We start from the raw sequence: 57671 nt of genomic DNA, 5'->3' as shown, positions 1-57671 counted from the left end.
AAACGTTCGAACACAAGATCAAGCGAATCTTTTTTGATTCCGATACCGGTATCGATCACATCAAATTTCGCCCATAACATGTTCATCTTTTTTTCTTGTGTCAGATTAACGGTAATTGTCCCGTCTTTGGTGAATTTGGCGGCATTGTTAATCAAATTCATCAGGATTTGTTTGATGATTTTAGGATCAAGATTCATAACCTTTACATCTTCAGGGCAATTGATGATCAATTCGTTATTTCGTTCCTTAATCAGGTTGTCAGATACCTGACAGGCCGTTTTAATAAGCGGAGGAAGATCAACAGGCCAGATGTTAAGTTCCATTCTGCCTGCTTCTACCTTTGAAATATCAAGGACTTCGTTGATAAGGGCAAGAAGATGCTTACCAGATGCGTGAATGATATTGATGTCTTCTTCGATCTCTTCGGCTTTTGGGTATTTTAATCTGTGGTCCAGGATTAATTCACTAAAACCGATAATGGCATTTAATGGTGTTCTCAGCTCATGTGACATATTGGCCAGGAATTGCGTTTTAGCGAGGTTCGCTTCGTTCGCAGTCGCTACGGCTTCTTCGAGTGCTTCTTGATATATAATGCGTTCGCCAACATCGCGAAATACGGCAACATGGTTCCAGCCGCCAGCTTCTGCTTCCCAACCGGTTAGTGATAATTCGATTTGTGTTTCATTACCCTTTTTATCTTTCGCAGTTAGAATAAGTGCCGGGGAAGGGGTAATGTTTTTCTGGCTAAATGTTTCGTAAAGGGTTCTGTTTTTGGGAAAATTATTATTGTAAGGAATAATGTTTTCTAGTGCGAGCTCTAGTGCTTCTTCTTTTGAATAACCTAATATTTTTTCACAACCGGCATTCCAAAAGCGGATAAGGCCGCTATCGTTAAACATAAAGATGCCATCGGATGCAGTATTCACAATTGCACGTAGCCTTCTTTCTGATCTTGTAACTCTTTCTTCAGCGCGTTGTCTTTCTTCGAATTCTTGTTCAAGGGAATTTGTTTTTTCCTCGACGCGTTCTTCAAGTGTTGCAAGCAAATCTTTCATTTGTCTGTTTGTTTTATCAAGCTCAAGAAAAACTTTGATCTTAGAAATCAGGATATGTTGGTTGATCTCTTTTGTAATAAAGTCAACAGCACCAAGATCAATCCTTTTTAAAAGGGCAGGCTCATTGTCATAAGATTCGGTAATGACGATGACAGGTGTTTTTAAGGTTTGTTGATTTTCGCGTAAGGCTTTGATCATATCAATGCCATTCATATCTGGCATTTTAATATCAATAAGGATTAAAGAAAAATCATGCTCATTTGTTGCAGAAAGGCCTTCTTTTGCGGTTTCGGCTGTTAATACTTCGATATCAAGTTCTTGAGTAAGTAGTTCCACGGACTTAAATTTGGCCGGCAACTCACCAACGATCAGTAATTTTTGTGTTTTTACTCTCGTACTCATACCCGAATTAATTCCTTATAGGTCTGCTTTGATATCCGACAGGAAGTCTTTGTATTTAAACCATTTACCCTATTTGTGCATTTCAACTTTTACGCCGCACAACTACTTTTATTAAATTTTTACATATTAAGTAATAGAGGTATTTTTTTAATAAACTGTTAAGGGAAGATCATGAGTGCTCAATAATTTTTACTTGAAAATAAATAAATGACCGGTTATTTATTTATTGTGAGTTAATTAGATTCGTAGGAAGTGAAATTGTTGCAAACACAAGAAGTAGAGCCAAAGTGGCGTAGAAAGCCGGAAAATCGCCCTGATGATATACTTGATGGCGCGCTTATTGAGTTTCGCACGAAAGGGTTTAAGGGCGCACGGATAGAGGATATTGCAAAACATGCCGGGCTATCCAAAGGCACAGTGTATCTATATTTCAAAAGTAAAGAAGAAATGTTGAAAGCGCTGGTTCAGCGATCAATTCTGCCTATTGCATTAAAGTTATCAGAAATCGCAGAACATGTTTGTGATGAATGTACCGATGAGCCTGCTGCGGATGTGCTTAAAAAAATGTTGCTGATTGCGGGTGAGCAAATGATCGGTGAACAGGCGGGGGCAATCCCGCTTATCATCATTGGTGAATCCGGACGTTTCCCAGAACTTGCAGAATATTACCGCAGTGAAATTGTGGAAATTGTGATGAAAGCGGTTACAGCGGTTATTACCCGTGGCATTGAACGTAATGAATTTCGGGATGTTAATGTGCCAGTTTCCATTCGTACGTTAATGGGTGTGATCATAACGCAGGTCATTTGGAATGGTGTATTTAATCAAAATAAAACAAATGAAATTCCAGTGAAAGTGATCATTGAAGAACATCTGGATATATTTTTAAACGGCATATTAGTGTCAAAAGAGGTGACATTATGAAAAAGATGACAACTGTATTTTTATCATTATTGGTATTGGCTTGTTCAGAACAGACAAATGATAATGCCTTACAAGGATATGTCGAAGGAAGGCAGCTTAATCTCGCGCCAAGGTCAGGCGGGATACTTACCACCCTTAATGTAAGAGAAGGGGATCAAGTAGTAAAAGGCGATATGCTATTTGCCGTTGATAGTGAACGTGCCGAAGCTGCCCTTGCCGAAGTGATCGCAGCAAGCGATGCAGCGGCGGCTAATCTTGAAAACCTTAAAAAAGGTGGGCGCCCAGAAGAAATTCAAGCGGCCGAAGAAACTTTACGCGAAGCTGCCGCCGCCTTGAAACTTGCGCAGCAAACATTTGAACGAACAGAGGATCTTGTGGAACGTGGTGTTTTTTCAACGGCCAGACTAGATCAGGACCAAGCCGTTCTTGAAGCAAGCCGCGCCAGACACACAGAAGCAAAAAGCAGACTTGATATTGTAAGGCTTCCTGCACGTGAAGATGTGATCAGGGCCGCTGAACGTGAACTTGATGCAAGGAAAACTGCAATCGTTCGTGCGGAAACGGAATTGCGTGACCGTGGCGTTGTTGCACCATCAAACGGCAGAATAGAAACGATTTATAGACGTGTTGGCGAAGTAGCGGGGCCAAATCAACCTGTGCTCGCGTTATTACCACCAGAGCAAAAACGCATCAGATTTTTTGTTCCTGAACCAATGCTTGGTAATGTTAAAATTGGTAATCAAGTTTCACTCTCTTGTGATAATTGCGAAGGCGGACTTAGTGGTGAAATTATATTCATTGCGGATCAGGCAGAATTTACGCCACCAGTTATTTTTTCTGAAAAAGAACGGGTGAAGCTTGTTTATCTGGTGGAAGCGATGCCGGAAAACCCAGAAAGTTTTCACAATGGTCAACCGGTTAAGGTGAACCTTCAATGAATAATGTTGAAACTGTCATTGATGTAAAGGGTCTGACCAAAGTTTTTGGCGATAAAAAAGTCGTTGATGATTTTGATCTGACCGTGCCACGTGGTGCCGTTTACGGGTTTTTAGGGCCAAATGGTTCCGGTAAAACAACAACAATTCGTATGGTTTGCGGGCTTTTGGTCCCAAACGAGGGTGAGGGTAAATGCCTTGGTTTCGATGTGATTACAGAAAGCGCAGACATTAAAAAGCGTGTCGGGTATATGACGCAGAAATTCTCGTTATGGGAAGACCTGACCATCAGGGAAAATCTGGAATTTGTGGCGCGTATGTATGAAATGGATAACCGCAAAACACGCGTTGATGAAGCGTTGGATGAATTGGGTTTAAGCGGACGTTCCCATCAGCTTGCAGGAACACTTTCCGGTGGCTGGAAACAGCGTCTTGCCTTGGCCGCCTGTATGATGCATGAACCGGATTTATTATTATTGGATGAACCAACGGCCGGAGTGGACCCAAAAGCGCGCCGCGAATTTTGGGACACCATACATGATGTGGCGGATAAAGGTGTCACCATTCTTGTATCGACCCATTATATGGATGAAGCAGTTCAATGTGATTATATCGCCTATATCGCCTACGGGAAAAAATTAATCGATGCACCAAGTGATGAACTTGTTGATCGGGTTGGTCTTTATACCTGGCGTGTCGAGGGTAAAGGGTTAGCTGCACTCACCAAAAAACTTGATGGTGTAAAGGGTGTTGAACATATCGCCCGTTTTGGTACCGCACTTCACATTAGTGGCCTTGATAAACAGGCGTTGGAGGATGCAGTTAAACCGTATTTCGATGATGAAAAACTGAATTGGAAAGAACGTAAACCCGGCCTTGAAGAGGTGTTCATTCATCTGATGGGTGGATCGGAGGATAATTTCCAATGATGAAATTACTAAAGGCAAGATTGTTTTCATTTGCGCGTATCAAAGCGGTTCTTTTAAAAGAATTCGTGCAAATGAGGCGTGACCGTATGACTTTTGCCATGATGGTTGGTGTGCCGATCATGCAGCTTGTTTTATTTGGTTTTGCGATTAATTCTGATCCAAGGCATCTTCCTGCTGCATTAATTGATCATGATCAATCAACATTTTCACGGTCAATCATCACGGCCGCGGAAAATTCGACCTTCATGAATATCGCCTATAGACCGAATACCGAAGCAGAGGCCGAACAGTTAATGCGTGAAGGCAAGGTCAATTTTATCTTTATGATACCGGGTGATTTTTCAAGAGATTTGGTGCGTGGCGATAATCCGCAAGTTTTGCTGGTTGCTGATGCTACCGATCCATCGGCCTCATCAGGGGCGGTTAATTCCATGAAACAGATTGTGCAATCTGGGCTCATGCGTGATTTATCGGGTTCATTATCCCATTTGGCGGATAAGCCACCCACGGTGGATGTTATAATGCATAAACGATATAATCCGGCGGGGATCACACAATATAATATTATTCCAGGGTTGCTGGGTATTATAATTGCCATGACGATGACCATGATTACGGCGGTGGCCATTACCCGTGAAAAGGAACGCGGGACCATGGAAAACCTGCTTGCTATGCCATTAAGGCCCATTGAAATGATGATCGGCAAGGTGGCGCCATATGTGATTATTGGATATGTACAAACGGCCGTCGTGATGACGGCTGCGACATTTGTGTTTGATATTCCCATGGCCGGGTCATATGTCGTGTTATTAAGCGCCGTTAGCATGTATATCATCGTGAATTTGCTGATTGGTTTTTTCTTTTCCACCATTGCAAAAACACAGATGCAGGCATTGCAGATGACGTTCTTTTTATTGTTACCGCAAATCTTGCTATCCGGATTTCTATTCCCGTTTTTGGGCATGCCGCGCTGGGCACAGATTATCGGTGAATGTTTACCGGCAACCCATTTTATGCGTTTGATGCGGGGCGTTATGCTTAAGGGGGCGGATGGTGCAGATCTGCTAAATTCATTCTGGCCTTTGGGCGTCATTATGGTGGTTGTGTCCATATTTGCAATGATCAGGTACCAAAGAACACTTGATTAAATGATTGCCTTTTTGCCTATCTGATATAGAAATATATCAAGCAAGATTAAAAAGGGAATAATGTGCAAAAGCAAACATTCATGAAACAGGAAATAAGAGAAATTCCTGATATTCTTGAAAATCTGATCTCACATTCAGAAAATGGTATCAAAACAGCCGCAGAAAATATTGGCGCACATCATGTGCCATATGTTACGACCATTGCACGCGGCTCATCTGATCATGCGGCAACATATTTAAAATATATTATTGAACTATATGCAGGTGTTCCTGTTGCATCGATTGGCCCATCTATTTCATCCATTTATGGCGCAAAGCTTGATATGTCAGGCGCATTAAGCCTGTCGATATCGCAATCGGGACAAAGTCCTGATATCGTCCACATGACAGAAATGGCCCGCAAAGGAAACGCGCGCACAATTGCCATAACCAATGATGTGACATCGCCCCTTGCGAATGTGTGTGATCATGCTCTTGATATTAAAGCTAGCAATGAACGAAGCGTGGCCGCCACGAAAACATTCGTTAGTTCAGTTGTTACTGGATTATTGTTTGTCGCATATTGGAAAAATAATCGTGAATTATTAGAAGCAATCAAAAAATTGCCAGAACAGGTAAACGATGTATTTCAAACGAATTGGGATATATTGTTGGATGGGTTAAATGGTCACAGTTCAATATACTGCCTTGGGCGTGGACCAGCATGGGCCATCGCCAACGAAGCTGCATTGAAATTTAAGGAAACATGCCAGATACACGCTGAATCATATAGTTCGGCAGAGGTCATGCACGGCCCTAAATCCATTATTGGTCAAGAATTTCCAGTTATTGCGTTTGCCGCGCGAGATGCTTCGGAAAAATCCATGATCCAATCCGTTCAAATGTTGGGTGAACAGGGCGGGCAATGTTATATTACATCGGAAAAAGTATGTAGTGCTGAAAAGCTTGCCTTTGTTTCATCGGGGCACCCAGCAACGGATCCACTATTATTGATAATCAGTTTTTATCAATTTATTGAAAAGCTGGCCAGACACAGGGGCCTTAACCCGGATGAGCCACCACATTTAAAGAAAGTGACAGAAACCATTTAAAACCGTATGGTACTTAAAACAAATTCTAAAGGGGCGATTATGAATAAATTATTTTCAATTTTTATTGGTTTGATTTTTATTGTTTCTGCGGCGTTCGCGCAGGAAGAGCCAAAAAATATACCGACACCGGAAAATCCAGCGAAATTTGTGACAGAACATCAAATGCGCATCAATGGTGAAAATGTTTCTTATACGGCAACGGCACAAGAAACATTGATGTATGATGAAAAAACGGACGAGGTCACGGGTATGATCTGGAATGTGTCATATATTCGTACGGATAGTGGTGCTGGTGAAAATCGTCCTGTTACATTTATCTTTAACGGTGGGCCGGGTTCATCATCCGTGTGGCTTCATATGGGAGTGTTTGGGCCAAAGCGTGTTGTGTTGGATGATAATGCGACAGATGACGGGGCGGCGCCATTTAATATTGCGGATAATCCACTTTCAATCCTTGATGTGTCAGACATGGTAATCATTGACCCGATTGGTGTTGGATATTCCAGAACGCTTGGAAAATCTGATGGTAAAGATGCATGGGGCGTTGCGCAGGATGCGAAATCCGTTGGTACCTTTATATATCGTTGGCTGACGGAAAATAACCGCTGGCAGTCACCAAAATATCTGGCGGGCGAAAGTTACGGCACGACCCGTGCAGCAGCACTCATCAATGAACTTGAGGGCGGTTGGACTGATGTTGCCTTTAATGGTGTGATCCTTATTTCAGCGGTGCTTGATTTTAACAGCCGCGATATGGCCGACAGTCATATTGATGGGTATCTTGCTTATCTGCCGACCATGGCGGCGACGAGCTGGTATCATGACTTAGTTGCGGATAAGAAAGGATCGATCGAAGAATTCCTTGATGAGGTTCGTGATTTCACAATCAATGAATATGCACCGGCGCTTTTCCTTGGTTCATCACTTGCACCGGAAAAACGTGCAGCAATCATTCAAAAACTTCATGATTATACGGGGCTAAGTAAGCAATATCTTGAAAATGTGGATATGAAGTTTTCACCGGATTTATACCGCGCTGAAGTGATGCGTAATGACCGTAAATCGGTCGGTAGATTGGATGGCCGATATACCATCAATGAAAGAAGCGGCAACAACAGAACATATTCATATGATCCGTCGGCGGCGGGGATTGATGCGGCTTATACGGCAGGGTTAATGCATTATATGCATAATGAACTTGATGTTCAGGGTATCCGCAGAAAATATAATATTCTGGGTGGTATTGGCCGTTGGGATTGGCAAGGTGAACGTAGCGACGCCAATGTCGCCGATGACTTGGCGCAGGGGCAAGCGGAAAATAAAGACCTGCGTATTTATGTGGCCAATGGATATTATGACATGGCGACACCATTTCACGGTGCGGAAATGACATTCAATCAATTTGGCTTTGATAAGTCGCGTATTGAAATGAGCTACTTTGAAGTGGGCCATATGATTTATATCCATCAGCCGTCACTTGAAAAAATGAGCCGCGAAATGCGCGATTTCATATTAGCGGACATGGAATAGTATTAAACCATATGGTTAAATAAGAGGTGTGTCATGGGACGTGACATAGATATTTTCGAAATAAAGCAGGAAGATCAACGCAGGTTTACCGAGCGGCTTTATGAAAATCTTGATGCCTTAAAAATCGCCCTTGCGAAACCCGGTTTTGGGGAGGGCGAAATTACCCTTGGCGCGGAACTTGAAAGCTGTATTGTTGATAAACGTGGGGATGTGTCACCGATTAACATGGAATTGTTATCGGATCTTGATGACCCATTATTCTGTCACGAAATAAATAAATTTAATCTGGAATATAATCTTCCCTTTGTTAAGGCAGAGGGAAAACCATTCTGCGCGATGCAAAAAGACGCAGAAGGCGGTTTTCAGAAGCTTTGTGATGCAGCAAAGAAAAGGCACGCGAATATTGCCCTTGTCGGAATTCTGCCAACATTGGTTCAAGAAAATTTTGATGTTGAAAATATGACCGATGTGGGTCGCTATCACATGTTAAACCGTGAACTACAGAACCTTCGCGGTGGGCCATTTAAGGTCAATATGAATGGTGTTGATCCCTTAAAAATGGAATGCGACCATATCACACTTGAGGGGGCAAACACATCATTTCAAGTTCATATGCGAATGGACCCAAACAGATTTGCCGATACTTTTAATGCGGCGCAGCTGGTGACGCCAATTGCGGTGGCGTTATCGGCAAATTCCCCGATATGTATGGGGCATCGTTTATGGCAAGAATCGCGTATCGCTTTATTCCGCCATAGCATCGATAACCGCCACAAGGATGATGTAAGCTGGCGTCAGCCATCCCGAATTTCATTTGGTAATGGATGGGTGCGCGAAAGCGTTCATGAATTATTTGCAGAAACAGTGGCGCTGTTTCCGTCTATCATTCCGCTTATTGATGAAGAGGATCCATTTGAGGCGCTTGAACAAGGAAGGTTACCGAAATTAGAGGAACTGAGCCTTCATCTTGGGACAACATGGCCATGGAACAGGGCGGTATATTCCGCGAAGAACGAAGGGCACCTGCGTATTGAATTCAGGGCGTTACCATCCGGCCCATCGATAGAAGACATGATGGCAAGCGCGGCATTCATCATTGGCCTGACCATGGGGATAAGGGATGATGTCAGTGATATTTTACCGTCCATGCCATTCCGTTTCGCAGAACATAATTTTTACCGTGCTGCGCAATCGGGATATGATGCCCGTATCATCTGGCCAAGCCAGAAACAATCAGAATTACAAGAAAGAAATATTACCGATGTGATCGAAGAAACACTGCCCCTTATGGAAAAAGGGTTAGAGATGATAGGCGTTGATCATGATGAAATATTAAAATATGCGGCAAATATAAAAGAACGTCTTAAAGGGCGCGCGAACGGTGCAACCTGGCAGTTGGATGTTCTGGAACAATATATGGAACAAGGGTTAAGCCAACCGGAAGCGTGCCATGCCATGACATTAAAATATATTGAACAACAGCAATCCGGTAAATCAATTATAGACTGGCAGACAACAATTTAATGCGCGATACGATCAATATAATCAGCAATCCAGATGCGGACTTTCTGGGCCACAGTGTGATTGAATTTTTATATCACCTTGATGGCCCTACTTGGATTGATATTACCGGTAAAGACACATCAAGAACCCGTGTAATGACAACTTTGCTGCACGGTAATGAACCATCCGGTGTAAAGGCCATATTCAATTATTTAACGGATGCGAATAGAAAGCAGCCCTTAACCAACATCAGCTTTATGATTTGTTCGGTTAAAGCGGCGCTTCTTGAACCGGATTTTACCCATCGTTATCTGCCCGGTGAGCCGGATATGAACAGATGCTTTCGCCCGCCGTTCGAATGTATGAATGGAATGCTTGCCAAAAATATTCTTGAACGTATTTCTGAATTAAAGCCAGAAGCCATGATTGATGTTCATAACACGTCCGGTTCTGGTCCCGATTTTACAATCTGTTCTGGTCACGACAGCATTTATGAAATTTATGCCAAGAATTTTTCAAGCCGTTTAATTCAAACGGACTTAAGCCTTGGATCGATTATGGAGGCAGATGTTGGTTGCCCGATACTGACGCTTGAATGTGGTGGAAGTTTTGATTTAAGTGCAGATTTAAAAGCAATTGATGCGATCAATCAGCTGGTTACGCACGATGATTTATTTGTTGATAATAACCAGCCATTAAATATATATGCGCATCCATTAAGATTTGAAATTAAGGATGATGTATCCATTGGATATTCAGAAGCACCATTAGACGGGATTGATGTTACATTAGAAGCAGATATAGAAGTACATAATTTTGGTGTGACCGACAAAAAATGTTTTCTGGGGTGGGTCGGTAATAAGGGACTTGATTATTTTACCGCCATTGATGATACGGGCCATGATATCAAGGATGAATTATTTTATGTGGATAATGGAAAATTATTTACAAAGAAAACATTGCGTTTATTTATGGTAACACCACGCCCGGAGATCGCCAAAAAAGATTGCCTTTTCTATCTGGTGATGGATGATTAATTAAATGAAACAAAAATGAATAAGGGAAAACCCATGAGAATTTTAACAGCTATCTTTACGTTGCTTTTGATTGCCCAAACGGCCTTCGCGCAGAATGCGTATAAAAAACCGGGGCAGGCTAATCTTCGTGAAATGGACCGCGAGATTAGAAAATATATGCGTGATAATAATATTCCGGGCGGCCTTGTTGCAGTTGCAAAAGGCGGCAAGCTGGATTTTGTGCGCACATACGGTAAATCGAATGTGGAACTGGATGTTGATGTTGATGAAAATCATGTGTTTGAAATCGGTTCCATCAGCAAGCAATTTGTCGCCGCCGCCGCGATGCTGCAAGTGGAAGAAGGCAAATTGAACCTTGATGATAAAATTGAAAAATACTTACCAAACTTACCAAGCGAATGGGTCGGTGTAACCGTAAAGCAACTGTTTAACCACACGTCCGGCATTCCAGATTATGAAGAAATTTATACATATGATGTTTACCGTCTGCGTATGACTCCAGAAGATATCATCAAAATCGCCAGCGGCCGACCGGTGGATTTTGAACCGGGGCAGGGATGGTATTATTCCAATACGGGCCATTATCTTGCCAGCATGATTGTTGAACGTGTTGATGGAATGCCAATTGGTAAGGTTCTTGAGAGCCGTATTTTTGAGCCACTTGGCATGTCACAAACACGATTTGCCGATCCAGAAGCCATCATCATGGGACGTGCGGAAGGGTATTGGGTAAACCGTAATGGTGAACTGATTAACCGCAACGCAACCGAAACGTCATCAACCCTCGGTGCAGGTGGATTATTATCCTCTGCGGCGGATATGGCGAAATGGGATCATGCGCTTTATGGCAATGATCTGTTAAGCGAAGAAAGCAAAAAAATCATGTGGGAAACGACAATTTTGCCGGATGGCCGTGATATGGAATATGGCCTTGGGTGGGATCTGGAGCTGGACCGCGGATTAAAAACCACAAATCACAGCGGACAAGTTGCTGGTTTTGTCGCGTATTTCTCGCGCTATATTGATGAAGATGTGGCAGTGATCGTGTTTTTAAACCGTTACCGTGTCAGCAGCCGAACTGTTAAAGACATAATGTTAAATTACATTATGCCGGGATCATAAGAGATTTTATTTATACCCGGGTTCGAATTTATAATATTCACTTAATGGATCAAGGTGCGCGTATTTAACGATGACCATGTCGGTCATACGCTGGATTTCCGGTGGCGCGCCTTGTCTTGTGATTTCAAACATTTCTTTTGAACCCGGCGACATCATTACTCGGGCCCAAAGTTCCTCGTACGTAAGGTATAATTCTTCATCGAGGAAACCTCTTTGGTATAGATCATGCGCGACATCGAATTCCATGCCGATCGTTGTGATATAGCTATCGAATAGTGCTTTTTCACCAATGGTAAGATCATCAAAGTCATTCAGAGCTCTTATGATGATTTCATTGCTTGCAGGGTCGCCACCAAGCTTATAAACAAGATCAATGAAATTATAACTGGATTTCATCGATGCCGCTTCGACTTGTGCTGTATTTTGTCTTATTTCAAAGCCAACAAATATAAGGGATATGATTACAGCCACCATTCCGATAATTTCGGCGATGCTGGTCCAGTCACTTAATTTTAGTTTCTTCATTTACCCTCCTTGTTTTGTTATTACTCCTCGTCCGCGTAGACCACCTTGATATATTCTTTACGCGCATTCCAAATCAGGAACGTGCCGATCGGAACCACAAGTGCCGCAGATATGGCAAGTGAGTATTTCAGCATTTCAAGATTTTCATTAAACACGTATGTGGTAAAGAAACCCGGAATAACTGGCCCAAGGCTTGTTGCAAAAAGGCCGACAAAAACGAAATAAATCGCTGTGAATTGACCGCGCATTTGGTTTGGAACCGACATACGGATCGCGGTTGTTCCGGTAATCAGCGGAATACCCACGAAAAATTTCGATGCAATCATCAATCCCGCCGCAAGCATGCCATTTGGCATTAACGGCATAAAGATTGTCGGAAGGCCGATACAAAGCGCGCTTGCAAGCGCAAGGCTTAGTGCGATGTGTTTTTTGCCCTGATCCGTCATGCGGGACATATACATTCCACCAAGCACAAGACCTGCCGTACCACCAAAAATGGATGACATGCCGATTGCTTGTCCAGCCTCAAGTTTCGTCCAGCCCCACGTACGAACGAATAATTCAGGATACCACGCTGTGTGATATCCGATTGTCGCAATGATCGATCCACCCACAAAGAAATTCAGGAATAGTTTTTTATTGGTCCAGATGTATTTAAAGGCTTCCTTCATGGACGCAGCTTTATCTTTACCGCTTTCGTCTTTTGCCATTTCTTTTCGTTTTGGCTCTTTAAGGCAAAAGATTAAAGCCGCAAGCAATAAGCCCGGTGCACCAACCATGATGAAGGCTGCTTGCCAGTAATCCAGCTCGCCAACGATTGGCCAGTTAAATACCTGCCCTTCAATCAGGCTTAACACATATGCGCCGCCCATCATGGCAAGGCCAGAACCCACAAAAACACCAAGAGAATAGATGCTCATGGCAAAGGGAAGTTTGTTTTTCGGGAAATAATCAGAAATTAGCGATACCGCACTTGGGGTCAGGGTGGCTTCACCGACGCCAACACCGATACGGGCAATGAATAATTGAATAAAGCTTCCGGCAAGGCCACATGCTGCGGTAAGCGCACTCCAGGCAGAAACACCAATGGTAATGATATGGGTGCGGTTGAATTTATCTGCTGCCCATCCAAGTGGCACACCCATCACGGTATAAAAAATACCAAACGCGGGGCCCATCAATAATCCCATTTCAAATTCAGTCAGGTCAAATGCCGCCTTAATCGGTTCAACCAATAAATAAAGAATTTCCCGGTCAAGGAAGGAAAATGTATAGGCAATCATAAGGATTGCAGTTACGCTCCATGCGTATGCCAGGGACTGTTCATTGTCATCTGCACTTATGGGTGCTTCGGTGACGTTTGCTTCTTCTGAACTCAATTGATCCTCCCCTGAGTATTTTGAGTTTTACTTATGCTCCCCAATGGTAGTTTAGCCGTTTACCGCCCTTTTTCAAGGTTGCTTGTTTTTAACCCGATTTCGTGCTTCTTCCGGTTTTTCTAATTTATCTTTCAATTCCCAACCCCCTTTGCGGTCAAATGGCCATGGACCTTTATGATCAAAGGGCGGCAATTGATCCACGGTATAATTTGATACGCGGTGGTTTTTCGGTTCTTTTTTATCCGGATTGATCCCTTTTTCATTTGTGGCTTTGGGTTCAATAATTTTGCCATCTTGATTATCCAGATCGAACCACCATCTGCGGTTTTCGTTTTGATTGCCATTACCGACATAATCATCAAGCCAAGCCAGGAATTTCTGTGTAAATGGGAATTTTTGCGATAACCATACCGCAAATCGTTCCACCATGATGCCTTCGTTGTTCCATGGGCAGGTTTTCATGCATCTGCCGCAACCGGCCCCTTTTGCATTGGAAACACGGTAACTGGTGCAGTTGGGTACATCCGGCTTCCACATTTCAGAACCGTTATACATAATCTTGTCACCCCAAGGAATGGCGCTAACGGGACATTCGCGGGCACACTTTCGGCATTTTTCGCAAAAGCTTTGGAGTCCAAAATCTATGGGCTTGTCGATTGCCATCGGAAGGTCCGTTGTCACGACAACGGATTTAAAACGCGGTCCAAGAAACGGATTAATGGCAACCTCGCCAATGCGACTTAATTCACCAAGGCCGGACCAGATAATCAATGGCAAATGCATGACTTGGCTGTCCATGGCGCTGTGGCAACGTGCGCCATAACCCAAGTTCCTGATATAGGACGCCATGATATTACCGATTTCAGCACCCCTTAAATACGCGCGGTAACTTTGGGTGCCGCTGATCCAATCATCACCGGTTGAGGCATCATTGGTGTAATAACCCTGATCAATAAGCATGACGATGGCGTATTTATGTTTTGCTTCAATCGCATTGCCATCCTTATCATGGGAATACCATGCATATTCTTTTGCTTCGCAGATACCAATGACATCGGCATCCAAAAAGTATCCAAGCGATTTAATATTATTGGCGAGTGTTTCGGGATCATCCGGAATTGGGGCCTTTTCAGCGGCAATTTCCCCGTCATGCATTTTCATCAGTGGCATGATGTTATCGCCAAAAGCACCATTTAGCGGGACTTTTGCCCCTTTTTTGGTGGATGAACCGGTGCGTTCACGGGCTGCCTGTTGTTTTTTGCCAAAATCACCGTGGTCGGCGCGTACGAAGCCATCGGCGCGGCGGGGGACGCGTTTTACCTCGTCCTCAATAATAAGGGTCGTGGGCGTATCAACCCGCTTGATCTTTTCCATCGGGTACTTGCCCATATGCTGGGGGCGTTTACGGCGGGAAAAAAATCTCATTGGCTATTCATTCTCCAATATCAGGACGGCCATTCCGGTCAGCAGCCCGCGGTAATAATTACGGTGAATGCGTTTTACATTTTTATCCATGGCACCGCGCATGGCAAACCACATCACGGTTTCCGCGGATTCAGAACCACCACGATCCATAAATTCCTGAACATGCCAGTCGAGCATGCTTTCCGGTTCGCTTTCAAATTTATCAAGAAACTCATTATCCCAGTCAACCTCAACACGGCCAAAGCCGCTGCCTTGTAATTCATGGGAAAGGCCCCCCGTTCCAACAACGGCAACGTTGATGTCTTCTGGATAGGCTTCAATGGCTTTTCTGATGCTTTGGCCAAGTTTCCAACAACGTTTTGCTGATGGAATTGGGTGTTGAATAACATTAACACAAAATGGCACAAATTTTACGGGCCACGGTTGCGCCGCCATATATGGCATTGGTCCCATTAAGCCGTGGTCTAATTTCATTTTCTGACATACGGTCAAATCAAATTCATCTTTGATGAGTTCATCGGCCATGTAGCGTGAGAATTTCGCGTCACCATAGGGAACCGCAAGGTCACGTGGTCCGTTTCCTTCGTCGGCATGTTCATATTCTTCTGCGATGCCAATCGCAAGCGTTGGGTAACAATCAAAGAAAAAATTGCTGACATGATCATTGTAAACGAAAAATAATACATCAACTTTTTTATCAATGATCCATTCTTGAACCGGTATATAAGAATCAAAAACAGGTTTCCAAATGGGGTCATCCTGTAATTGATTATCCCACCCATGCATCAGTGATCCGTTATGAGAGGTGCAAATGCCACCAACAAAGTTTGCCATTATTTATCCCCTTCATCCGGATTGACGTTTTTTATCAGTGGCGCGCGTTTTTTCATGAATTCTTCCTGCGTCTCGCCACGCATACCGGCGCCCATATCAATGAAGCTTTGATCAAAACAATCGACCATTTTTCCTATGACATAGGCACTCACACCGTAATGGGCCATTTTTAACCAGTCGCGGTCATCAATCATTTTCTCTTCAAATTCGGAAAGATTGTAATCTTTGATATATGCTTTGTAATCTGCACGAAAAAGGTCGCGGTTTGCCTTTATTTTAAGGCTATAGCAAATTTCATTTAGCTTATAAGCGCGCTGCGAAAGTTCAGACGTGAATTTTACCGGACCATCAGGCGTTTCAATATCGATCAATTTGTCTGTCATTACAGGCTCTTTTCATATTCGTCGAGAAATTCCCAGATGCGTTTCTTATTTGGTTCCTTATCAGCGTTATTATACATAATTGCCGCCGCACGCACAGGATCGCCTGAATAATAACGTTCGTATAGCTGCTGCCTGCCTGCGAATGTTGACATGGATGCATCGGCGGCAAGGCGGAACAATTTGGTGCGTTCACGGCTGCTGCCGTTTGCGCTTTGGAAATATTTTTCAACATATTTCGCAGTGTCACTGTCAAATTCGGCGTAACTTGGTACCGCAACAAGGCCACCTGCGCCAAGGATGCGGATAATCTCACACATACGTTGATACATATCTGGATAACGTAATCTAAGTGCTGCATATGGTGCCGGGTTAGGGGCCCATATGCCATGTGTTTCTTTCGCTTCCGCGTGGGCGGCGACAATGATGGAACGCACCATTTCCACAGATGTCATCAATTCCGCAAGCATGTTTTGCACGTTGATGAAACCATCTGTTTTGGTGCTGTCCGCAATGGTAAAGGCAAGATCACGGTAAAATTCCGCCTTGGCAAGGCTTCTGACCGTTGATTGATCAAGGATATGTGCGCCAATGTTTGTGCGTTTATAAAATTCATTGCACATGGTGACATCACCGTGTGTGAATACGCGTTCCCACGGCACCAACACATTATCAAAGATGATCATTGCATCCGTTTCATCAAATCGGCCCGACATTGGATAATCCATTTTATGGCCTTCGTTTTGATGGATAACGGACGGTCTTGATATATGAATTACGCCCGGCGCATCTGTTTGAATGCCGAATGCGAATGCGTAATCTTTTGCTTCTTGGTTATTTTGAATGATGCCTGATGGCACCACAAGGATTTCATCGGCATATGCAGAAAGGGTGGATACCATCCTTGCGCCCTTAATCACGATACCTTCGTCATTTGTTTCAACGATTTTGGCGGCAAGGTCTTTATCTTGTTGTTCGACCGGTTTTGATCTGTCCACTTGTGGGTTGATCAATGTATGGGTCATGGAAAGATCGTTATCACGGATATATTTATAATAACCTCTTACGTTATCCGCATATTCGCCAAATTCATCTGCGGCGGCATACATTGCCATAAGGTACACATTCATGTAATCCGGGCTGCGGCCAAATGTACCGCAGCTAAAATCGGACCAGATTTTAAACATATCCATACGGGCTTTAAGATCGTCTTTTGATTGCGGCATTTTGTGGGACAGGCCGTAACGTTCACCATTTTCCACATATGTCATTTTATCAAGCATGTCTTCACGGCATTGAAGATCAAATATTTTTGCCATTGTTTGTGCGCCACAGGAAAATCGTGGATCGGTTACCACATTGGTTACTTTTTCCCCGTCAATTCTGATGTCCCGTGGTTTTGATATGGCTTCCAGATAATCTTTGCCGCTTCGAATTGCCATGTGTTACTCCGTTGGATAATTGAAAATTTGTTCCGTTATATGATACATTGTTCCGAAAATCTACTAAAAAGGATCGGCGACCCCTTTGTACGCTCGTGATGCGAATGTTGCGGATATGGTTGATGCGCAACTTTGAACATGTGCAATCTGCTGTGGGGTTGGCGGGTCGGCAATAAATTGAACGGATCCGATAATACCCACAGTACCGATTAAATTATTATCCGCATCCAGTATTGGGGCGGCAATTGTGCTAAAGCCCAGCATGACTTCTTCGATCGCGGTTTCATATAATCGGTTTTTGATGTTATCCAGTCGTGCTTTAATCTCATCTACATCAGTGATTGATTTGTCGTTATATGATTTGATGTTTTTCGATAAGACTTCATTTTTATAATCATCGGATGAATAGGCCAGCACAATTCGCCCTTGTGCGGATGCCGTGAGTGGTGGAACAGTTCCGGGAACGGCTGATATCTTAAGTGATGTGGAACCGCTACTGTCCATGCTGGATATAACCACGGCTTCACCACCAGAAGCAACCGCAAGGACGGCTGATTGTCCGGTTAAGTCGCGTAATCGCGCCATATGTGGTTCGGCGATGGCCTTAAGGTCAAATTGTTCAAAGGCCGCCTGACCTAGTTTAAATAGTTTCCAGCCAAGACGGTATTTTTCCGATGTTTTTTCCTGTTCCACAACGCCAAGTGACCTTAACGTGCTTAAGTGACGGTGAACCTTTGCTTTGCTTTCGCCCATTTGTCTGGCGATTTCGGTGATCCGCATGGGTTCGCCCGCTCGTACCATTGTGTCTAACAGTTGAAAAGTGACTGATATTGACCGCACCATGGATGTATTTTCGGTGACTTTATTTTCGTTATTCATATAATGACCCTTCCATTGTTTGCGATTATACATATAATGACGCAAATCTCAAATATTGAAACCATGTCTTAAATAACGGAACGAATAGGGGTTACTTATGGCGAAAATGACCGGCGGGCAGGCCATTGTTGATAGCTTGATTGCAAATGGGGTTACTCAGGTGTTTGGTGTGCCGGGCGCACAACTGGATTACAGCTTTAGTGCAATGTATGACCGTTCTGATGAAATTAGCATTATTCACACGCGCCATGAACAGGGTGCGGCGTATATGGCATATGGTTTTGCGCAATCAACAGGGCGTGTCGGTGCATTTTTCGTCGTGCCGGGGCCGGGTCTTCTCAATGCGACGGCGGCTATTTCAACGGGGTATGCGTGTAATACGCCAATGATGTGTATTTCCGGACAAATCCCAAGCGATAAAATCAATATGGGCACAGGACAGCTTCATGAAATTCGTGACCAGATTGAAATTGCGGAAAAAATTACCAAATTCGCAAGACGAATAGATAGCCCGGAAGAAACGCCATCCATAATGGCGCGTGCATTCAATGAACTTTCGAGTGGCCGTATTCGCCCCGTTGAGATTGAAATGGCTATGGACATTATGCCGATGCAGGCGGAAGTTACAGAAGCAATCACCATTAAAAAACGTGCGCCACGCGCGCCAAAGGATAAAACAATTAAAAAGGCAGCCGAGATGCTGCGTAATGCGAAGCGTCCTGTATTATTCATTGGTGGTGGAACGCTTGATGCATCGGAAGAAGTTCGTGAACTTGCTAAAGTTTTAAAAGCACCTGTTGTGCCATCGGTCAATGCACTTGGTGTCGTTGATGCACGCGACGAATATGCATATGCACCGGTTGCAGGGCATTATTTCTGGAAAGAAGCAGATGTGGTCGTTGGTATTGGAACGCGTATGACACCGCAACTTGATGGATGGGGTGTTGATGAAAATATGAAGGTTATCCGTCTTGATATTGATGCTATTGAAATGCAGATTTTTGGAATTCCCGATGTGGGTATTGAATGTGATGCTGGCAAGGGGGCAAAAGCACTTGCCGATGCTCTTGGCGATTGCGATGCAAAGTGGCCTGCTGAAACGTTAAAGCAAATCAAGGATGATGTTGAAAAAGAAATCAACATAATGGCACCACAGGTGGAATATCTAAACGTGATCCGTGATGAATTACCGGAAGATGGGCATTTTGTAACTGATCTAACGCAGATGGGCTATGCATCCCGTGATGCTTTCCCTGTTTATAACCCGCGCACATACCTATACCCAAGTTATCAGGGGACATTGGGCCATAGTTATGCAACGGGCCTTGGGGTACAAGTGGCACATCCAGATAAAAAAGTGGTGACAGTTGCCGGTGATGGCGGCTTTTTGTTTAACGTTCAGGAACTGGCCACCGCGGTTCAGTTTAATATCCCAATGGTTTGTATCGTGTTTAATGATAATGCATATGGCAATGTTCAGCGTATCCAACAAACCTCACACGAGGGCAGGGTCATTGCATCCGATCTCGTTAACCCGGATTTTGTGAAACTTGGTGAAAGTTTTGGTGTTAAATCGTGCCGAACGGATACATCGGAAGGATTACGCGCAGCATTAAAAGAAGCATTTGATCATGACGGCCCAAATCTGATTGAGGTTCAAATGAAGCTCGAAGACATTCCTGCACCATGGCATTTATATTTTAGACCACGTGTCCGCGGTTAAAAGAAAAACACAAAAAAGTGATTGGTGAACCTGCATCATTAAAGTTATCCTTCATTCAAATAAATATAAGGGTAAAATAATGAAAATATTAAAATTGCTTCCAATCGTTATTATGGTGCTTTTCGCACAGAATGCTAATGCACAAGGATTAGGGCCGGATGCAGGCGCAAAAATCCCGCATGATTTATCATTGATGGCAACCAGTGGCCAAGTCGAAAACCTAGATAGCCTAAAAAGTGAAAACGGGATTGCGCTGTTTTTCGTGCGTTCTGTTGATTGGTGCCCATATTGTAAAACACAGGCAAAAGAGGTTAATGAGCGGGCGCAGGATTTTCTTGACCGTGGTATTACACCAGTTTTAATCAGTTATGATGACCCGCAAATTCAAAAGGATTTCTTTGATAAAGAAGGCTTTAGCGTTCCGCTTCTTGCAGATGTTGGATCCGTTGTCATTAAAGAATTTGGCATTTTAAATGACAGCACATCACCGGAATCAAAATATTACGGATATCCACACCCTATCGTATTCTTAATTAGCCCAGATGGTGTGATCAAGAATAAATTATACGTGGAAAGCGATACGATCGTGAACGGCAGCAGTTATAAAGAACGTCCGGAAATTGATGCTATTCTAGAAGCCATTGATGCAATGGATTAAAGAACGCCAGCGTTTTTATGATTGTTTGGGAAGGTAAGGGCTATTTCGGTACCCTTACCTTTTTCCGTATTAATATCCAATGTGCCGTCTAATCTTAGCATTAATTGATGAACAATAATTAATCCAAGTCCTGTTCCTTGCGCGTTTGCGATGAAATGTGCTTTTTGTTTATCTTTATATGCTGACAATTCTTCCAAGATATCTTCTGAAATTCCATCGCCGTTATCCTTGATGGATATTTTAGTATTATTGTCATTTGCAGGTGTTACCTGAATAGTAATCGTTTCCCCATTTGGTGAATATTTCTGTGCATTGGAAAGAATATTGACGATGATTTGTTTGAACAGTCTTCTGTCAGATTGGATGGTTCCGATCGGTTCACTTGTGATGAGCTCGATTGTTTGACTGTTTTCTTTGGTAATAGGGTTAAGTTCAGCGATATATGTTTTAAGCAAATCATCAATTTTAAGAGTTTCAATTGATACCTTAATAGCACCGGTTTCAATTTTATTCTGATCAAGTAAGTCATTCACGAGCGATAATAAATGCTTGCCACCAGATGTTATATAATCGGCATATTCCTGCACCCTTTCATTATAATCATCCTTTTTCTCATGAAGTGGAAGCATTTCAGCAAAACCGATAATGGCGTTGAGCGGGGTTCTTAATTCATGACTCATGTGACCAAAGAATGTCGCACGAACATCTAACGCGCGGTTTAATTCTTTTTCGACGGCTTTACGGCGGTTAATTTCAAGCTTTAACTTATTAACCCAGAATAATACGATTATGATGATACATGCTGCCCCTAAAGTGACAGTAAATAATAGGGTATAATCCTGTTCCTGATTAATTGTAAGCGAAAGCCATTCACGGTTAATTTCTGCCTTTTCCGTTTCTGAAAAATGGCGCATAGCTTTTTTCATAATACTGGCAAGGATCGGCTTATCCTTACTTATACCAATAGCATAAGGGGTTCTATATTCTGTGCTACCAGCTACTCTAATATTGGTAAGAGAATATTCGGCCATGTGGTAAGACATAACCGGGATAATTCCGACATAGGCATCAGCACCACCAACAGATAGTGTTTTTACGGCTTCATCAGGTGTATCGACTATAACCATTTCAATATCTGGGTAATCCCTTTTAATATTATTGGTAACTTCATAATCACGTACTTGAACAAGTTTTTTACCCTCCATTGCATCAAGGGTAATAAGTGGCGCACCATCGTCTCTAGCGAAAATTACATAAGATGTATTTGCATAATTTTCTGTAAATTCGACGTCCTCTCTTCTCTCTTCATAAGGAATGATTAGCGAGATAATATCTGCCTCACCATCTAATAATTTCTGATATCCTTCTGCCCAAGTATTATTCCCTACCCACTCAATTTTTACACCAATAAGATCGCTGATACGTCTTAGGTAACTACCTGAAATACCGGAAATTTCGCCATTATCGTTAACAAAATCTAATGGCGCAGTATCCGGTGTCGATGCCGCTTTTATCGTTTCATTAGCAGCTAACCATGTGCGCTCCTCAATCGTTAGGCCCAATTCAATGGAGGCTTCGGTTTCATGATCAAGGTTCCATTTTTTGATGATAACTTCGTACTCTTCATCTGTGATAGCATCCATTCCTTTTTGAAGGATATCCCGTAAAATTGGTTTGTCTATTGTACTGGCTAATCGGTGTTTAATTAGGTTGCTTGTGTTAAATGCAAAATCATCGCCAATGATTACTATATCTCTCAAGAAGTACTGTGAAATATAGTAATCAACGGCAATCATCGAACCTGTCATAACGTCAATTTCATTATTGGAAATTGCACGTAAAGCATCAAGAATTCCTGTGAATTCAATAAGTGTAAATTCAGGGTGATTATTTTGATAATAATCCGTTATTGCCCAACCCTTGATGACACCAATTCTTTTATCTGCAATATCTTCAATACTATTTAATCGGGGTTCACCCACACGGCCATATGTTACAACAGAATGATTTAAATATGGTGTGGTAAAATGCAAAAATTCGTCGCGTCTTGGGTTTTGGACTAAGCTATGAATTATATCTATTTCACGATTTCGAGCCATATCAACAAGCTCAATCCAGGATTTTCCATTTATAAACTCTAATTCGACGCCAATTTTACTTGCGACCAGATTTAAATAATCGATGGCGAAACCCATGGGCCTGCCATTTTCAACGAAATCAAGCGGGATCAGGTCCATATTATTGGTTGTTTTTAGGACTGGGTTTGCCGCAATCCATTCCCGTTCTTCGGGTGTTAAGGTTTCCAGTGTTTCTGAAACTTGCGCATTTGCGGATATTGATAGCAATAATGTGAAAATTATTGCTGAAAATATGCGTCCCCAATTACCAATATAATTTAAGTTTATAGCTTTAACTGGCCCTGTCAAATCAACTCCTAATGTTTAACATACTAAATGTTATTTACTTTTTATTTCATAGAGTCATTAAGAAACTATAAAGAAACGATAATTCATTCACCTCAAATTTTGAAAGCTTTATCGCAAACTTCAACAAAAATATTTGATCCGAATTAATATTACGCAAAAACTTATGGAAGATAATATGCTTAGAATTTTGATTGCTATTGGGGTAATTTTTAATGTCGCAAATGCACAGGAAACGGTGAAGAACGTTCCATTTAATGGCGATTTTTATAGTGCAGGGAATAAAGATAAAATTGGTATCTTAATTGTTGCCGGTTCCGGTATGGGCAAAGATCATGAAACGGCAACGCGCCTTAATGCGATGGGATATAATGTTCTTGCTATTTCATATTATGGTGAGGAAGGTCTTCCAGAAACATTGGAAATGATCCCGATTGAATATTTTGAAACGGCAAGGAAATGGCTTGATGAAAGAAGTTCAGGTGTGATTCTTTATGGTCTTTCAAAAGGGGCGGAAGCATCACTTGTACTGGCTAGTCACTATCCCGATGAATATAAAGGTATCATTGCGATGGCACCGAGTAAGGTTGTTTGGCAAGGTTTTCCAAAAGATTTTTCAAAAATAATGCAGAGCCCTTCCAGCTGGAGCTTTGACGGAAAAGCAATTCCCTTTGTTCCATATATTTCACGGGAAAAGCAAAATGAACTTGGGCTTGATAATCGTCATGCGGCCTCGCTTACACAAAAGGATAAAGTAAAAAAAGCGCTTATTCCGGTTCAAGATATTGATATTCCAACGTTACTTCTTTCCGGCGGCAAGGATAAAGCATGGCCATCAACGGCAATGGCATGGGAAATTTGCGAGAAAATCGGTGAACAATGTAGCCATATTTCTTATCCAAATGGTGGGCATCTACTAGAAGAATTTAAAGAAGAATATATGCTTGAGGTAGAAGAGTTTCTTAAACGTTTGCCTTAAACTTGTTATTCAGTATGATGGCTTAAAAAACATCATAAGGGACGAACATGAAATTATCAGCAAGCATTATTGCCGCGGGGATTATGGCATTTACATCAGCCGAGGCCAGCACACTTTTATACAATATTAATGGCTTTACTATGGAAGACGGAAAATTAAAGCAGTTTTCCGCAATTGAATATGATGAAGGTAAGGTTTTAAGGACATTCAAAGAAGCTAATCCGGATATCAATGCAGATGAACGTATGGATGGGGAGGGGCGCACAGTTCTTCCGGGATTAATCGATACACATGGGCATATTTCATGGCATGGACGAGCATTAAGTAGTGTTGATTTAATCGGGGCTGCGGATGAAAAAGAAGCGCAAGACCGTGTACGTGAATTTGTCGGCAGACCAAATTCAAACGGTTGGCTATGGGGACGTGGATGGAACCAGGAACATTGGCCAACCAAAGAATTCCCAACAAAAGAAACACTTGATGCGTTAACCACGGATATTGCCATCGTGCTTAACCGTATTGATGGTCATGCGGTCTGGGTGAATAGTAAAACTCTTGAACTTGTTGGTATCGACCGCAATACGCCAGAACCACAAGGCGGTCAAATTCTGAAAGACGAAAATGGTGAACCAACGGGCGTGCTAGTCGATACGGCGATGAATTTGGTTTATGAAGTGATGCCGGAAAATGATCATGAGACCTTACAAGAAGAAATTATGATCGCGCTGAATGATATGGTTAGTCTTGGAACAACATCAGCGCATGACGCGGGCATTAAATCTGATGAGGTACGGGCAATGCTAGCCTTACGCGAAAAAGAAATCATGCCGGCACGTGTTTATGCCATGCTTGATATCCTTGATGCATCCAATGACCAATATTTGGAAGCCGGAATTATCACAGATAATAAAGCCATGATGGAAATCCGCGCAGTAAAAATTCTGTCCGACGGGGCAATGGGTTCCCGCGGTGCCGCGATGCTTGAGGATTATACAGACAGCCATGGTTACCGTGGTGATATGCTCTTTAAACCAGAAGAAATGGAACATCATATGGTACGTGCGATGGCGCATGGGTTTCAGGTAAATACACATGCAATCGGCGACCGTGCAAACCGTGAAGTTCTTGATATGTATGAACGATTACAGGATGAACCATTACGCCGTAAAATGCGTCACCGGGTTGAACATGCGCAAATTATTGACGCGGATGATATCCTGCGGTTTAAAGAACTTGGGGTCGCGGCCTCAATTCATCCGACACATGCAACCAGCGACATGGGGATGGTTGAAACACGTATCGGTATGGAACGAGTAGAAGAAGGTGGTTACGCATGGCGCACACTATGGGAATCCGGTGCGCATCTTGGTGGTGGATCTGATTTTCCTGTTGAACCAGTAAATCCTTTTTATGGTTTACACGCGGTGATCACCAGTCAGGACCGTGACGGTAATCCGCTTGATGGATGGATGCCAAATCAAACATTAAACCGTGAACAAGCCTTTGATCTGTTTACAGCGAAAGCGGCGTTTCTTGGACATCAGGAAAATGAAATTGGACAGCTTTCGCCGGGTTACTGGGCTGATTTTATCATTTTAGACCGCAATTATTTTGAAATTCCAGCAGAAGACATCTGGAAAATCAAAGTGGTTAAGACATTTGTGGCCGGTAAAGAAGTGTATAGCGCTAACTAATTTCGAAATTTTCGCAGTTATTTTTTAATAATGTAACGAATGGTTCGTAATCGCAGCTTTTGTCAATAATACATTTGTCAAACCGGTCTAGCGGCAAACCTTCGGATTTTAAATCATCCGGTGTCATCGTGATAATCAGTCCTTCAAGTTTAGGATTGGGTAAAAGTGATAGACACCGGTGGTAAATTGTATTTTTGCTTGGTACCGGTTGATTACCATTAAATTTTGTAACTTGATTGTTAATAATGCCAGTATAGATATTGGTATTTTGTTGATATATATTTGAAAAATCTGAATTTTCTGAAAGGATCAGCGCCGTAGGAATTCTGCCGCCATTTCTTGAACTAAATTGATTTTTTAACATATTTTTTGCCATCTCTTCTGTTAAAAGAGGCGTTGTATTAATTTCAATAATTGTTCCCATTTCTTTCCAAGATTTGGAAATATCCGGCGTCATAAAATCTATACCAATGGAATTAAGACGGAAAATTCGTGCGATATCAATGGCCATTTCAAGGTTATCCGGATGAACTTCGCTTTGATTTAAGACATTTCTTATGCCACCCGTCGCAATGTTTGAATTTGCTCTTAAAAATACTTGTTGTCCGTTATCAGGCACACTCGTAAGAGAAAGATTTGACCTTTTAAGGTGGGAAACCAATCGTTGATCTATTGAAATTGGCTTAATTGTACGTTCATCGGAATTAGCTTTTTTTCTTGTATTATTTTCTATTGAAATTAATTCCTGTATCGGATTAATCCCGTCCCCGATTATATAGGCAGGCAAATTTTCGGTAATGCCATTGATAACCCCGTCAGATACGGTGATGCGGTAATCAATACCACTTACAAATTTTTCAATTAACACTGCCCCATCAGAGTATCTTGCGGCATATTGAAATGCCTGATCAATTTCTTGCATAGAGTTGATATTGGAAGTGATGCCATTTCCAAGCTTACCTTGTGGCGGTTTGAAAACGACAGGAAAACCAATTTTATTAATTATTGCATGGCACATACTGGAATTGGTTGCCAGATATTGTTCAGTGACAGGATATCCCATTATTTTCAATAAATTATTTGATTTTGTTTTATCTGACTGAAGTTCGCATCCAATTTGACTATCAAATTCATTTTTTGTCAGATCGTAAAAAATGGATTGCTTGCCCTGACCGTATACGACGAGCGAGGCAGATACATCTATAGGATAAAAAGGTGTTTTGAGGCTTATTGCTGCATTAATCATTGTCTGACAAAGTGGGATTGGTAATAAAATGCTTATTTGATTTAGAGCTGCATGTACATTTTGCACCAGATTATTTGTTACTTGGTTTTCGTTTGAATTCAGAAAACCCATGATTAATTCGACGAGCTTAATAATACTAATGATTGGTTCAGCAGTTATGTATTCCACGCATAATGATTTTGTTCCATCATTATTGTTAATAACATCAATGCGAAAATCGTTTGAACTTTGAAAATTATAAAGCGCCCAAACAAGTGACTTAGCCAATTGGTGTAAATCAGATGTTTGATCAAAACTCATTTTATCGGTAATAATAGCAGGTAATAAAATGCATAATTTATCATGATCGACTTTAGTAAACGGCCTTTTTTTTGTTAGGATTTCTAAATTATCTATAATTACGGCTTTGTAATTTACCCTTACTGTCGCCCCGTATGTGATTGATATATTGTCTATATTTTTGTTCATTTGATTGTTTTTATAAATCATTTTTTAAAATTTACTGATGTTAGTCGTTTTTACTTAATTTCAAAGCAATATTTTTTAGTTTGCACGTAAAATAATGTGGTGTTAGCCTGATTTATTATAAGAACAGGGGAATAATCATGCGAAATATCATTGCTTTTATCTTACTTTTTTTGCCGTTATCTGCGATTGCGCAAGATGACACGGGCATTGCTGGATTTATCCTACGCAGTGCCGGTTCACTTGAGGAAGCAGCAGATCGTTTGGAAGAAAGACTTGGTGATAAACATTTGGTTTATGAAACAATCGGTAATCATGAGGGGCATTCGCTTTATCTTGTGCTTCGCGGGAAAACTGGCGCGGCAGAGGTGCATGTAACAGAAAGTGATTATTATATTGGTGTACGTGGCCACACGACTTTTGTGATCGGTGGGGAGCTTGAAAATCCGAAAGAATTGCCCCGTAAACAAATACACGGGACAGGTATTAAGGGCGGGGAACGCCGTGTGATTGGTCCGGGCGATCTTGTTCATGTGCCGCCAAACACGCCCCATAACACGATCATCGATCCTGATGAACCATATATGTATTTACTATTTAAACTGGATGAAGAGCCATTGAATTAAGGGAGGCAAAAATGGAAGTATCAAGAAGAAGTTTTCTGGGGGGAACAGCAGCTGCAGCTACTTGCATGGGCATTGGTATTGAAAACAGTGTTGCTGCACCAAGTGGACAGTTTGATCTTTCGATGATGATGCCGGATGGTGCAATTCGCCTTAATTTTAATGAAAATGCCCTTGGCCCATCATCACTTGCTATTGCTGGCGCAGAAGCAGGCATTAAAGAAGGGTACCGTTATGCAATTGGCGGTTTCTTAAAACCCTTGCTCGCGGAATATCATGATATCGATAAAGACTGGATCTTGATGGGGACAGGGTCAACGGAGCTTCAGCGACTTGCGCCCATTTCACATTTACAAGATGGCGGGAATGTTGTGACCGGAACCCATACCTGGGATGGTGGATATCAAGTGGCCAAAAACATGGGGCGCGAAGTGAAGCATGTCCCGCTTATCCCTGAAAAAGGATACAGTTTTGATATTGACCGTATGATGGATGCGGTTGATGCAGATACCAAAATTTTTATGGTGGTCACGCCGAATAATCCAACGGGGGCGGTGGCACCCTATGATGAGCTTAAAAAAGTTGCGGACAACCTACCCGAAGGTGTTCTTTTCGTGATTGATGAGGCATACGCCGATTACCTGCCGGATGGATGGAAAAACGGGCTGGATCTGATTAAGGAAGGATATAAAAACGTTCTGATCACCCGCACATTTTCAAAGGCACAAGCCATGGCCGGTTTTCGTGTGGGATATGGTATTGGCCATCCTGATATTTTAAGCAAAATCACAAAATTCGGCTGCGGCCCCGGTTCCATCAGCATGGTGACATTTGGTGCTGTGCAGGGCGCGTTACAGGATATTGAACACACAAGAAAATCCCGTGCCCATGTTGAAAGTTGCCGCAATTATTTTGAAAGTGAGGCCGCAAAACTTGGCATCACGACTGTTGCCGGTGTGCCGCCCTTTATCCTTCTTGAAATGGGTGACCGCAGTGACGCGATCGTTGATGAGTTAAAGAAACAAAAAATCTTTATCAATTATGGGCGTAATTGGGGCCTTAATAGCCACATCCGAATTTCATATGGATTAAAATCGGAAAATGAAGCGTTCTTCAAGGCGTTTAAAGAGTTAATTTAAAGTTTCAAATTATTTCATTTATTGTATCCTGATGACATCAACATCTTTGGGAGGAGGCGTTCATGAAAAAAATCTTGGCTTTAATTTCAGTATTTATTGTATTTACAAATACGGCTGTTGCAAATGATGGAACCATTGCATTTGTCGGCGCAAGGATTATTGACGGGACGGACGCAACGCCCCTTGAAAATGGTGTGCTGGTAATCACCGATGGTCGCATTCGTGCTATGGGGTACATGGATGATGTGACGTTGCCTGACGGTACGACAGTGATTGATGTATCGGGTAAAACTATTATGCCGGGTATCATCAACGCCCATGGCCATGTGGGTGATGTAATCGGGCTTCAGGGTGGGCATTACACTGCGGATAATCTGTTGCGTCAGCTTTCCTTATACGCGAGATACGGTGTTACGACCGTCAACAGCCTGGGTGGTGATGGTGAAGAGGGCTTTGCCATCCGCGATATCCAAAATAACGCAGGTCTAAACCGTGCGCGTATTATGGTGGCGGGCAGTGTGGTTAGCGGAACTAATGAAGATGCCATCCGTGCAGAAGTAAACAAAAACGCAGATATGGGTGCGAATTACATAAAAATGCGCCTTGATGATAATCTGGGGCGGTCACAGAAAATGCCATATGAATTGTTTGATGCGCTACTGGATCAAGCCCACAATAGACGTTTACCGCTTGCCGTTCATTTATTCTATCTGGATGATGCCAAATATATTTTGCGGGCTGGTGCAGATTTAATAGCCCATAGCATTCGCGACAAGCATGTTGATGATGAATTTGTGGGGCTTATCAAATCAAAAGATATTTGTTATGTGCCGACCTTAACGCGTGAGGTATCTGCGTTTGCCTATGCCGAGAAACCAGAGTTTTTTAATGACCCGTTCTTTTTAAAAGAAGTTGATCCGGCTGTTCTTCGTGAATTAATGACGGCGGAAAGGCGAGAGCGCGTGAAAAACAGCCCAACGGCCGCCGGATATAAAGCGGGGCTTAATATTGCGATGGAAAATATCGACCTGTTAAACATGGCTGATGTCAAAATTGCAATGGGGACAGACACGGGTGTTGCCGCACGGTTCCAAGGGTATTTCGAACATATGGAAATGCACATGATGGCGGATGCGGGCATGTCGCCGATGGAAATTATTCGTGCCTCAACTGGTGTTGCGGCAGCCTGTATTGGTGCACATGATGTGGGCACCTTAACGCCCGGAAAATGGGGTGATTTGGTTGTGCTTTCTGATAACCCGGCTGAAGATATCAGAAATACAAAATCCATAGAAAGTGTCTGGATCGCGGGTAACAGGGTGCCGGATTAAAGCTGCTCCTTGCTCTGTAATCAAAGAATCGTTACACTTTAAAATTGATGTTGTTCTATAGTTTGATAGGGAAAAATAAGAAACTCACCATAAAAATGAGAGGGTCAATTTATGGAGCAGCTCTTTAAATTCATATGCATTTCATTTGCTTTATTCATCACGGTAATTAACCCGGCGTTATCGCAGGAAGACTATAAATATGAGCGTAACCGTTATGATGATTTAATTTCAACAAATGATCCAAACACGGAATCTAGGGGCGAAGTAAGTGGGATAGACCCTTACCCAGTGAAATGGATACCTTATGAAACCAGTTGCCGGTCATGTCGCGATCTTGCAAAGCAATATAATGAAACCATGCAAGATTTATTTAATGCTTATAGCATGATGAAAGCTCTTGAGGATCTTCGAGATATTTACAATAAACATAGACGCCCCATTCCGGAAAACCAGACAGATGAACAAGCAGCACAAGCATTACAAACGGCTATGGAAATGGCAGAATTATTTAATGAGAGCCTGCCCGTATTACAGCAAAATTATGATCAATTGAAATTGACTGCGCAAAGTTTAAAACGTGCACTTGATGCATGTGAACTTTCAAAATGTAAACCGAAAGGTGGCGAGCAGCCAAAGACAGAAATATCAATTCCCGGCGGTGAAATTATTAAGACGCCGGATTTATTCATTGATTGGAAAGGCCCATATTTTGAGGTTTGCAAAGACTGTAGAAAACAAGCGGAAAAACTGAATGAATTTTATCAGAAAGCACTTGATAACGTTAATGTCGTGAATGCTTTAAGGACACGCGTTGCATTTTTAAAAGCACAATTAATATTAAGCCGTGATTTTTTTGGGGATATACTTCTAAATAGGTTGGCAATGGAAAAAGCCGCAAGAGAGCAAGGCACAAAAAGAGATCAAACGGTATATGAGGCAGAGCAAGATAAAGAGGATTTAAAAAGAGAAAGAGATAAAATTGAAAAAATCTCTAAAGAATTACGAAATGCTGAAAAGGATCTTGAAAAAGCACTGAAAGAGCGGGACAAAATTAAGACTGATTTTGATAAGGCGGTAAAAGACCGTGATGATTGTATTGCAAAGAAATGTCCGCCACAGAAAAACGCCTGCACATTCCCGGAACAGGATTATGAAAGCATCATCATCGGCCCCAATGACGAGGTCGGCAGTTCTGCCCAAGCGGCAAAAGAAATGCGTGACAGGGTAACGGGCGCGGCCAAGGGGGCGGCAACCAAAGCCATTGGTAACTTGATCGGGTTTGGTGGTTTCGGCGGCGGTGGTCCAAAGGGGCCAAAAACAGATAAAGACCGCACAAGAGGTGATTTTTCACGTATTTCAGCGGGTGATACCAATTTGGATATCCGTGCGGGCTGGCATGATGATCAATTGATTGTCAGTACCGACATCGCCGATAGTCCAGATGACGGCACTTTCCATGCCCAGTGGTTAGAAGACAAGGATGGAAATATATTCCTTCCGACACGCTATCTGATTTTTGAAATGTACCGTGATTGGAAACTGACCGTTTCCTGGACAGAGGATCACTATGTCGACGGTGAACATGTTTTCCATGACGAGGGCCAAGAAATTACCACAGGTAGAGATCACCTTGGCACTTGGACTTTATTCGAAGGGGAAAATGCCAAATTAAACAGCATCTGGGCGATGCTTGGATTTGATACTGCGACCAAGGGGGTAAAACACCTTGGGGCCGTGTATGATATTCCAATGTCTGATTTCCCGGATGATTGTCAATTGCAACTGGTGACTCATGTTTCGGACCCAAGCAAGGAAACGGTTGGTACTCTTCCGGTATTGGCAAACTTGTTCAAACATGAAGATACACGCCGTAAAAGACCGGAAACAGTAATTCTTGTACAACCAACAATTATTGAACCCGGTGAGGAATAGGGTAAATAAAGTGCCGGTTACCCAATTTGAACCCCTAAAATAGCGGCGAGGGTTGCTGCGGAAAATAAGCCACCGATGGTGATCAGGCGGTAATAGATGCGGTTTGCGCGATCCTTATCTATGCGTTTGTTGATTAAGGCTGCCCTGATGCCCAGTGACACGTGCAGCCACATGAGTAAAACAGACAAGAAATAATATGGGATCAGGATGAAATATCCATTGATCAATCCGGCTTCACCGGTTGCGAAAATCCAGTCTGTCGGGGTATCCCTAAATCGTGCGCTAATGGTGGCATTGATGTGCGCACACAGGAATAAAACCAAATAAAAGCCCGTACCGATTTGAAGAACGCGAAACGTGTCCGGTTTTGCTTTCATATATCTGTTTGCCATTGGAATGCCGGTTGAAACCATAAGAAAGAATAGGAAAAGCATGATGGGTTCAATCACATCAGACGCGTAAAAAGTGCGAAGCAGTAATCTGATTTCTTCATGTTTTTCATTGGAAATAAGCGCGAACAGGTGATTGCTTAAATGGGCTCCGATAAACCCGACCACGAGCAATATGGCACTGATACGGTGAATTTTTTTAATGAGAACGAAATTCAGGGATGATTTTTGGGCTTTTTCTTGTGGCTCGCTTCCAAAAAACGCCCATGCGCCCAATAACAATACAAACCCAATCCATATGGGGGATTGCAATGAACTGATGCCAATCCATCCCGTTACTGTTCCCACAAATATATAAAAGGGTGGTGTCGCAACCAGTAAATTAAACGCAATTCTTAATTGATACGCATTTTGCGGCGGGGTTTTATTAATGCTTACCAGTGTTCGTAAACATTGAATGGGTAAGAACATCATTGTAAGCATGATAATCAGCGCAATTAATGCCCCTGTCATTGCCCCATTGTCATTATACTGTGCGATCGACCATGCATATGCACTTATAAAACCAGGATAGGCCGCCGCACAAAGTAAAATGACTGGCCACAGTTTGATATTCTTATCCATTTTAACCCCTATTAAGAATTAATTTTAAATGTAACTATAAGGGTGTGGGGCAAAAAACCAAGGATTTCTTTGGTGTTTTGGATCACAATTTCTTGATTGTGTCTTTAGATTTACTTGCCACTAATCCAGCTCAAGCCAAGTTGATTTCATGTTCGTGTATTTCTCAATAGCATGGATGGATTTATCGACGCCGATACCGGATTGTTTGTATCCGCCGAATGGCAAGGCAATGTCGATGCTGTTATAGCTGTTGATGGATACGGCGCCCGCTTGAATGTCACGTGCGGCGCGGTGGGCGACGTTAATGTTTGATGTCCAGATACCCGCGGCGAGGCCATATGGGCTATCGTTGGCTATTTCGATGGCTTCATCGATGTCTTTAAAGCTGATCGCGGCAATGACCGGGCCAAATATTTCCTCGCGTGCGATGGTCATATCATTGGTTACATTCTGGAATATGGTCGGGTTGATGTAATATCCGCTGTCATTAATGGTTGCGGTATCACCGCCAAGGACCAAATCTGCCCCTTCTTCTTTACCCTTGGCGATATAGCCGTTAATGCGGTCGAATTGTGTTTTATCAACAATGGCACCAAGATTGGTTTCCGGGTTTAACGGGTCACCGGGGACACGTGTTTTGCCGATTTCTGCAACACGGGCGACAAATTCATCACGAATGCTTTCTTCCACAAGTAATCTTGATGCAGCGGCGCAGATTTCCCCTTGGTTAAAAAATACATTCATGGCCGCATTCATGACGGCCTTATCCATATCGGGACAATCAGCCATAACGATGTTCGGGTTTTTGCCACCGCATTCAAGCCATACGGATTTCATGTTGCTTTGCCCGGAATATTCAAGGAACTTTTTCCCAACAGTCGTTGACCCGGTGAATGTTAAACAGTCCACATCGTTATGAAGGCCAAGCGCCGCACCGGCATCAATACCCGTTCCGGGCACCACATTAAACACACCATCCGGCATGCCAGCTTTTATGGCAAGTTCGGCCAGTTTAAGGATCGATTGCGGTGTTTGTTCGGATGGTTTAACAACCACGCTGTTACCGGCCGCAAGGGCAGGGGCAATTTTCCAGCATGCCATCAGCAGTGGGAAATTCCACGGCACAACCACACCAACAACGCCCATCGGTTCACGGGTGATACTGGCGCGCACATTATCGGGTGTTGCGATGATTTCATCGGTTAATTTATCGATGGCCTCGCCGTACCATTTTAATGCAGCACTGGCCAGATTGATATCGGCCATGCGGGCTTCCATAATTGGCTTACCCACATTGATGCATTCCATTAATGCCAGTTCATCAGCATTTTCATGAACTAGAACGGCCAATTTTTGTAAAACCGCACCGCGGTCACGGGCGGCCATGCGGGACCATGTGCCCTTGTTAAAGGCGGCACGTGCATAACGCACTGCCATATCAACATCATCACGGTTACAGGCGGAAATTTCCGCTGTGACCTGTTCGGTTGCCGGATTGATGGTCTGGTATATATTGTCGCTGGCGCTATCCACATAATCACCGCCGATAAATGGCTTTGTTTTATGTTCAAGTTCAGAGGCCAGTTTTTTCCAGCCATTATAATCAGGCAGATCCATATTATTTCCCCATAAAATTTTTCATTGTGTCAATAAAGGCTTTGTTTTCATCATCCGTGCCAACGGTGATACGCAATGTTTGATCAAGGCCATATGCGCCAAGCGGGCCAACCATGATACCGTTTTCTTTTAGAAAAGTATCACATGCTTTCATTTGATCGCGGCTTTCAAAATGTAACATAATGAAATTACAAACACTATCCGTGACCTTTAGTCCTATGGCGCGTAGCTCATTTGTCAGATAAGCTATGCCGTTCTGGCATTTCTTTAAAGTTTCATCTGCGTAATCCTGATCAAGAACGGCTGCAGCACCCGCCATTTGCGCGGGCTTTGATACGTTAAAGCCGCCCTTTAAATGCATCATGGTGTTGATTATATCGTTGGTGGAATATGCCCAGCCAATCCGCAGGCCGCTTAAGCCGTAAAGTTTTGAAAGCGTGCGTGTAACGATGACGTTTTCATGTTTATCAACAAGATCGAAACCACAATCATAATCATCCTTATCAGCAAATTCCGCGTAAGCCGCATCAAGAACCAGTAAAATATGATCCGGTAATTCTTCGCGTAATCTTACGACCTCGTCATATTTGACGTATGTGCCGGTTGGGTTGCCGGGATTATCAAAGAAAACAACACGGGTTTTATCGGTCACTGCATTTAAAATGTTATCAACCTGAATAACGAAATCATCGTCGTGTTGGATGGCTACCGCCGTTGCCCCTTGCATGGCGATGTTAAAACGGTAAACCATAAATCCATATCGTGGGTGGATAACCTCATCGCCTTCGCCGATATAGGCGCGCGCGATATAGCTTAAAATTTGTTCTGACCCGGCCGCACACATGATCTTGGTATCATCAAGGCCGTATTTTTCACCAAGAACCTGTCTTACATCCGCCGAATAATAATTCGGGTATCTGTTCAACATCCCTACAGCATTGTGATAAGCCTCAACCGCTTTTGGGCTTGGTGGATATGGACTTTCGTTAAACGCAAGACTGATTTTAAAGTCCGGCCCTTTTGTATTCGCGGGTGGCTGGATTTGTGGTGGTGAATCCTGCACATAATCATTTGGCTTGATTTTTGGTGAATTATTATCTGTCATATTGATTACTCGAAAAATTCCGGACGTTTCGGGGTAAAGATATCCAAATTAAGAACATCTTCGTCACCAACCACAACGGCGTGATGCATCACATTTGGTGGCACCACAAGCATTCCACCCTTGGTTAGGCGGAAAACCTCATCGCCCACGTGGAAATCAACGGTACCCCCCATGATATAAACGATTTGTTCGTAAATATGTTTATGTGGTTTTGGCTCGTGCTGTGGTTCAAGCTTATGCATGGCAAGGGTCGCCCCTTCACCCGTGAATGCCTTTTGATAAACGCCGTCACGGATTTTTTTCCATTCCATATCATCCCAGTTCACATTAGGTATCGTCATAATTTTTCCTTTAATTATTCGGGCGTAAATTCGCGCCAATATTCTTTATTATTTTGCTGTTCAGCATATGTTTTTACCTTATCAGCAGCAAGGCCGACCAAATCATTTGCCGTCATGTTCTTTTCATTCAGATAATCTTCTATCTGCTTTAATGATTTTTCGATTACTTCAAAACCACCAGTAAATATGGCACTGGTCATTTGCACCGCACTTGCACCGGATATCATGAACCGGATGATATCATTACCGTTACGGGCGCCATTGGTGGCCATAACCGGATAATTTTTACCAATGCGTTCACGGGTTTTTACCAAATGATGCGCGGTAAGCGGTAATGCCCATGATCCGCCAATGGCCGCATGGGTGCCAAGGATCGGTTCACCGGTCTCAATATCGGGAATAAAGCCCATATATCGCCCCATTAAGGTGACTGTGTCCGCGCCAGCCTTCATTGCCGCCTCTGCCATGGCAGGAACTTCGGGGCTTTGTCCCGCAAGCTTTATCCATAATGGCATATCAACAGCCGCACGTAATTTTTCTGTTATCTCACGGATATGATCCGCTTCCTGTTCAAGCAGGATTGCGCCCTTTGCGGCTTCTTTCCCATGCGGCGCGCCGACGTTGACCTCAAGTATTCTGATGCCTGCTTTTTCGACCTCTTTTGCCATGTGGATCAAATTGTCGATGTCTGCGGGGATCAGGCTCGCCACCGCGTAAGCATCATATGTTTTGGCAAGTTCGTCGGCCTTAATTGCAAGGTCAAGCCATTCATCAAATGGTAATGGGTGAAGGCCAGATCGGTTAAAAAGGCTCGCGCCCCGTGGCGGATTATGATCCCAGTTAATCTTGTTGAAATCACTGTCAATCAGGGCGTAATCGGTTTTTTCAAGCTGTTCTTTCGCCGCATCAGATTCGTTGGTGGATTTAATCACCACCGCTGCCGCGCCCGCTTTTAAGGCGCGTTCCATTCCGGAAAGTTCAATGAAATGCTCACCAGACCCACAAATCAGCGGATTTTTAAGCAGAGTGTCACCAATTTTGATGGCGAATTTGTTCATGAAATTCCCTATATTCATTTTGACAATTTCTCAATTATTGATACTCTGTTCCAAATATCAAGACAAATGTAGCAAATAGGGCAAAATGACAGAATTAATGACGCGACAATCTGAATTTCGCAGCCGCATGCTGGCTGGGGAAGAACTCATCGGCTGTTTTGTGAAAACACCGCATCATTCCATGGTGGAAGTCATGGGCAATTCGGAACTGGATTTCCTTGTGATCGATCAGGAACACAGCCCATTCGATCTTGGGGGCCTTGATGCTTGTTTACTTGCAGGAAAGGCAACAGACATGCCGATGTTTGTGCGTATTCAACAAAATACGGCGACTGGCATGCTGTGGCCACTTGATTGTGGGGCGACAGGGGTGATCGTGCCCCATGTGGCCACCGCAGAAAAGGCAGCCGAAATTGCAGGCGGCGGCCGTTACCGTAACGGAAACCGCGGTTTCGCCGGAACGCAGCGTGCGGGTGGATACAGTACAAAACCAATGAATGAATATATTGATCAGGCAGATAGTGAAACCGTCATCATCGCACAGATCGAAGACGTAGAAGCCGTCAACAACATTGAAGACATCGTGAAAGAGAAAGAAATTGACTGTATTTTCCTTGGCCGCATGGATTTAACCGTCGGTTACGGCGCATCATCGCCCACCGATGAAGTGGTTATGGATGCGGTAAGGCACGTGTGTAATGTGGCAAGGAAAGCGGGGAAACGCATTTCCGCATATGCAAAAACACATGAAAAAGACATGCTTCGTGAACTGGGGGTGACCATGTTCGCGCTGGGGTCAGAACATAACCTGATCCAATCCGGCATTCAGAATTTAAAAGACGAATTTTATTAAGAGAAGTAAACATGATTAAAAATATCCCTGACAGGATTAATTCAACCACTGAACAATCACCAGCCGCAAAATATGACGATGCGCTGCTTTCTGAATTATTAGAAGGGGCGATCGACCTTCATTGCCATAGCGGGCCAAGCGTAATGCCACGCTGTATCGATCATATCGAAGTGATGAAAGAAGGGGCAGAGGCAGGCCTTCGTGCAATCCTGATTAAGGACCATTATTATTCCGCGACGCCCGTGACGGAATTATTGATGCGCCATTTCGGTGAATTAAATGTTGAAATGTTATCCGGTGTGCCGCTTAACAATTCCACAGGTGGTATAAACCGATTTGCGGTGGATCATGGCATTAAACTGGGTGCGAAACTTGTGTGGATGCCAACATTTTCATCGAAAAACCATATTGATCATCATAAATCGGATAAGGATTTCGAAAAGAAATTCCCAACCACCAAAGAAAAGATGCTGGCCCCGATTGAGCTTTCGGTGCTGGATGATAACGGCAACCTGATTGATGAGGTTAAATTTATCCTTGATATGATCGCGGAAGCTGACATTGTTCTTTCCGGCGGGCATTTACACATTACGGAAATTTTCCCACTGTTTGAAGAGGCGAAAAAGCGCGGCGTTAAAAAGCTGCTCGTTAATCATCCATCATATCTGATTGATGCCACTTACGAAGAAATGGGTGAACTGGTGAAAATGGGTGCCTTTCTGGAACATAGTATGTGTATGTTTGTACCGGGATCAAAGTTTCATTTTTATACGCCAGAAAATCTGGACAAACTGATTAAGGCGGGAACCGTTGACCGAACCATTCTTGGCTCTGATCTGGGACAGGTCGGCAACCCAACCCCGGTAGAAGGGTTTAAAAACGTTATTGCAACCTGTCTTGATATCGGATATTCCCACGACGATATTAAAAAAATGGTTGGTGGCAATGCCGCCCGCTTAATGGGGCTTTAGTAAGTAAAATAATATGTATACGTTAAAATCTGTTTTGGTGGGCGCGACTGCGCTGTCAGCTTTTTTCGTTGTGTCAAGTTCGCATGCACAGGATAATTCAATTGCATTTTTAAATTCTGATCCGGTTCCGCCAGTAAAATCGGCGGATGGAATGCGTGAATATAACATTCGTGGCCGTATGATGTTGGATTATAGCGCGGGCAGCGATGATAACCCTGATAATAATTTTTCAGGTACAAAATTGCGCGCTGGATGGTTTGGTATTGATGCAAAGGTAAACAATAACGTTTCCTTTAAATTCGAAGCGGATCTTTCAACGGATACTGTTGTCGTACGGGATGCGCTTGTTCGGTACACGGATAAAGATTGGAATGTGACCGTTGGTAATATCAGGGTGCCACATACAATTGATTTTATGACACCATTAAGCCAGACAACATTGATGGAACGAAGCGCATCACGATTTGCATTCGGTTTTGGCCGTGCCATGGGTGCCATATTCGCGACGGGAAGTGATAATTGGGGGCTTACCCTTGGGCTGTTTCAAGGTGGATATAAATTTACAGCCGCTGAAAATGAAGGGTTTATCGGATCTGTTCGCGGTTCCGTTGGCGGTAAAGTTGGCGCGGGTAAATGGATGCTTGCATCATCCGCCAGATACCGCAACAGAAATGATGAAGGCGCGCTTACCTATAAATCCAAGGCCATCACTAGGCAATCTATGACTGTGAGCAGCTTTGCAAGTCAGGCGACCAAAGATAATCTATATACGCTTGAATCTGCCTTAACACAGGGAAGTCTGTTCGCGACGGCAGAATATTATCATTTGAACGCAAAAGACGCGATTGATGTTGGCACAAACGCAAAGCTTTCCGGCGGATATGCAGAAGTTGGATATATTCTGACGGGTGAAGAACGCCCGATGAATATTAAATCTGGCGCTTGGGGCCGTCCGCAAGTGGCAAGTCCCCTTGGCAGTGGTGGTAAGGGCCTGTGGATGGTTTCTGCGCGTTATGATGTCCTTGATTTGAATGATAAAACGGCGCTTGGCGGTGAACAGACAAATTATATCGCAAGCGTCACATGGTATATGACACGCTTCATGCGTGCGATCATGGAATATGGACATACAGTGGTAAAAGACCGCGATTTCCTTGGTCACAAAAATAACGCTGATGTTATGGGGATGCGTTTTAATATTGATTGGTAGTGTTTAATTACCAAATAAACTGATCAGGGCGGTGGGTAGCCGTCTTGACCATGCGGTTTCCGAATGAAAGCCGCATTCTTCAACCACATCGAAAAGTTCAAAATCACCGTCCATTGTTTCAACGGCGCGGCGCATGTCATCGACGGCTTCATTGTTTCCTTCAAATTCGCAGCTTGCTAACCCCTCATGTGTGCCAATGCCGATGTATAATTTGTCGCCAAATACATCCTTTCGGCGCAGTTCACGGATTATGGCGCGATTTTTTACATAAAATGACGGGCTTTCGATCAGATAACTTGAAAAAAGTTCTTTATTGACGGCCGTATACATGGTGATTAAACCGCCATATGATGATCCACCAAGGGCGCGGTCATCGGGTGTTTTTCCCACGTTAAATTGTTGTTCAACATGTGGGATGACTTCTTTTTCCAGAAAATCGGGATATGATTTTCCCATTGGTTCCGGGATGGGTGGGTTTAAGTATTTATCGGGCCACGGCAAATATTCATTGCCACGGTCCGCGTATGATGGGGTATCAATCCCAACCACAATCATCGGCGGAATATCGCCGTGGCCGATTAATGCGTCCAGCGTTTCATCCATATTCCATTCTTTGCCGGTCATGCTGTCACTTGCGGAATATAAATTCTGACCATCATTCATATAAAGGACCGGATAGGGCGCATCACGATTTTCATCATAACCATCCGGCAGATAAACGCGCAGCATTCGTTCATTGTTGAAAATTTCGCTTTTTAAGGAAATGTTTCTGATCTCTGCATGTGTAAACTGGATGCTGAAAATCAGAACACATAATAGCCACATTGAACGAATAATCACGGTTAATTCCTGTCTTAATAATGATGGGTAAATATAAATTGCTAAGCATTCTAGGCAAGTATGAATATGGGTTTTATATCAAAAAATAATCATTGTTATAATATTACCCTGTGTGCTAGCCTTGAAAAAATGCATAAAATATAGGGGTCACAATGACAAAGAAGAATTTCACCGATAAAGAACTGGGAATGAACCGTAAAATCCTGCGCCGCGATTTTTTAAGTGGTGCAAGCATTGCTGTTACGGGTGCCATTCTGTGTCCTTCGTTGGCGAAAGCGATGCAAGCGTTTGATGACCCGCGTGGCGGACAGATGGACGCGGATTATTATCCCCCGAATAAAGACGGCATGCGTGGCAGCCATGATGGTTCATTTGAAACGGCACATTTGGTGCGTGACGGCGATGAATTTAGCGCGGTTGATACGGGCGAAGAATATGACCTTGTTGTCGTTGGTGGCGGCATAAGCGGTCTTGCGGCGGCATGGTTTTACCGTGAAAGCGCGGGACCGGATAAAAAAGTTTTAATCCTTGAAAATCATGATGATTTCGGCGGTCATGCCAAACGCAATGAATATAACCTTGATAGCCGTAATATCATTGTGAATGGCGGGACACTTAATATCGAACAGCCAAGCAATTATAGCCCGGTTGCGATGGGGTTTTTACGTGAAATCGGTATTGATACAAAAGAATATCATGAAAAAACACGCGCAATGATACGTGAGCACCGCACCGAACGCGGGCTTGGCGGCGCAACATATTTCGCCGAAGAAACATTTGGCGGTAAAAACGGTCTAGTGAAACGTAATCGTCGTGCACGTGGGGGTTGGGAAGAGTTTTTTGAAAATGCCCCGATCGATGATGATTTAAAAGCGGCTTTTCAAAAACTATACAGCGAAGATGTGGTGGCCCCATCATTTGTTGGACTAAGTGACGAAGAAAAGAAAAAGAAACTCGCCGGCATGACATATGCGGATTATGTCACAAAGGAACTTGGCATTGATGAACGAGTTTTGCCGTTATTTGCGCCAGGGTTACATTTCAGATTTTATATGGGCGCGGAACAGGTTCCTGCGCTTTTTTGTTGGGAACTGGGTGGTAATCCGGGATTTAAACATTTGAACCTTAAACCCACGGAAAAAATCAGTCCTATGCATCATATCGGCGGATCACAGCATGGCCGTGAACACGAATATGAAGAAGACAGCATTTATTTCCCCGATGGTAACGCAACCATCACCCGCATGACGGTCCGTAAAATGATACCGGACGCAATTCCGGGGGAAACGCTTGATGATATATTCACCGCCAAAGTGGATTATTCGAAACTGGATGTCGCGGGTAGCAACACAAGATTGCGCCTTAATAGTACTGCGATCAATGTGGCTCATAATGGTGATCCTGAAAATGCAAAGGATGTCACCATTGATTATATGCAGGGCGGGCAGGGCAAACGGGTAAAATCAAAGAATGTTATTTTTGCCTGCTGGCATAATGTTATTCCGTATATCTGTAATGATTATTCCGAAGAGCAAAAAGAAGCCATGCTTTATGGTATTAAGGCGCCGCGCGTTTATACCAATGTATTACTTCGTGATGGTAAGGCGTTTGAAAAACTCGGGCTAAGTGCGATTTCATCACCGGGGTTATATCACACCACATCCAGTCTGCATTACCCGTTACGCGTGGGGGATTATGTATCACCACGGACAATGGATGAACCGGTGATTGTGAAAATGCACCGTGCGCCCAATGCGCCGGGTGAACTTCGTCGTGATCAATTACGCCTTGGTCGTTATGATCTTTTAAACACGCCATTTGAAACATTTGAACGTAACATCCGTGAACAATTGCAACGTATGCTTGGTGATGGTGGTTTTGATGCGGCCCGTGATATTGCCGCGATTACGGTTAACCGATGGCCGCACGGGAATGCTTATGCCTATGACACGATCACGGAACCATACCACTGGGCTATGTTTGCGACCGACGACAGACCATGTGTGATTGCAAGGAAACAACTTGGCCGTCTGTCGGTGGCAAATTCCGATGCGGATGCAAGCCCATTTACTGATGCGGCCATTGATCAGGCGCATCGCGCGGTGAGAGAAGTACTTGCGGATCAATATTTAATGAGTGCTGATTAATCTGAGTTAAAGATAACTGGCGACTTGTTCTTCGAATTCTTCGGTGATCGGTTTACAAATCACATCGTCACAGCCGGAAATAATGGCCTTTTGTGTATCATTGACCATCGCGGATGCGGTAAGGCCGACGATTTTGCCTGTGTAACCCATTTGCCTTAACTGTCTTATGGACTCATGGCCGTCCATTACCGGCATGTGCATATCCATTAAAATCAGGTCATAGGATTGCTTTAAAGCCTTATCCATGCCAATTTTCCCGTTCACGGCAAAGTCCACATCATATCCGGCAATTTCCAATCGCAAGATCACCAGTTCACGAATGTCATCGTCATCATCGACAAGTAATATTGTTGCCATAATTATCCTTTCTTTACCCGGGGTATTGTAAACGTAAATGTCGTACCCTGTCCAAGAATACTTGAAACTGATATTTTTCCGCCGTGCATTTCAACAAGACGCTTTGTAATGGTTAGTCCAAGCCCGCTGCCACCAATATTACGGGTTGATGTATTATCGGCTTGGGTGAATTGTTCAAAAACACGGCCCAGATCTTCTTTACTGATGCCGCAGCCGGTGTCGGTTACTCTAAATTCAACAAAATCACCGGTCGGGATTGTCGAAATTTCAATAACGCCTTTTTCGGTAAACTTAATCGCATTGCTGACTAAATTGATCAAAATTTGGATAAGGCGTCGTTCATCCACAAATATTTTTTCATCTTCACTGTTGATGTTTAAGGTCAGCCCTTTATCTGAAATACTTTTTTCAAATTGTTTTGCAATGGATTTGAAAATCGGTTTGGTATTGATCTTTGCTGGTTCGATAATCAACATGTTGGCTTCGATTTTGGATAAGTCCAGCATGTCATTAATCAGAGACATTAATTGTTTGCCTGATGAATCCATCTTGCCGCAATATTTTGAAAATTCCGATAATGCATTTTGCAGCAAAATGGTAACACCCTCGTGGCTGATTTCTTTTTCCTCGAGTGCCGTGAGCAATTTTTTGGTTGCAGGTAATTTTTCAGGGTGCGTCAGGATCGGTGTGTATCCCAAAATCACTGTCAGCGGCGTTCTTAATTCATGGGACATGATATTTAAAAATTCGGTTTTTGCTTTATTGGCCACTTCCACCTTTTGATAAATTTCATACATGTTTATGAGCAGTCCTGTTAAAACCAAAGCATAGCTTGTGATTTTAAGGACATGCGCCATATCAAATTCAATATCGTAGACAAATGCGGAATAAGGCATATAGATCGCTTGACTGATAAACCCGACAATCAACGATAAAATCAGATAAAATTCAAAAACATTTTCTTTCCAGTGCCCTTTTTTAATATAGCCAATAATGGAAAGTGCGAAGAAGAACGCAGGGATATATTCTTCTGGTCTATGGAATATAAATTGGGAAAAATATCCAGGTGCCAGCGGAATAAATGCAAATATTAAAAAGCATAATAATGTTAATGTTATGGACGTAATATAGACCGTTTTTTCACTAACCGGATTTGCATTATCAGTTTTTGTTTCGCGCTGCCACGCGAGTACACTTAAGAACAGGTAAATCGACAGAAAACTTCTGGATGCAATCCAGCTCCATGGGATAAGTGATGTATTATCAGACGGCATAAACGGGGCAAAGAAACTGGATGTCACGATGCCGTGAAAACCATCGAGGAAAGCGGTGCCAAGAAAGCCTGCGCCGATGAATAGGATTGTGCTATTTTTTTTGGAGTAATAGGTCACAAGCGCCAATGTGCCAACGAAGAAAGCTAGCAATGTTGCCGCTACTTCCATAATCACATGAAGTTCACTATTTCCCATCCATGGGTTGCCGCGCAAGGCAACATAAAATAATGAAAACCCGATCCCAACGATCAGATACGTTATCATGCGGTGCACTATTTGATCTTTATGAACCTGTTCCATGAATTCCCCTTCATAGAATATACCCTAATATTTCTAAGGTGCAGATTTTAAGAAATATTGTTTGTACTTTTTATAAATTTTACTTCTAAACGTTATTCTATATACATAATACACCTTATAACTTCAAATAAAAACCATAACTGGAATATAAGCGGGAGAAATAGAAATGTTCAAATTATTCAAAATAGTGTTGATGTTTATTATGTCTGTGACTGTTACGTGGGCCGCTGAAAGAAGTCTTGAACATGCGGTGGCAGATGATGCTGTGCAAAAGGGATTAAAGGACATTGATGACACCCGTCTTGAAACGGCAAATTTGCTGGTGAAAATCGGCGGTATTATTTCCCCATCGGGCGCTGAACATGACCGCGCAGCCGCAGTCGCAGAAGAAATGCGAAAAATCGGCCTTAGTGATGTGCGGGTGAATGATGCGCCAAATGTGATTGGTCGCATTCCGGGGCGTTCCGGTAAAGCATTGGTTTTTGTTGCGACGTTGGATGATCTGGCAACTGTTGCGGAAAATCAAAGAGCATCCGGTAAGCCACCCGTGATTGATGGCGATCTTGTTGTTGGACCGGGTACCAACACATCATTAACCACCGTGTCGCTTTTATCTGCGGCGAAAGCATTAATCGATAATGGGTTTACACCTGAACATGATATTGTTTTTGCGGGTGTTGCAGAGGAAGAAACCGGCCTTAGAGGAATGAAGCATTTATATGCTGAATATAAGGATCAGGCCATTGGTTTTGTTGATGTTTTGGGTGAAGGGAGCAGCATCAGTTATGGCGCGCTCGGTATTCACTGGTGGAAAATTCATGCATATGGCCCGTCCGGTCATACTCTAAATGGCGGCACACCAAATTTGAACCAAGGCATCGCCCGTGCCGTTGACCGAATTCTGCAAATTCCGGAACCACAGATTTATAATGATCGCCGCACACGGTTGAATGTCGCCGTGTTAAATAGTGGTTCGGTGTTTAACCATAAACCGGAGCATGGTTGGTTCTCATTGGATGTACGTTCGCTTGATCTTGAACATATTCAAAGTATGGAAGAAAAGGTGCGTAAAATTCTGGATGATGTGACATGGGAATTAGGTATTAAATTTGAAATGGAGGTTGTATCCGATACGCCACCGGGGCAAATTGATGGTGCACTTGAAAGTTCGCTGGTGCAAACATCGCGTGCTATTTCAAATTACCTTGGCAATGACCCGCGTATGTCAAATGCTGGTTCTGCGAATTTGAATGTTTCCATTGCCGGCGGCACATTATCCATTGGTATTTCCAGTTCCCGCGGCGGCAGGCGAGGCTATCCGGAAGAATGGGCAGATATTACCGTTATGCAGCGTACCGCCAAGAATGTATTTTTAACCGCCGTTACAATTGGTAATGCGGTTGCAAATTAAATTAATGTATTTAATAATGAATGCATAATTCCAAAGTCAAATATTAGGGGACCCAAAATGACTTATAAATTAGGACGTATCGTAAAATTAATCAGTGTAGCAGCCATTTCATTAAACATGTTTTCTGTGACGCATGCTCAATCGCTTGAAGAGGTTTTGGCAGGTGATCACAGATCAGAAGCAAATAAGGCACGCGATAAATACCGTAATCCGGTTGAAACACTGAACTTTTTTGGCATTAAAGATAATATGACCGTTGTTGAAATCGCACCTGGCGGTGGCTGGTATCAAGAAGTATTAGCGCCTTACTTAAACCGAAACGGTAAATATGTTAGTGCGACTTCCGATGAAGGAACAGACGGATATAAACGTGAACAAGCACGCCTTGCTGCAAACCCAGAATTATACGGTAATGTAACGATGGTGCCGCTTTCCGGATCAGTTTACGGTGAAGAAAATTCAGCAGACATGGTTCTATCCTTTAGAAATTACCATAACTGGACCGGCAGAAGTGAATTTGAAAAATTACGTGCTTTTTATAAAACACTGAAACCAGGTGGCATTTTAGGCATGGTGGATCACCGTAGTAATGATGCGGGTGACGGTAATGGATATACATGTGAACCTTGTATGATTAAGGATGCTGAAGCGATCGGCTTTATTTATCTGGGGACATCGCAAATTAATGCTAATCCAAAAGATCCGAAAGATCATCCGGGTGGTGTGTGGAACCTACCACCTGTGCTTTCAAAAAATGGACTTGATGAAAATAATCTGGAAGAAATTCAAAACGGATTAAAAGCAATCGGTGAAAGTGATCGTTACACACTGAAATTCGCAAAACCGATGCATTAATTGCACAATTCAAAAATTAATTTTATTGAAGAAGAGGGTTTAGCCCTCTTCTTTTTTTATATCAATTAATATTCGGATTTGCGCGTAAATCGGTTTTTAACATATCGATGAATTCACGAATTTTGGCGCTGCCGCCTTGCTCTTCGCGGTGAAGGATGTGAATGGGTAATTTTGGTAATTCAAATTCTTCAAGTACTGTTTTTAATGATCCTTTCGTAAGATCTGGCGCCACTTGATATGATATCAATCTTGTAATGCCAAGCCCGGAACAGGCCGCAGAAATGGCCCCGCCATTTGATGTGCTAGTCAAGCGTGGTTTGACGTTTACGTACCGATCCTTACCATCAATGCAAAATCGCCATTTTGGCGTGGGGTTCAGCGCAAGTGACGAAATAGTTTGATGATCCGTTAGTTCACGCGGGTGATTAGGGATACCATGTTTTTCAAGATACTTTGGTGATGCGCAGGTAATCACGCGGACCTGTCCCACTCTAACCGCTCGCATGTTTGAATCCGGTAAATGGCCGATCCTGACGGCGACATCCATTCCTTCCTCTAACATATTGACGACCCGATCAAGGAATAATGCGTGTATTTGGGTGTCGGGCCATTTTTTTAAATATTTACTGATGGTGGGGGCAATATACATTTGCCCGAATAACACGGGGGCCGTAACCGACATTCCCCCAACGGGTGCGGCGCGTAATCCGGTGACCGCGGCATTGGCCGCGTTAACATCATCAATAATTCTTCTTACGTCCTGTAAATAATTTTCACCGATTTCAGTTAACCGTACAGTTCTGGTGGTGCGGTGAAATAATTTTGCGCCGAGTTCATTTTCCAGTTCCGATACGGCGCGAGTAACGCTTGGCGGTGACATGGCAAGCCGTCTTGCTGCGGCGGCAAATCCATTGCTTTCTGCTACCACGGAAAAGATGTTCATTAAACGCAAATTATCCATTTATATTATTCCATTTTTTGAAATAAACTTTTTCATATTATCTATATTCTTTTAATTTATTGCAATTGTTATTTTCTTTTCATCGACAACAAACATGCTTAACAAACGAAAGGAACGTAACAATGAGCAGAATTAATTTAGTAACAACAGAAACAGCAAATCCAGAACAACAAGAATTGTTTGATGCCATTCAAGGGCAACTTGGTATGGTGCCAAATTTCCTTCGCATCTTCGCAAATAGCCCGGCAGCTTTAACAGCCTTTCTTGGTCTTCATTCAATCGCGGATGCAGGTGAACTGGATCTTATGACAAAGGAACGCATCGCTCTTGCTCTCGCGGAACAGAATGCTTGTGAATATTGTGTATCAGCGCATACAGCTATTGGCCGTAAGGCGGGCCTAACAGGCGCGGAAATGGACGCAAACCGCGCTGGCACAAGCCAGGATGCAAAAGCCGCGATTGCGGTGAAATTTGCCAAGTCACTCGCGGAACATAATGGCGAGGTCACAACATCAGAGCTGCTTGAAATGAGAAATGCGGGTTATTCCGAAGCAGAAATCGTTGAAGTCATTACACACGTGGGAATGAACGTACTTACCAATATTCTGGGTAAGCAGGCTTGCTGAACAGCAAAAGAAATTAGGCCGACTTTTAAAGCGTGATGAACGGTTTGAAATTGTTGCTTCCGCCACAAGCGAGGTAGTACGCCCAAGTATGTTTGGCGTATTCATCATTGCGTTTGTTTATGTTCCAATTTTCGCATTAAGTGGCGTTGAAGGAAAAATGTTCCATCCAATGGCATTTACTGTTGTTCTTGCTATTTTAAGTGCACTGATTTTATCAATCAGCTTTGTACCAGCAGCAGTGGCAACTTTTGTTCGCGGAAAAATCAGCGAAAAAGAAAGCCTTGTCATTAGAGGTGCAAAGAACTTGTACGCGCCGCTTTTGAATATGGTGATGAAAGTACGCATCTTGGTTATTGGCGTTGCTTTATCCTTGCTGTTTTTAAGTGGTTATGTTGCATCAAAAATGGGAGCAGAGTTCGCCCCCGCGCTTGATGAAGGCGATGTTGCTATGCATGCGCTTCGTATTCCAGGAACTAGCTTAAGTCAGGCCATTGATATGCAGCTATCTCTAGAAAGCCGCATACGTGAACTGCCGGAAGTGGACAAGGTCGTCAGTAAACTTGGTACAGCGGATATTGCAACAGACCCAATGCCACCTAACGTGGCGGATACGTTCATTATTTTAAAAGACAGGGATGATTGGCCAGACCCAAGCAAACCAAAATCCGCATTCATTAATGAATTGCAGGAAGCTGTATCGATTTATCCGGGTAATAATTATGAATTTACTCAACCAATTGAAATGCGGTTTAATGAACTATTATCCGGCGTAAGGGCCGACCTTGCGGTAAAGGTCTTTGGTGATGATCAGGAAATCTTACTTGCGACTGCACAAGAAATCGAAGCAGTCATGAGCACTATTTCGGGAGCCGCGGATATTCAGGTTGAACAAATTACTGGTCTTCCTGTTTTATCGGTTATTCCAAATCGTCCATTGCTTGCAAGGTACGGATTAACCGTACAAGATGTTCAGGATGTTGTCTCCGCAGCAATTGGCGGGAAAGAGACTGGACAAATATTCGAAGGTGACAGGCGTTTTTCAATTGTGATTAAATTGCCGGAAGAAATTCGTGAAAATATCGAAGTACTTGAAAAATTACCTATTCCGTTGCCAGGTGATAATTTGATCCAGTCAGAAGACGTGATTTCAACGGTTCCTCTTTCTGAGGTTGCTTCACTTGAAATGACCATTGGTGCCAATCAAGTTAGCCGTGAAAACGGCAAACGCCGCATTGTTATTACCGCGAATGTCAGGGACCGTGATCTTGGTAGCTTTGTTCAGGAAATCCAGAACACCGTATCTGCGGAAGTTGAAATTCCAGCAGGTTATTGGGTGACATATGGCGGCACATTTGAGCAATTAATATCCGCAAGTAATCGATTGAAACTTGTGGTTCCAGCAGCACTTCTGCTTATTTTAGGGCTCTTATATGCGCTATTTGGATCATCAAGGGATGTTTTAATCATTTCAACAGGAATTCCATTTGCATTAACGGGTGGTATTGCTGCTCTTTGGTTAAGGGACATTCCGTTTTCTATATCAGCTGCCGTTGGCTTTATTGCCCTTTCCGGTGTTGCGGTGCTTAACGGGGTGGTAATGATTTCATTTATCAAATCACTGATAGAAAAAGGAAAGCCACATATTGAAGCGATTAAAGAAGGTGCCCTTGCCAGATTAAGGCCAGTTCTTATGACTGCACTAGTGGCAAGTCTTGGATTTGTTCCGATGGCAATCAATGTTGGCATCGGTAGTGAAGTTCAAAGACCTTTGGCGACAGTGGTGATTGGCGGCATTATTTCTTCAACCTTTCTTACGCTGATTGTGCTTCCTGTGCTTTATAGTTTCTTTGGGAATAAGGATGACTAAACGCCAGTAAACGGAATACTTTGCATAAAATTAATTTAGAGAACGAAATGCGAAAATTAAATATATTCATTTTGATTTTGTCGATGATAGTACCGCTGTTTTCATCATGGTACTCGCATGACGTTCTCTACGCATTGCATAATTATTATGAACATGAAAAAGTTACTGATCATGCAAGTTATCATGAGCATGAACAACAGCATCTGAATGAGCCGGAAGATCATTACGCATTACATTATGAGGCATCTGATTATCTCAACGATTTGTTGCTGAAAAATGGCCAGCAGGTTCAGAATAATCAAGCAAGATTAATTTCTTATAATCAATACCCTGCGATAGAGAATTTTTTCTTTTCTCTTTCCTTCTTCATTCAAATATATCCCTTTGAGGATGGCTACAGATACCGGGCGTGGGATTTAATTTTCAGTAATTCTGTAAAAAACAGAAAAACATATATGTTTACGCAGAGATTTCGGATTTAAATACAAGTCAAAATAATAAACTAACTTAAATTCAGAACTTATGTCGTCCAAATCATTATGAACACACATATCAATTGGTTCGACGACAACAAAAAATTTAAATGAGGTTAAAATGATTAACTCTTTTAAGGCAAATAAACATTCAATGTTATTTTTGCTGTTATCCATTCTGGCAATCTTTGTCGGTATGACTGGCGATGTATTCGCCCATGGTATCACGGAAGGTGATAAAAATTATGTACAGACAATATCGGGTGTAGCTCCCATTCCCTTTATTTACCTTGGCGCTAAACATATGATGACTGGTTATGATCATCTATTGTTTCTGTTTGGCGTTATTTTCTTTTTATATAAGTTAAAAGACGTGACCATTTATGTCACGATTTTTGCTGTTGGTCACATTGTTACGCTTTTAAGCGGCGTATTAATGGAAATAAGTGTTAGTGCTTATATCATTGATGCAATTATTGGATTTTCCGTTGTTTACAAGTCCCTTGATAATATGGGTGCGTTTCAACGTTGGTTCAATTACCAACCAAATACAAAAATAGCGACGCTGGTTTTCGGATTGTTCCATGGTTACGGCCTTGCGACCAAAATCCAAGATTATGAACTATCACCGGACGGTTTACTTCCAAACTTGATCTTCTTTAATATCGGTGTGGAAATTGGGCAGATTCTTGCCCTAGCTGTTATTTTGATCGCTATTTCATATTGGCGCAAAACAAACAGTTTCATCAAAAATGCTTACACAGTGAATGCCTTTGTCATGATGCTAGGATTTCTCCTTATGTGGTATCAGATCACTGGTTATTTCGTCGCTTAAAACTAATTCTTAAAGGAAAAAAATATGTATAACTCTAATATACCAACAGAAGCTGAGCTTCCATCGAGTGAAAAACTTATTAAATCAACTATCATTGCCGCTGCCGTGGCGGGTGTGCTTGCTGTAACAGTCGTGCTGCCGTCTGAATATGGTGTTGACCCTACAGGTGTCGGCAGTGCCTTGGGATTAAAATCCATGGGTGAGATTAAAAATTCTGGATCAAGTGCCGCCAATATTATCGCAAGTGGCACCGTTGGTGATGAACGCACAGACGAATTTACCAACATGAAAAAAGATGTTGCCACAATCGACGTGCCATTAGGCGGTCAACTTGAATATAAGTTTGATATGAATAAAGGCGACAGAATGATTTTCGAATGGGCCGTTGAAGAAGGCGAAATTTATTACGATTTCCATGGTGAGCCAGAAGGCGACACCACTGGATTTTACGAAAGCTTTGCTGACAGCACAGGAAGAAGTGCCCTAGGTACATTTACAGCACCATTTACCGGTTCACATGGCTGGTATTTCAGAAACGAAAGTGATGGTGACTTAAAGGTGATATTAAGTACAAAAGGCACTTATAAAATCACTGGTGTAAAATAACATAATCATAGAGGTGTAGAAGTTAGTTGAACAATTAACTCTACACCTCACTTTGTAATTAAAAGTGTATTGTTCAAATTTTGTAGAGTGATTGCTATTTGCTTGCTGACTGTCTTTTTATATAGATATGGAATAAGGTAAGTTGTTTTTATTTTTGTATATCAATAAGTTACTGGCGCACCCGGCGAGATTCGAACTCACGGCCTCTGCCTTCGGAGGGCAGCGCTCTATCCAGCTGAGCTACGGGTGCGCGGATTTTTTATCGTCGGGCGCAGACTAGTTTATATTGATATCATTGGCAATCACGTTTTTATCATGCCTTATAAAAAATCTTTTAGAATTGGATATGCTGCTATATAGTCATCCTTTAACAAAAATATAATCAAAAATTCTTAAAGAGGTAGGGAATATCAAAAATGGTAAAAGCCTGGTTTGAAATGAAGCTTTGGAAGCGTATTGTACTTGCGCTTATACTTGGGGTTATTGCGGGGACTTTACTTGGGGAAATGGCCGCCAACATCAAATGGATTGGGGATTTATTTGTAAAATTAATCAGAATGATTGTTGTGCCTCTAATTTTTGTTACTCTCGTATCTGGTGTTGTTTCAATGGGGAGCCCCAAGAAACTTGGTTCAATTGGTATTAAGACATTAGGTCTGTATATGGGTACCACTGCAGTTGCTATTTTTATTGGTTTAACGTTGGCTGCAGTTATCCAGCCAGGTGTCGGCGTTTCAATCACTGGCGGTGAACCAATGCAGACGGCGGACCCGGTCCCATTAAGCACCCAATTAATGAATATTATCCCTGCGAACCCTGTAATGGCCCTTGCTGAAGGTGATATTCTGGCTGTTATCTTTTTCGCGATTATGTTTGGTATCGGTATTATGCTTGCTGGTGAAAAAGCAAAACCTGTTGCAGATTTAATGGAAAGTGCGTCTGAAGTTGTGCTTAAAATTACCCATATCATTATGGAAGTGGCACCATTCGGCGTTTTCGCATTGATTGCGGCTGTCGCCGGAACGCGCGGTGCTGAAACGTTATTGGATATTTTCCCACTCGCGGGTACCATTATTGCGGGTTGTATACTCCACGTCGTGATTATGCACGGTAGTTTAATTCGATTTGTTCTTGGGCTTCCTGCTATTCGTTTCTTTAAAGATATTATTGACGCACAACTGGTGGCCTTTTCCACATCATCAAGTAGCGCGACAATGCCTGTAACAATTGCTGTGGCTGAGGATAACCTTGGTATTAAGCCACCTGTTGCTTCATCTGTAATCCCGCTAGGCGCGACTATAAACATGGACGGTACCGGTATTTATGTAGGAACGGTGGCCGTGTTTGTTGCGCAGTCATTCGGTATTGAACTGAGTTTAGTCGATTATGGTCTAATCGCGCTTACCACGACGATTGCTTCAATTGGTACAGCAGCTGTTCCATCAGCGAGCTTGTTCCTGTTGGCGGGTGTATTAAGTGTGATGGGTATTTCTGCTGATCAAACAGCATTAGTTGTTGGTTTCTTACTTCCGTTTGATCGTCCACTTGATATGTGTCGTACAACGGTGAATGTAACCGGTGACCTTGCCGTATGTACCGCAGTTGCCAAATGGGAAGATGAGATTGACCTGGATGAGTTCAGACGCGATCCGAATATCTAATAGGATTTAAATTAATCCATTAAAAAAGCCCGCTTGTTCAAAGCGGGCTTTTCTTTTATCAGTTCTTAATTCAGTAAGAATTAAAGCTCGTCAGCGTGACTTTCAAGATAGCTCGCAACACCGTCTGCGTTTGGTGTCATGCCATCGTCACCTTTGTTCCAACCAGCAGGGCAAACTTCGCCGTGTGCTTCATGGAATTGAAGTGCTTCAACCATACGAACGCTTTCGTCAACGTTACGACCAAGTGGCAGGTCATTGATCACATAGTGACGGATATTACCCGCTTTATCGATTAGGAATGAACCACGAAGCGCAACACCAGCACCATCGATAAGTACGCCATAATCAGTTGCGATTTTCTTTGTAAGGTCAGCAACAAGTGGGAAATTGATAGAACCAATACCGCCCTTGTTTACATCTGTGTTACGCCATGCATAGTGAGAGAATTGACTGTCGACACTAACGCCAAGAACTTTACAACCAAGTTCTTTAAATTTGTCCATGCGGTTTGAGAACGCAAGAATTTCAGATGGACATACAAATGTGAAGTCAAGTGGATAGAAGAAAACTAGGCCGTAGTCGCCATCCAGATATTCATGTAGATTGATTTCTTTAATTTCGTCATTTTCCATGACTGTTTGAGCAGTGAAATCCGGTGCTCTTTGACCGATAAGTGACATTTTATTTTCTCCTGAATGAAAATGTAATTTAGTTGGAAAGTTTTAAAAATAATGATTAGATAACATGTAAGTCAAGTGCATTATTTTCTTTTTACGTCAATAATGTATTATTTTTATGTGACAATTTTGAAAATATTAAATGAATAAATTTTTACCGCATAAAGGAGCAACCGATTTTTTTAAAACTTCTGACGGGGTGAGCATCAGATATGGTGTGTTTCCGGCGGAAGGAATGGCTATTGGTACAATACTCTTAATTAACGGGCACCGGGAATTTATCGAGAAATATAAAGAATTCATTGAAGATTTTCAAAAACGCGGCTTTCACGTTTTCACCATGGATCACCGCGGGCAGGGTTTATCGGGCCGGATGCTTACTAATCCCAGGAAAAGCCATAACCCCGATTTTGGCCGCATCGTGATGGATATACAGGAATTTACCGAAGACATCGTCCGCCCTGCGGAACTTGGGTTACCTGTATTTCTGGTGTCGCATTCATTGGGATCGCATCTGGCGTTACGGTTCCTACATGATTATCCCGGGGTGGTGGATAAGGCGGTATTGTTGTCCCCCTTCACGGATATGGGGCATGGCGGTTTTTTTAAAAGATTTTTTGCCAAACTGTTTTTTAAAATTATGTATTTCCTTGGTATGTCTCGGATATTTGCCGTGGGCCAAGCAAGACGCAAAAGTATGATTGATCATAATCATGCGTTTGAAAGATTGACCCATGACCAGGAACGTTATGATCATTCACAGGAAGCTATAAAACATAATCCTGATCTATTTGTCGGGGGTGTGACATATGGCTGGCTTAAGGGTGCCATGAACAGCATTAAAAAAATCAAAAGCAGCGGTTTTATGGAAAAAATTAAAACACCCTGTCTATTTATTCTTTCCGGCGATGAAAAAGTTGTGAATAACCAGACCACATTTAAGCTGATTGCGAAAATGAATAATGTAAAAGTCACAACCATCGAAGGGGCAAGACATGAGCTTTACCGCGAGAGTGACGAATATCGAAATCAAATGTGGACTGTGATTGACCGGTTTTTATATGGACGTATTCAGTAGTCCGATAACTTGTTCATGTAATCTTTTGTCACCGCAGGCAACAACCTGACCGCCAGCGGTGACTTTATCCCCTTGCCAGTTGGTGACGATGCCGCCGGCGCCTTCGACCACAGGGATAATGCCCTGAATATCATACGCTTCAAGGCCGCTTTCAATTACCACATCCATGAACCCCATTGCGACCATTGCGTAAGCATAACAATCATAACCATTACGCATCATTTTGGCACCCGCTGCGACGCGGAAAAAACGGTCCTGTTCATCATCGTCTTTAAAAAGCTGTAATGGATCAGTTGTGGAAATGGTGGCATTAAAAATCGTATCGCATGGGCGACATTTAATCGATTTACCGTTCATGGTGCTGCCGTTTGGAGTGCCGATAAAACGTTCTTTTAAATAGGGTTGATCAATCATACCAATTTCATGATTATCACCATTTTTAAGGGCGATGAGCGTCCCCCATGTGGGCACGCCGGTAATATAAGCACGTGTGCCATCAATCGGGTCAATGATCCATGTCATATCGCCGTTATTTTGTTCGTCGGCGTGTTCCTCACCCATAATAGAATGGGTCGGGTATTTTTCACGGATTAATTCACGGATCACAAATTCTGTATTTCGGTCGGCAACCGTTACAGGATCGAAATCGGTACCTAGCTTTTGCCCTTTACTTAGAACCTCAAGCGGTTTTTTAAAGAATTTAAGGCTGACGTCAGCGGCCGCATCGCCCAGCGTGTTGATAAAATCAATATATTCGTTTTCCGTGCTCATGCATCTTGTTT

At 42.8% G+C, this 57671-nt stretch carries 50 protein-coding genes, 1 tRNA gene and 1 pseudogene (1 of these 52 only partly in view); 30 read left to right on the top strand and 22 right to left on the bottom strand.

Features of this window, described 5'->3' with window-relative positions; all coding sequences use genetic code 11:
- On the bottom strand, window positions 1-1457 hold the 5' portion of the coding sequence (locus KW060_RS10060) for an ATP-binding protein (protein ID WP_249034695.1). 196 nt of this gene lie to the left of the window's left edge; the window shows 1457 of its 1653 coding nt (coding positions 1-1457); its start codon is at window positions 1455-1457; its stop codon lies off the left edge, out of view.
- 258 nt (window positions 1458-1715) lie between these two features.
- On the opposite strand from KW060_RS10060, the gene KW060_RS10055 reads away from it, so the two are divergent.
- From KW060_RS10055 to KW060_RS10015, 9 genes are all read left to right on the top strand, one after another.
- The gene (locus tag KW060_RS10055) at window positions 1716-2381 is read left to right on the top strand and encodes a TetR/AcrR family transcriptional regulator (protein ID WP_249034694.1); all 666 of its coding nucleotides are present in this window, start codon (window positions 1716-1718) and stop codon (window positions 2379-2381) included.
- On the top strand, window positions 2378-3319 hold the full coding sequence (locus KW060_RS10050) for an HlyD family secretion protein (RefSeq protein WP_249034693.1): 942 nt from the start codon (window positions 2378-2380) through the stop codon (window positions 3317-3319). Before KW060_RS10055 ends, KW060_RS10050 begins: the two co-directional genes overlap by 4 nt.
- Window positions 3316-4245: an ABC transporter ATP-binding protein gene (locus KW060_RS10045; protein WP_249034692.1), complete on the top strand. Its 930-nt coding sequence runs from the start codon at window positions 3316-3318 to the stop codon at window positions 4243-4245. Before KW060_RS10050 ends, KW060_RS10045 begins: the two co-directional genes overlap by 4 nt.
- Window positions 4242-5393 (top strand): ABC transporter permease, encoded by a 1152-nt coding sequence (locus tag KW060_RS10040; protein ID WP_249034691.1) that lies wholly within the window; start codon window positions 4242-4244, stop codon window positions 5391-5393. The genes KW060_RS10045 and KW060_RS10040 overlap by 4 nt, the downstream gene beginning before the upstream one ends.
- An 80-nt stretch (window positions 5394-5473) precedes the next feature.
- Entirely contained in the window at window positions 5474-6484 is a 1011-nt protein-coding gene (locus KW060_RS10035; protein ID WP_250646656.1) for an SIS domain-containing protein, read from the top strand.
- A 39-nt stretch (window positions 6485-6523) separates the two neighbouring features.
- Window positions 6524-8014, top strand: coding sequence for a S10 family peptidase (locus KW060_RS10030; RefSeq protein ID WP_249034689.1), 1491 nt, complete (start codon window positions 6524-6526; stop codon window positions 8012-8014).
- 33 nt (window positions 8015-8047) lie between these two features.
- Window positions 8048-9538 (top strand): glutamate-cysteine ligase family protein, encoded by a 1491-nt coding sequence (locus tag KW060_RS10025; protein WP_249034688.1) that lies wholly within the window; start codon window positions 8048-8050, stop codon window positions 9536-9538.
- On the top strand, window positions 9538-10554 hold the full coding sequence (locus tag KW060_RS10020) for a M14 family metallopeptidase (protein ID WP_249034687.1): 1017 nt from the start codon (window positions 9538-9540) through the stop codon (window positions 10552-10554). Before KW060_RS10025 ends, KW060_RS10020 begins: the two co-directional genes overlap by 1 nt.
- 33 nt (window positions 10555-10587) lie before the next feature.
- Entirely contained in the window at window positions 10588-11676 is a 1089-nt protein-coding gene (locus tag KW060_RS10015) for a serine hydrolase domain-containing protein (RefSeq protein WP_249034686.1), read from the top strand.
- A 6-nt stretch (window positions 11677-11682) separates the two neighbouring features.
- Here the strand turns inward: KW060_RS10015 and KW060_RS10010 are convergent, their stop codons facing one another.
- The 7 genes from KW060_RS10010 to KW060_RS09980 all read right to left on the bottom strand — a co-directional run bounded on the left by KW060_RS10010 (window position 11683) and on the right by KW060_RS09980 (window position 18540).
- Window positions 11683-12201, bottom strand: a complete 519-nt coding sequence (locus KW060_RS10010) for a hypothetical protein (protein ID WP_249034685.1) — start codon at window positions 12199-12201, stop codon at window positions 11683-11685.
- Window positions 12202-12221: 20 nt separating this feature from the next.
- Window positions 12222-13580, bottom strand: a complete 1359-nt coding sequence (locus KW060_RS10005; RefSeq protein WP_249034684.1) for a spinster family MFS transporter — start codon at window positions 13578-13580, stop codon at window positions 12222-12224.
- A 72-nt stretch (window positions 13581-13652) separates the two neighbouring features.
- A complete protein-coding gene (locus tag KW060_RS10000; RefSeq protein WP_249034683.1) occupies window positions 13653-15005 on the bottom strand; it encodes a reductive dehalogenase in 1353 nt (450 codons plus the stop codon).
- Between the two features lie 3 nt (window positions 15006-15008).
- Entirely contained in the window at window positions 15009-15839 is an 831-nt protein-coding gene (locus KW060_RS09995) for a class III extradiol dioxygenase family protein (RefSeq protein WP_249034682.1), read from the bottom strand.
- Window positions 15839-16222: a hypothetical protein gene (locus KW060_RS09990; RefSeq protein ID WP_249034681.1), complete on the bottom strand. Its 384-nt coding sequence runs from the start codon at window positions 16220-16222 to the stop codon at window positions 15839-15841. The genes KW060_RS09995 and KW060_RS09990 overlap by 1 nt, the downstream gene beginning before the upstream one ends.
- Window positions 16222-17661, bottom strand: a complete 1440-nt coding sequence (gene hpaB / locus KW060_RS09985) for a 4-hydroxyphenylacetate 3-monooxygenase, oxygenase component (protein ID WP_249034680.1) — start codon at window positions 17659-17661, stop codon at window positions 16222-16224. Before hpaB ends, KW060_RS09990 begins: the two co-directional genes overlap by 1 nt.
- A gap of 63 nt (window positions 17662-17724) precedes the next feature.
- Window positions 17725-18540: an IclR family transcriptional regulator gene (locus KW060_RS09980; RefSeq protein WP_249034679.1), complete on the bottom strand. Its 816-nt coding sequence runs from the start codon at window positions 18538-18540 to the stop codon at window positions 17725-17727.
- Window positions 18541-18637: 97 nt separating this feature from the next.
- Between KW060_RS09980 and KW060_RS09975 the strand changes: the two genes are divergently transcribed.
- Window positions 18638-20263: a thiamine pyrophosphate-dependent enzyme gene (locus KW060_RS09975; RefSeq protein WP_249034678.1), complete on the top strand. Its 1626-nt coding sequence runs from the start codon at window positions 18638-18640 to the stop codon at window positions 20261-20263.
- Between the two features lie 79 nt (window positions 20264-20342).
- Entirely contained in the window at window positions 20343-20921 is a 579-nt protein-coding gene (locus KW060_RS09970) for a peroxiredoxin family protein (RefSeq protein ID WP_249034677.1), read from the top strand.
- Here KW060_RS09970 and KW060_RS09965 read toward each other — a convergent pair.
- Window positions 20918-23347 (bottom strand): transporter substrate-binding domain-containing protein, encoded by a 2430-nt coding sequence (locus tag KW060_RS09965; RefSeq protein ID WP_249034676.1) that lies wholly within the window; start codon window positions 23345-23347, stop codon window positions 20918-20920. The genes KW060_RS09970 and KW060_RS09965 overlap by 4 nt on opposite strands.
- A 175-nt stretch (window positions 23348-23522) precedes the next feature.
- Between KW060_RS09965 and KW060_RS09960 the strand changes: the two genes are divergently transcribed.
- Together KW060_RS09960 and KW060_RS09955 are read left to right on the top strand one after the other, a co-directional pair.
- Window positions 23523-24323, top strand: a complete 801-nt coding sequence (locus KW060_RS09960; protein WP_249034675.1) for an acyl-CoA thioester hydrolase/BAAT C-terminal domain-containing protein — start codon at window positions 23523-23525, stop codon at window positions 24321-24323.
- A gap of 47 nt (window positions 24324-24370) precedes the next feature.
- Window positions 24371-26017, top strand: coding sequence for an amidohydrolase (locus KW060_RS09955; RefSeq protein WP_249034674.1), 1647 nt, complete (start codon window positions 24371-24373; stop codon window positions 26015-26017).
- On the opposite strand, the gene KW060_RS09950 is transcribed toward KW060_RS09955, so the two are convergent.
- A complete protein-coding gene (locus KW060_RS09950) occupies window positions 26010-27752 on the bottom strand; it encodes an ATP-binding protein (protein ID WP_249034673.1) in 1743 nt (580 codons plus the stop codon). The genes KW060_RS09955 and KW060_RS09950 overlap by 8 nt on opposite strands.
- Window positions 27753-27868: 116 nt before the next feature.
- Here KW060_RS09950 and KW060_RS09945 point away from each other — a divergent pair, with 116 nt between their 5' ends.
- From KW060_RS09945 to KW060_RS09930, 4 genes are all read left to right on the top strand, one after another.
- Window positions 27869-28354 (top strand): cupin domain-containing protein, encoded by a 486-nt coding sequence (locus tag KW060_RS09945; protein ID WP_249034672.1) that lies wholly within the window; start codon window positions 27869-27871, stop codon window positions 28352-28354.
- Window positions 28355-28365: 11 nt separating this feature from the next.
- The gene (locus tag KW060_RS09940) at window positions 28366-29490 is read left to right on the top strand and encodes a pyridoxal phosphate-dependent aminotransferase (RefSeq protein WP_249034671.1); all 1125 of its coding nucleotides are present in this window, start codon (window positions 28366-28368) and stop codon (window positions 29488-29490) included.
- 62 nt (window positions 29491-29552) lie between these two features.
- The gene (locus KW060_RS09935; RefSeq protein WP_249034670.1) at window positions 29553-30821 is read left to right on the top strand and encodes an amidohydrolase family protein; all 1269 of its coding nucleotides are present in this window, start codon (window positions 29553-29555) and stop codon (window positions 30819-30821) included.
- Between the two features lie 111 nt (window positions 30822-30932).
- The gene (locus KW060_RS09930) at window positions 30933-32753 is read left to right on the top strand and encodes a hypothetical protein (RefSeq protein ID WP_249034669.1); all 1821 of its coding nucleotides are present in this window, start codon (window positions 30933-30935) and stop codon (window positions 32751-32753) included.
- Window positions 32754-32770: 17 nt separating this feature from the next.
- Here the strand turns inward: KW060_RS09930 and KW060_RS09925 are convergent, their stop codons facing one another.
- From KW060_RS09925 to KW060_RS09905, 5 genes are all read right to left on the bottom strand, one after another.
- A complete protein-coding gene (locus tag KW060_RS09925) occupies window positions 32771-33766 on the bottom strand; it encodes a hypothetical protein (protein WP_249034668.1) in 996 nt (331 codons plus the stop codon).
- 120 nt (window positions 33767-33886) lie between these two features.
- Window positions 33887-35383: an aldehyde dehydrogenase gene (locus KW060_RS09920; protein WP_249034667.1), complete on the bottom strand. Its 1497-nt coding sequence runs from the start codon at window positions 35381-35383 to the stop codon at window positions 33887-33889.
- 1 nt (window position 35384) lies between these two features.
- Entirely contained in the window at window positions 35385-36488 is a 1104-nt protein-coding gene (gene hisC / locus KW060_RS09915; RefSeq protein ID WP_249034666.1) for a histidinol-phosphate transaminase, read from the bottom strand.
- 5 nt (window positions 36489-36493) lie between these two features.
- Window positions 36494-36829 carry a cupin domain-containing protein gene (locus tag KW060_RS09910; RefSeq protein WP_249034665.1) on the bottom strand — a complete coding sequence of 112 codons (336 nt, stop codon included), beginning with the start codon at window positions 36827-36829 and terminating at the stop codon, window positions 36494-36496.
- A gap of 14 nt (window positions 36830-36843) precedes the next feature.
- Window positions 36844-37887: a tRNA-dihydrouridine synthase gene (locus KW060_RS09905; RefSeq protein ID WP_249034664.1), complete on the bottom strand. Its 1044-nt coding sequence runs from the start codon at window positions 37885-37887 to the stop codon at window positions 36844-36846.
- An 85-nt stretch (window positions 37888-37972) separates the two neighbouring features.
- On the opposite strand from KW060_RS09905, the gene KW060_RS09900 reads away from it, so the two are divergent.
- From KW060_RS09900 to KW060_RS09890, 3 genes are read left to right on the top strand one after another with little or no spacing between them, the layout of a single operon-like run.
- Entirely contained in the window at window positions 37973-38740 is a 768-nt protein-coding gene (locus tag KW060_RS09900) for an HpcH/HpaI aldolase family protein (RefSeq protein WP_249034663.1), read from the top strand.
- Window positions 38741-38751: 11 nt separating this feature from the next.
- A complete protein-coding gene (locus tag KW060_RS09895; protein ID WP_249034662.1) occupies window positions 38752-39711 on the top strand; it encodes a DUF6282 family protein in 960 nt (319 codons plus the stop codon).
- 13 nt (window positions 39712-39724) lie between these two features.
- Complete coding sequence (locus KW060_RS09890) at window positions 39725-40921, top strand: OprO/OprP family phosphate-selective porin (protein WP_249034661.1); 1197 nt, start codon at window positions 39725-39727, stop codon at window positions 40919-40921.
- A 3-nt stretch (window positions 40922-40924) separates the two neighbouring features.
- Here the strand turns inward: KW060_RS09890 and KW060_RS09885 are convergent, their stop codons facing one another.
- Window positions 40925-41761 carry an alpha/beta hydrolase gene (locus tag KW060_RS09885; RefSeq protein WP_249034660.1) on the bottom strand — a complete coding sequence of 279 codons (837 nt, stop codon included), beginning with the start codon at window positions 41759-41761 and terminating at the stop codon, window positions 40925-40927.
- A gap of 152 nt (window positions 41762-41913) precedes the next feature.
- Between KW060_RS09885 and KW060_RS09880 the strand changes: the two genes are divergently transcribed.
- A complete protein-coding gene (locus KW060_RS09880) occupies window positions 41914-43908 on the top strand; it encodes an NAD(P)-binding protein (RefSeq protein WP_274757243.1) in 1995 nt (664 codons plus the stop codon).
- A gap of 6 nt (window positions 43909-43914) precedes the next feature.
- On the opposite strand, the gene KW060_RS09875 is transcribed toward KW060_RS09880, so the two are convergent.
- A complete protein-coding gene (locus KW060_RS09875) occupies window positions 43915-44265 on the bottom strand; it encodes a response regulator (protein ID WP_249034659.1) in 351 nt (116 codons plus the stop codon).
- Between the two features lie 2 nt (window positions 44266-44267).
- Window positions 44268-45839, bottom strand: coding sequence for an ATP-binding protein (locus KW060_RS09870; protein WP_249034658.1), 1572 nt, complete (start codon window positions 45837-45839; stop codon window positions 44268-44270).
- A 166-nt stretch (window positions 45840-46005) separates the two neighbouring features.
- Here KW060_RS09870 and KW060_RS09865 point away from each other — a divergent pair, with 166 nt between their 5' ends.
- Window positions 46006-47250 carry a M20 family metallopeptidase gene (locus KW060_RS09865; RefSeq protein ID WP_249034657.1) on the top strand — a complete coding sequence of 415 codons (1245 nt, stop codon included), beginning with the start codon at window positions 46006-46008 and terminating at the stop codon, window positions 47248-47250.
- A 57-nt stretch (window positions 47251-47307) separates the two neighbouring features.
- Window positions 47308-48105, top strand: a complete 798-nt coding sequence (locus tag KW060_RS09860) for a class I SAM-dependent methyltransferase (RefSeq protein WP_249034656.1) — start codon at window positions 47308-47310, stop codon at window positions 48103-48105.
- A 61-nt stretch (window positions 48106-48166) separates the two neighbouring features.
- Here KW060_RS09860 and KW060_RS09855 read toward each other — a convergent pair whose 3' ends face one another.
- Window positions 48167-49066, bottom strand: a complete 900-nt coding sequence (locus KW060_RS09855; protein WP_249034655.1) for a LysR family transcriptional regulator — start codon at window positions 49064-49066, stop codon at window positions 48167-48169.
- A gap of 122 nt (window positions 49067-49188) precedes the next feature.
- On the opposite strand from KW060_RS09855, the gene KW060_RS09850 reads away from it, so the two are divergent.
- From KW060_RS09850 to KW060_RS09830, 5 genes and pseudogenes are all read left to right on the top strand, one after another.
- Window positions 49189-49692, top strand: a complete 504-nt coding sequence (locus KW060_RS09850) for a carboxymuconolactone decarboxylase family protein (RefSeq protein WP_249034654.1) — start codon at window positions 49189-49191, stop codon at window positions 49690-49692.
- Window positions 49682-51559: pseudogene (locus tag KW060_RS09845) on the top strand (efflux RND transporter permease subunit); the annotation flags it as partial. The gene KW060_RS09850 and the pseudogene KW060_RS09845, both read left to right, overlap by 11 nt.
- A 47-nt stretch (window positions 51560-51606) precedes the next feature.
- A complete protein-coding gene (locus KW060_RS09840) occupies window positions 51607-52041 on the top strand; it encodes a hypothetical protein (protein ID WP_249034653.1) in 435 nt (144 codons plus the stop codon).
- 145 nt (window positions 52042-52186) lie between these two features.
- Window positions 52187-52867, top strand: a complete 681-nt coding sequence (locus tag KW060_RS09835; protein ID WP_420833187.1) for a HupE/UreJ family protein — start codon at window positions 52187-52189, stop codon at window positions 52865-52867.
- A 24-nt stretch (window positions 52868-52891) separates the two neighbouring features.
- The gene (locus tag KW060_RS09830; protein WP_249034651.1) at window positions 52892-53473 is read left to right on the top strand and encodes a hypothetical protein; all 582 of its coding nucleotides are present in this window, start codon (window positions 52892-52894) and stop codon (window positions 53471-53473) included.
- 173 nt (window positions 53474-53646) lie between these two features.
- Here the strand turns inward: KW060_RS09830 and KW060_RS09825 are convergent.
- Window positions 53647-53723: transfer RNA gene (locus KW060_RS09825), tRNA-Arg, on the bottom strand.
- Between the two features lie 166 nt (window positions 53724-53889).
- Between KW060_RS09825 and KW060_RS09820 the strand changes: the two genes are divergently transcribed.
- Window positions 53890-55134: a dicarboxylate/amino acid:cation symporter gene (locus KW060_RS09820; RefSeq protein ID WP_249034650.1), complete on the top strand. Its 1245-nt coding sequence runs from the start codon at window positions 53890-53892 to the stop codon at window positions 55132-55134.
- A gap of 80 nt (window positions 55135-55214) precedes the next feature.
- Here the strand turns inward: KW060_RS09820 and KW060_RS09815 are convergent, their stop codons facing one another.
- The gene (locus tag KW060_RS09815; RefSeq protein ID WP_249034649.1) at window positions 55215-55814 is read right to left on the bottom strand and encodes a peroxiredoxin; all 600 of its coding nucleotides are present in this window, start codon (window positions 55812-55814) and stop codon (window positions 55215-55217) included.
- 139 nt (window positions 55815-55953) lie between these two features.
- Here KW060_RS09815 and KW060_RS09810 point away from each other — a divergent pair, with 139 nt between their 5' ends.
- Window positions 55954-56889, top strand: coding sequence for an alpha/beta fold hydrolase (locus KW060_RS09810; RefSeq protein WP_249034648.1), 936 nt, complete (start codon window positions 55954-55956; stop codon window positions 56887-56889).
- Here KW060_RS09810 and hisN read toward each other — a convergent pair.
- On the bottom strand, window positions 56869-57660 hold the full coding sequence (hisN, locus tag KW060_RS09805) for a histidinol-phosphatase (RefSeq protein ID WP_249034647.1): 792 nt from the start codon (window positions 57658-57660) through the stop codon (window positions 56869-56871). The genes KW060_RS09810 and hisN overlap by 21 nt on opposite strands.
- Window positions 57661-57671: the final 11 nt, after the last annotated feature.

Source organism: Pseudemcibacter aquimaris (assembly GCF_028869115.1).
Taxonomy (GTDB): domain Bacteria; phylum Pseudomonadota; class Alphaproteobacteria; order Sphingomonadales; family Emcibacteraceae; genus Pseudemcibacter; species Pseudemcibacter aquimaris.
This window is presented reverse-complemented; position numbering and strand designations above follow the sequence as displayed.

Bases quoted from the DNA above. Each gene is read 5' to 3' on its own strand.
- KW060_RS09880 (WP_274757243.1), top strand. From the start codon at position 41,914: ATGACAAAGAAGAATTTCACCGATAAAGAACTGGGAATGAACCGTAAA.
- KW060_RS09850 (WP_249034654.1), top strand. From the start codon at position 49,189: ATGAGCAGAATTAATTTAGTAACAACAGAAACAGCAAATCCAGAACAA.
- KW060_RS09840 (WP_249034653.1), top strand. From the start codon at position 51,607: ATGCGAAAATTAAATATATTCATTTTGATTTTGTCGATGATAGTACCG.
- hpaB (WP_249034680.1), bottom strand. From the start codon at position 17,661: ATGGCAATTCGAAGCGGCAAAGATTATCTGGAAGCCATATCAAAACCA.
- KW060_RS10040 (WP_249034691.1), top strand. From the start codon at position 4,242: ATGATGAAATTACTAAAGGCAAGATTGTTTTCATTTGCGCGTATCAAA.
- KW060_RS10035 (WP_250646656.1), top strand. From the start codon at position 5,474: ATGAAACAGGAAATAAGAGAAATTCCTGATATTCTTGAAAATCTGATC.
- KW060_RS09975 (WP_249034678.1), top strand. From the start codon at position 18,638: ATGGCGAAAATGACCGGCGGGCAGGCCATTGTTGATAGCTTGATTGCA.
- KW060_RS09895 (WP_249034662.1), top strand. From the start codon at position 38,752: ATGATTAAAAATATCCCTGACAGGATTAATTCAACCACTGAACAATCA.
- KW060_RS10010 (WP_249034685.1), bottom strand. From the start codon at position 12,201: ATGAAGAAACTAAAATTAAGTGACTGGACCAGCATCGCCGAAATTATC.
- KW060_RS09810 (WP_249034648.1), top strand. From the start codon at position 55,954: ATGAATAAATTTTTACCGCATAAAGGAGCAACCGATTTTTTTAAAACT.
- KW060_RS10020 (WP_249034687.1), top strand. From the start codon at position 9,538: ATGCGCGATACGATCAATATAATCAGCAATCCAGATGCGGACTTTCTG.
- hisN (WP_249034647.1), bottom strand. From the start codon at position 57,660: ATGAGCACGGAAAACGAATATATTGATTTTATCAACACGCTGGGCGAT.
- KW060_RS09820 (WP_249034650.1), top strand. From the start codon at position 53,890: ATGGTAAAAGCCTGGTTTGAAATGAAGCTTTGGAAGCGTATTGTACTT.
- KW060_RS10030 (WP_249034689.1), top strand. From the start codon at position 6,524: ATGAATAAATTATTTTCAATTTTTATTGGTTTGATTTTTATTGTTTCT.
- KW060_RS09855 (WP_249034655.1), bottom strand. From the start codon at position 49,066: ATGGATAATTTGCGTTTAATGAACATCTTTTCCGTGGTAGCAGAAAGC.
- KW060_RS09945 (WP_249034672.1), top strand. From the start codon at position 27,869: ATGCGAAATATCATTGCTTTTATCTTACTTTTTTTGCCGTTATCTGCG.
- KW060_RS09860 (WP_249034656.1), top strand. From the start codon at position 47,308: ATGACTTATAAATTAGGACGTATCGTAAAATTAATCAGTGTAGCAGCC.
- KW060_RS09990 (WP_249034681.1), bottom strand. From the start codon at position 16,222: ATGACAGACAAATTGATCGATATTGAAACGCCTGATGGTCCGGTAAAA.
- KW060_RS09870 (WP_249034658.1), bottom strand. From the start codon at position 45,839: ATGGAACAGGTTCATAAAGATCAAATAGTGCACCGCATGATAACGTAT.
- KW060_RS09830 (WP_249034651.1), top strand. From the start codon at position 52,892: ATGTATAACTCTAATATACCAACAGAAGCTGAGCTTCCATCGAGTGAA.
- KW060_RS09815 (WP_249034649.1), bottom strand. From the start codon at position 55,814: ATGTCACTTATCGGTCAAAGAGCACCGGATTTCACTGCTCAAACAGTC.
- KW060_RS09970 (WP_249034677.1), top strand. From the start codon at position 20,343: ATGAAAATATTAAAATTGCTTCCAATCGTTATTATGGTGCTTTTCGCA.
- KW060_RS09960 (WP_249034675.1), top strand. From the start codon at position 23,523: ATGCTTAGAATTTTGATTGCTATTGGGGTAATTTTTAATGTCGCAAAT.
- KW060_RS10045 (WP_249034692.1), top strand. From the start codon at position 3,316: ATGAATAATGTTGAAACTGTCATTGATGTAAAGGGTCTGACCAAAGTT.
- KW060_RS09955 (WP_249034674.1), top strand. From the start codon at position 24,371: ATGAAATTATCAGCAAGCATTATTGCCGCGGGGATTATGGCATTTACA.
- KW060_RS09875 (WP_249034659.1), bottom strand. From the start codon at position 44,265: ATGGCAACAATATTACTTGTCGATGATGACGATGACATTCGTGAACTG.
- KW060_RS10015 (WP_249034686.1), top strand. From the start codon at position 10,588: ATGAGAATTTTAACAGCTATCTTTACGTTGCTTTTGATTGCCCAAACG.
- KW060_RS09835 (WP_420833187.1), top strand. From the start codon at position 52,187: ATGTTATTTTTGCTGTTATCCATTCTGGCAATCTTTGTCGGTATGACT.
- KW060_RS09930 (WP_249034669.1), top strand. From the start codon at position 30,933: ATGGAGCAGCTCTTTAAATTCATATGCATTTCATTTGCTTTATTCATC.
- KW060_RS09890 (WP_249034661.1), top strand. From the start codon at position 39,725: ATGTATACGTTAAAATCTGTTTTGGTGGGCGCGACTGCGCTGTCAGCT.
- KW060_RS09900 (WP_249034663.1), top strand. From the start codon at position 37,973: ATGACAGAATTAATGACGCGACAATCTGAATTTCGCAGCCGCATGCTG.
- KW060_RS09935 (WP_249034670.1), top strand. From the start codon at position 29,553: ATGAAAAAAATCTTGGCTTTAATTTCAGTATTTATTGTATTTACAAAT.
- KW060_RS09980 (WP_249034679.1), bottom strand. From the start codon at position 18,540: ATGAATAACGAAAATAAAGTCACCGAAAATACATCCATGGTGCGGTCA.
- KW060_RS09950 (WP_249034673.1), bottom strand. From the start codon at position 27,752: ATGATTTATAAAAACAATCAAATGAACAAAAATATAGACAATATATCA.
- KW060_RS09865 (WP_249034657.1), top strand. From the start codon at position 46,006: ATGTTCAAATTATTCAAAATAGTGTTGATGTTTATTATGTCTGTGACT.
- KW060_RS09995 (WP_249034682.1), bottom strand. From the start codon at position 15,839: ATGGCAAACTTTGTTGGTGGCATTTGCACCTCTCATAACGGATCACTG.
- KW060_RS10000 (WP_249034683.1), bottom strand. From the start codon at position 15,005: ATGAGATTTTTTTCCCGCCGTAAACGCCCCCAGCATATGGGCAAGTAC.
- KW060_RS09925 (WP_249034668.1), bottom strand. From the start codon at position 33,766: ATGGATAAGAATATCAAACTGTGGCCAGTCATTTTACTTTGTGCGGCG.
- KW060_RS10050 (WP_249034693.1), top strand. From the start codon at position 2,378: ATGAAAAAGATGACAACTGTATTTTTATCATTATTGGTATTGGCTTGT.
- KW060_RS09905 (WP_249034664.1), bottom strand. From the start codon at position 37,887: ATGAACAAATTCGCCATCAAAATTGGTGACACTCTGCTTAAAAATCCG.
- KW060_RS10025 (WP_249034688.1), top strand. From the start codon at position 8,048: ATGGGACGTGACATAGATATTTTCGAAATAAAGCAGGAAGATCAACGC.
- KW060_RS09910 (WP_249034665.1), bottom strand. From the start codon at position 36,829: ATGACGATACCTAATGTGAACTGGGATGATATGGAATGGAAAAAAATC.
- KW060_RS09940 (WP_249034671.1), top strand. From the start codon at position 28,366: ATGGAAGTATCAAGAAGAAGTTTTCTGGGGGGAACAGCAGCTGCAGCT.
- hisC (WP_249034666.1), bottom strand. From the start codon at position 36,488: ATGACAGATAATAATTCACCAAAAATCAAGCCAAATGATTATGTGCAG.
- KW060_RS09920 (WP_249034667.1), bottom strand. From the start codon at position 35,383: ATGGATCTGCCTGATTATAATGGCTGGAAAAAACTGGCCTCTGAACTT.